We start from the raw sequence: 56,983 nt of genomic DNA on the forward strand, positions 1-56,983 counted from the left end.
GAAGTAACGGCGAAAATCTCATTAAATGTGAATTTCTTAATTCGTCAGGCAGTCTTATTTTTTTGAGGCACTGGGAAGCTGTAGGTCCTTTTCGCGAAGATTTTTTTATAGATCACGTGGAAACAGACTGGTATATGAGAGCCAGATATTTAGGTCTTAAATGCTATGGGTTGTGTAGTAAGCGTCATCTTATACACTATATGGGAGACAGTGTGTGTCGTTATTGGTTATTCGGCTGGATGTACATGCCGCGTAGATCCCCGGAACGCCACTATACGATAGTACGGAACGCGATTCGACTATCTAAATCAAAATATACGCCCATTTTATGGGGGGTTAATGCGGCATTAAAGATTATATTTACTTTTTTTTATTTTTCGACTTTTGATAGAGATAGGAGAAATCAAAGATGTAGTATTATAAATGGGATTCGTGATGGACTTTTGTCTGGGGATTGATGGTTGGAGTTTGGTGTCTATACAGGTTTTTATGTTATAAAAACTTAAAATCTTACCTGATTACCCATAACAGGTTGGTGAAAAACCATGTTCTGGTCACTAATTCAGATGGATCGGGCCTTTATTTAGTATAAAGATCAGCCTGTCGACACTAAATATAGACTCTATTGGTTGTAAAAAAGAGTTTTTCACCAACCTGATAAGCCCCAGCCAATTTGAGCAAGCGGCCCGGCATAGGCGGCGTATTCGCCGCAGCGATGAGGAACCGGGGCATGATGGTTTTCAGATCGAATCTGTGGTTAAAGCGATAACAAAACTCGGCCAGATAGCGAGGCAAATGGTTGGAGTTGATGGCATGGTAAGCGCCGTTGATTGAGCGCTTCACATTGCCGATCATGGTGTTGACCCAGGCGAATTCTTCTTTAGTCACGCTGTTCGGGCCACCGCCGGTAACGATGCTGTAATGGTGACAGCCGTGATCGAGCACGGCGGAAAAACAGGCTAGACCGTCGGAATACGCCAGGCTACCCGGCTCAAGATGTTTGCCGGCCCAGCGTTTGATTTCGCTGTTGCGGAAGCCTTTGACGACATTCAAATTCATCGCGATGGGATGGTGTTCCTTGTTTAGCGCCACTGCCGCGACAAATGGTGTCTTGTTTTGGGAGCCTCGACCGCGTTTTCCACCCCGATGCTCGCCGCCCCAATAGACGTCATCGAGTTGAATGATGCCGGTCAGCGGTGTACGTTCATCCCGCTCTTGCATGGCCTGCATGATCTTGCGCTTGAGACCCCAGGCGCTGTTGTAGGACACACCAATTTGCCGCTTCAAGGCCAAGGCGGACAAACAGGTTTTGGCTTGCGTCAGTAAATGGATAGCCAGAAACCACACCGTAAGCGGTAGCTTAGTTTGTTCGAACAACGTCCCGCTGATCAACGATGTTTGGCGGCGGCAGGTCGTGCATTGATACAAGTGGCGGGTCTTGATCACGCTATAACGGCGACCACCGCAGCCAGGGCATTGAAAGCCGGACGGCCAGCGAGCCTGAACAGCGCTTCGGCGCACTGGATTTCGCTTCATGAAGTCCGTCAAACTGAAGCCTTTTTGAAATTGGATCGGATTCTTTTTCATGGCACGGTAATCCCCCCTGAAAAAAGCATCCTGTAAAAGTAGAATTTTCTCGTAACAGACGGAGGAAGTTTTACATGAAGACCTCAAGATTTAGAGGCAGCCAGATTCTGGGGATTTTGAAACAAGCCGAAGCCGGTGCACCGGTGCCGGAGATCTGCCGTGAACACGGCATTAGTTCAGCTACGTTTTACAAATGGCGTTCCAAATATGGCGGTATGGATGCGTCCTTGATGGTTCGCCTGAAAGAACTGGAAGACGAAAACCGGCGGCTGAAGAAAATGTATGCCGAAGAACGGCTGAAAGCCGAAATCATCAAGGAGGCGCTGGAAAAAAAGGCCTAACGCCATCTTGCCGACGCGAGATGCCGCAGAACCTGCTCCAGGCCAAGCGGGCCAGTGTACGACTGGTCTGTCTGGCCTTAGGCATCAGCCCAAGCGGTTATCGCTATCAGTCAAAGCTCTCGACCGAAAACGCCGAAATTGCCGACTGGCTGCGACGCCTGACCGCCACGCACCGTACCTGGGGATTTGGATTATGTTTTTTATATTTGCGCAACGTAAAGGCTTTTGCTGGAATCGCAAACGGGTCTATCGGATTTACCGGGAACTGGAGCTCAACCTGCGCATCAAGCCCAAGAAGCGCTTGGTACGGGAAACCCCGCAACCCTTGACGGTCCCGGATCACATCCATGCCGTGTGGTCGATGGATTTCATGCATGATCAACTGGCTGACGGAAGGGCTTTCCGTTTGCTCAACGTCATCGATGACTTTAATCGGGAAGGCTTAGGGATTGAAGCGGATTTCTCCTTACCGGCTCTGCGGGTCACCCGAACCTTGGATCGCATCATCGAGTATCCATAGGGCATAAATGGCGGGGAAAACCCGGTGTCATTCGCTGTGATAATGGACCGGAATACATCAGCGAAACGTTAAAATCTTGGGCTGAACGACACGGTGTTCGGATCGACTATTCCAACCGGGGAACCCTCAACAGAATGCCTATGTGGAGCGCTATAACCGAACCGTGCGCTACGAAAGGATCGCCCAATACCTATTTGAATCGATCCGGCAGGTTCAAGATTTTGCTGAACGCTGGTTATGGACCTACAATCATGAACGCCCTAACATGGCCATCGGCGGTATAACACCCAAACAAAAATTGGCTCTTGCCGCTTAACCTCTACTTTTAGGATCAACTAAAAATGGGGGGATTACCGCACGATCTCCTGTCAATTCATGGCTTTCATTGGACTAGTCACTTACTCGTAAGTTGCTGAGAGTCGTGGGTAATCAGGAAATCTTATTAATATTAGTGCGTGGCGGATGTTTATCCAGAGAGTGCATAGTGTTAATAATATAAGATTTTTAACTAATGGTTTTTTTATATATTTAATAATCTCTGGATGGTCGCCAACAGCTTTGTTCCAGATTGATTTAGTCTTGTTATTGCTTTTTTTGGCTAAACACTGTGCGCGCTTTGCTCTGATGACAAGTAATGAGTTGATATAGCTTGATAAATAGATGCGGTCTAAAAATTTCAAGAAGTTCTTATAATGCGCGTTATTTTTAATAATCAACAGCATTAAGATATATTCAATATCGCGAGAGCGAAATAAGTTTTCTTTTGTATTACGATATGTTTCTGAGTTGGCGTGCACGCGGAAATATATATACGCTTTGTTGCTGTAAGCAAGTCCCTCATTGAGAGTTGTCCGTGCGTAAAATTCGTAGTCAAGCAGTTGGGTTAAATTCGGGTTGAATCCACCGTACTTGTCGATGATTGTTTTTTTAATTAAAAAGCAAGATGGTTCGCCAAGGAAGTTGCCTAATAAGTACTTGGTAAAAAAATCAGACACACGTGTTTGTGGTATTTTTTCAAAATTGTTGGTGAAGATTTTGTTTATAAGTTCAATATGCTTATACGATATTATTTTTCTCAGTGGCGGGTTATCAAAAAATAAGTAACTTTTATTTCCACAGATTATTTGTGAGTCTGTTTTTTTTGCGGTATTGAATAATTCCTCTATACATTTTTTATCTAAAATATCGTCTTGAAAAACAAACTTTATCCAATCTCCATTTGCAAGAGAGATGCATTTTTCACAGTTTGCGTGAAGCCCAATATTTGAATCATTTTTGTGTTTAATGGTTTTATAAATATCACTATTGAATTTATTTATAATAATGCTACTGTTGTCGGTAGAGTTGTCGTCGACAATGATTATCTCAATATTAGTATAGCTCTGTCTTGAAATTGAATCTAATGTTTCCTGGAGGAACTTTGCTCCGTTATACACGGGAATGCATATGGAAATAATTGGCTGTATAAGCATGGTTATGGTGGTCTATTTCTAATCTTTAGTAGTATTTTATAGCTTTGAAAACAGATGTAAGCGACTAGCAAAAAGTTAACGTGTATTGTGAGCCAAACCCATGACCAATTTCGTCAATGGCTTGCTCAAGTTCGTCCGGCGTAAATGTTTTGAAAGGTAGCCATTCATATTTCATCTTATGCCAGAGCAATTCAATCCGATTCAGTTCGGGACTGTAGGGCGGCAGGAAATAAAATCGCATGCCTTTTTCTTCTAATAAATCCCAATGGGGCTTCAGTTTCTTGGCGGTATGAATCGACGCATTATCCAGTATCACCACCAAGGGTTTGCTGATACGTTCGATCAAAGCCATCAGAAAACCAAAGAACCAGAGTCCATTTACGCTATGCCATAGTTTAGCCAGCATTAAGCTGCCCGATGACAGCATAGCTCCAATCACATTCATGCGTTGAGCTCGCTTTGCGGTGACGGTATGTACCTCGCCACTTTTCGTCCAAGCTGAGCGATTCGGCGGTTGTGGTGCAAACCCGGCTTCATCCACATAGGCCAGTTCAATTTCGCCTGCTTCGGCTTGCTTGATCAGCTCTGCGATGTCTCGCTGTGCTTGCTCAAAGCGCTCGGGATCGCGCTTTTTTTAAACTGTATCGGGTGCGCTTCCACACGTAGCCCATGCGTTTTAGCTCATTGCGCAAGGTGCTAGCGCTAATCGCTACTCCGCATTCCGTCGTTAGACGACTGACCAATACCCGGCAGGTCAGAGGTTCCGCACCAATCCATTCTTTCAATTGGCTTCGATGCGCGTCTGTCAACTTACTCGGCGCACCACTGCGCGGCTGATCCGGCAAACTGTTCAGTCCTGTTTTCCACCACTTCCGGCGCCGCTCGCGAATCGCTTCCGGCTTCACGCCTTGACGCTCTGCAATAGCGACAACGGTTTGCCCCTCCGATAACATCAAAATGGTTTGTGCGCGCTCCCGCTCTCGCCAATCTCTGCCTTTCTTAACGATTTGCTGTAGTTGCTCTCGTTCACCTTCGCTTAATTCTATGGGTTCTGCCCGCATTCCCTCGCTACCGCCATCGTTTCTGAAATCTCGCTATTTTACTGCATGGCGATTTGTTGTTAAGCGCTTATTGTTACATAAATCGTATGTTAATAAATACATTATAATCTGTAAAAACTCACATAAGTTTGTAAGAGGTTGGAGATGATTGTGGTGTTTAAAAGCAATCAATTAATAATAAATTAGCTTTAAATTATTCAAAACTTATTAAATACCCTTAATATTCTATCGGTTATGCTGTATACGCTACTTAAGAAAGTATATTTAGGTGGGGTTTGTGAAAAATTCCTAACTGATTTTTTGTGACCTAACTTGTTTTGAATTGATAATAAATATTTGTCCGCACAATTAGTGATTGAATATTTTTCAAGCACTTCTTTTTGCGCGTTTTTTATTATTTCATTTGCTTTTTCTTGGTTGTTGAATAGGTTGGCTATTGCAAAAAACCATGATTCTGGGTTGTTTTGTGCTAATAATCCATTTTTTTTATCAATAATGCATGAGTTATATGGGGCAATATCGCTATAAACGCCTGGGATTCCTGCTGCGGAATATTCAAGCCATTTAATATTGCTTTTGCATTGATTGAATTTGTTATTTATTAGGGGGGTTAGTGCTATATTTATATTCAGACTTTTTAATTGCGCGGCATAAGTGTTATAGTTTGGTTCAAATTTGACAATGCTAACTGATTTGTGTCTAATAAAATCCTTGATAGTATCTCCAAAAAAAATAATACGAACTTGGTCATTATATGATTTTAGTATCTCTAAAATGGGTTCTCTAATAATAGTCCAATCATTTTGATGGGTAGATGTTCCAGATATTAATATGTTGAACTTATCGCCGCGTGGCCTAGCAGTGTTAAAAAATAAATTGTAATTTACGAGATTTTGATTTACAAGTATTGGGCGATTCGTGTGCGGGGTTAGCTCATTTTTTAATGATATTGTTGAAACAGTGACCAAGTCAACTTCTTTTATAACCCATTTGATATAAGGTGAAATCTTTTTATAATAAAAGAATCGTTCGTGACTTGGTTGAACATCAAGAAGTAAGTCGTCGATGTCGTATATGATGGGAATATCTAGCTTTAATAAAATTGATAATATTTCAGATGTTTTTTTGCTTGGAAATTCTCTTTGAATAACAATTAGGTCAGCATTTTTTGTCGTGTTGATGTCAAATATTTTATTTAAGCAGTCTCTTTCAGTGTTCCAAATTATTTTCCAATTACAAGCCAACATTGGTTGTAAAAGTCTAATAACAGAGCATGCGTGAGTGGTGGTGTTTTTTGAATAAACTGCAACTATTGGATTTTTTTTTAATTGAATTTCTTTTTTCACGCTACGTTGTTGAGTCTCTTGTAAGAAATTATAAATTAGATGTCAATAAAATATTTATGCTACTTTTTCAATATATTTTGGTGCTAACGTAATGCTGTGACATTTATGCTAATCGTTTAAATTTGGGGTGCCGTAATTTTTGGCGGAATATTTATCGGATATGGCTTCAAAAATAATCCACAAATTAATGTCGCAGATGTTTTTTTTCTTCCTCGTTCGATATCTTATCTAGAAATTACTAGGCTTGAAAAAAGAGCTACTGAAAGTGATTCTCTTAATTCGTCGTCCCTGAAAAAGCCGAAATTGTTCAGAGACGACCGCTCTCATGCGAACGATAAAAAATGCTCGACTGATGAAGTCATCCCAAGTCGTGACAGTAGCGCCCAAAAACGAGACCAAAAAATCCTCAACCGCCTGAGGATCAAACGGATGTTATGGCCGGCACCGCACAGGATGGCATGCAACGCATCGCCCAGTTCGCCTTTCAGGTAGTTGCGCCCCAATAATCCGTCGTTCTTTAGGTGGCCGATGATCGGTTCGATAGCGTTGCGACGTTTGAGTGCGCGTTTGAGTCGTCGTGTATCCACGCCGCGTTTTTGCCGGGCTTTGTAAATCGTGACCCCGGGCAGCTCGACGCCACGATAACCCAAGTCGACAAACGCTTCTTTGGCGCGCGTACCGCTCAGTATTTCTGCCTGTTCCAGACAGGATTCCAGGGTGTGTCCATCATAGGGATTACCAGGAAAGCTACGAGCGCCCAGTACGAAATTGCTTTTATTGGTAACCGTGATACCCACTTTGACGCCGAATTCATATTTCTTGTGGACTTTGCCTTTGGCAATGCATTCCACTTCCGGGGCGTGAAAACTGTACAGTTTGTTTTTATCCTGGGGTTGCTGATTCAGAATCCGTTGGGTCTTCTCCAGGGTCTCTTTGAACGCACCTTTGACGGCGTCGGATTGATTGTCCAATTGACGTTCAATATCTCGATACACTCGGCCGACCAAAGTCTTTAACTGCTTGAGCATTTTGCGTTTGCGCTTCATTTGCTTGGCATGACTGTACCGGTTCGCCATTAGCAGCAAATACGGAGCTTTACGGTTGTAGTTCTGCCGTAGCGAAATCTCATGCTGCTCAGCCAAGCGGACCAGGTGCTGGCGACAGCGTTCGTACAACTTCCCATCGGTCGGATACGTGATGGCTTTCTCTTGCACCGTGCTATCGACCGTCACCGATTCAAAATCCTGCTTGTTCACGGTCTTGCTATCTACGCCAGCCTGAATCGTCACCGATAACATCCATTCACAACCGGCTTCGCCAATCCGTTTCCGCCAATAGGTCAGTGATGTGGGGTGGCAAGGCATCTGGTGTTGGAAATACGCTTCGCCGCAAAAGTATTGCCAGTACGGATTTTCCAGCCATTGCGCGACCACCGCTTCATCGGAGCGTGCGAAGGCATGTTTGAGGTAATGAAGTCCCGCTATCAGTCGCGTGGGCAAGGCAGGCGCACCTTGATTCTCGGTAAAGAACTCGCCAAAGGCATCATCCAGGACTTTCCAATCGATCAGATTAGCCAGTTGGTAAAGCTCGTGTTTTGGGTTTAACAGGTCGGCTAGCGGTGTGTTGAATAGATCGATTTGACCACTCGTTTCTTGGGATTTTGGCTTCATTTTGAATAAAAATTTGCAAGAAATTAATAGCTATTTTACCCCTTTCTTGCAATTATTGCCCGCTTCTTAATTAGATTACTTATTTTATTTCAATGTGTTAGTGGAAATTTTAGGGCTTTTCAGGGGCAACTAATTATTTAAATGTGTATATTGAGTTGTTAATTAGCTCCTTCGATATTTTTTTTGCGACAATCAAAAGGTGTATAGGGGGGATTATTTCTAAGGCTATGATTTGAAGGTTCATATAATCCACAAGTTTGGCTATTAGCTCTGTGTCAAATACATGATGGTGGAAACAGCGGTTCTCAAAATTTTGCAGGGAGCGAGACTTAAAAGAGTCGAAATCGCCGGCGGCATGGTCAAGCTCTAAGTCATGAAGCGCAAGGATTTCAGGCATATGCGTGAGATCATCTTCTCTGATGTTGGTGATGAAATCAGATATAAGATGCTCCATCGTTGTTATTGGTCGCCGATGATCAAAAGTGTGATCTTTGCGTGGAAGAAAGATAATCAGTAATCCGTTTTCCTTTAGTAGTCTAGTCCATTCTGATAGGGCCAGTATAGGGTTTGCACAATGTTCGAGTACATGTGATGACAATATAAAATCATAAGAGTCTGATTCAATGACGTCTAAATCAGTTGCCTCGGAAAAAAATTGTCGGCCAGGTGCTTTTTTAAGGTTAAAGAAAAATGTTTGTCCATCTTTAATATTTCCTTCCCAGATAGTTTTGCTTCTAAAATTACAATTATCAATTCTGTCAGCAATTTGATAAACAGGAAAAATCCCATTTTTCATAAAAACAGCGCTTGGTCCTCCAATTTCAAAGCCGATTTTTTCTTTCAGAAAATATTTTAAGTGCGAAAAAGATTTTGCCTGATGCGGGTTTCTTCTAATAATATAAAAAAATATAAATTTTATTAGTTCCGATGGTCCTTTTTTATATAAAATAGCAACTGCTTTTTTTATCATGTAGTTATATGGTTTAGTAAATTCTGAAAAATGCATTTAATTCTTGTTGCTAAATATGTCAACAGAGAATTGTAATTACAATATGATATATTGCTCCAGCACTTAATGAGCTTCAGTTTGTTACTTAATGAAAGTTTTGATAGTAAGTCATAATCTATAATTATTCTTCCAGAGTCTTTCCAGAGTCTTTCATGGAAAAAAGGCACGTAGTTCATGGATGCTAAGTAGTCGGGGATAAGAAATGTTTCTTTTTTCATTGACAAGGTTAATCTATTTGAGCAGTTTTCTATTGATTGTTCGGTTATTATATTTTTGCGAACGTTAATCAAATTGTTTTTTATTAAGTCTTTGTTGTTTATGTAATCAACCAAAGAGTTAATTATTTCTGATGTTGAATTAGATCGTAGTAAGTCAGCATATGAAGAGCCTGCTAGTAGATTTAGTCCGAATGAGGGGATATTTAGCATAATGGATTCAACAAATGCAGTGCCGTTTCCTTGTGGGAAGCTATCAATATAGCAATCTGACTCAGAAAGTAGTTCAATAAATTTCTTGTGATGCTGCAAGCCTAAAAATTCGACGTTATCTAAATTTTCAGCTTTTAATTCTTTCCAGTAGTACTCTCGGCCAGTGGGGCCGCAAAGTGAAAACTTAACTTTGTCGCGTAGAAAATCATTTTCGTAAACCTGGTTTATAAAGTCTGGTACGCTATAACTTCCCCAAGGCTTAAACTTATTGCTATTTCCTGCCATGAAAATATGGACTTTCTTGTTATTTTTATGGCTATTATTAATGATATTTATTTCTGGTGCCGGAATTCCTACATAACTTTGTTTATGTTTGATTTCACGCATTTCACCCAACATCCAACCATATTTGCTGATTTCAAATATTCTTTCTGCTGCACCATACCCAAAGCTAAACATGTGATCTGCGTGGTTATACATAAATAGCTTTACATCCAGCTTTGCCAAAAGTATTCCTGCTATTGTGCTAAGAATATCGTCTGGGTGGATGTGCAATATAACGCTCTTAAATTTTAGCCCAATATCCAATATTTTTGAAATTGTGGCTAACCCGGTTGGCTGTTTAACTCCATTAAAAAGTTTTACATTCGTTGGTAGCTCATTTATAACATCAATAGGTAACGGATCAAGACTGGCTATCCCATCCCCTGTTCCAGCATTTAAAAATCTTTCAACTACTCGTGTATGCCCGCCAGAAGCATAGCCAGTCGTCACCAGGTGAAGAATATCATAATCAGCTTGATGCCTACGATTTATCAGTAATTCGGAAAAATATTCGCTTAGTTGAAATTCGAATTCGTTATCAGATAATATTCCAATATAATTAGCCGAAAGAGTTTTGCCATAACTATTCGCAACTAATAATGCAGTCTCAATATCTGTTTTAGCCAAATCTAATGAAAGAGCTCTTAAATTATCAACAATATTTTTTGCTAACCCAGCTATATTCATAGATCAAGTTTATCTGGCAGAAGCATTATTGCAATATAGGGCCATTATCCCATTTCCAACGATCGAAAACGTATAGGTGCCTAGAAAAGCATAAATTGCACCTTGAATCCCATGTGCGGGTATTAGCCAGAAATTAGCGATTAAGTTGATTAGTCCTACAAGTACTGTTAGTCCGGCTGCTTGCCAGAAGTATCCTCGACCAATCCATTGCGGTGCCATAACAGTCGAAAATGTCATGCCAATCACGCCGAGTGACATCCACTGAAAGGCAGTTACAGCCGGTTGAAACGATTCTCCAGCCAACAAGGTAATTCCCCAAGGCGCGCAATACGCCGCAAACACGCTTAATATAGTCATAAGTGAAGTGGTTTGAATGAGTACTCGCTTATTGTTTGGCCAAGCCCCATTTGGACCCAGACTAGTGACTTCACCAAAAATGACCATACTGGCAGCTTGCGGAATGATCATCAATACTCCGAGCAGTTGTGTGGCTAATTGGAAATAGCCTGTTTGTTCTGGGCCATGGTATTGATTTAAAATCAAGATATTCGCCGATGTAAAAAGAAAGGAGCCTATGGTATTGAGATGCAGCTTTGCTCCTCCGATTAATAGTTCTTTGAGTTCGCTTTTTTCAGGACGACAAGTAAGTCCTTTTTCGCGCGCGAAGGTAAACAGGAATCCCATGCTGCCGGTCGCAACAATTATTTGTCCCAATAACCCAGCTTCCAAAACGCCAGTAACCCCTAATCCCAACCCGCCAACCAAGGCGTAGACGGCTATGATTGACACGCTGCGACCGATTACTTGCCAACGGTTGTAGGTGCTTAATTGCTCTAGCCCCATCAGTAACGAACTGGCGTAGTATTCCCAGAGCATGAAAGGTAGACCCAAAAAACACACGGCCAAAGGCAGTAGTGGAAGTCCTGCGAATGCTGTATCTGGGGCTGTCAAATACCAGCCCGATGCCAGGAGCCAACAAGTGAGTGTTAGCAGAACAGTCAACAGTGATAAACTGCCTAATATATTGCCATATCGTTGATGCTGCCGGTCATTTGCCATTTGATGCAGTGCGACTTGGCCCAAGCTAAGACAGGCGAATGTATTAAACATGTTCACCCAGGTGATAATTGCAGCAACTTGCCCACGTCCTGCCGGGCCCAATAATCGTGCCGTCAAAAAAAGCGTAAGAACACTGATGACCATTGAATAGATTTTTGTGCCACTGGTGAGGGCAATGGTGCTCCATAATTCACGCACAAACAGCTTCCTTGATCAGCTGTATCGTTTCCTCTAACTGGTGTTTCTCTAAATGCGGCCCTATCGGCAAACTCAGGACTTCTCGATGTATTCGCTCGGTAATCGGCAATACACTAATAGCACAGCCCAACTCCTCATATGCCGTCTGACGATGGGGTGGGGTTGGGTAATGAATCATCGTACCGATACCAGCTTCCTGTAATTTTTGCCGTAATTGATCTCGCAGAGGATAACGAACAACAAACAAATGCCATACCGGATTGGCCCAATCCGGCACACTCGGTAGCTGTAGAGCGCTATTTTTTAGCTCATGCAAGTAAACTTGCGCGATGGCCTTGCGTTTGCTGTTCCATTCATCAAGCTTTTTCAGCTTCACGCGTAACATCGCTGCTTGTAACTCATCCAGTCTTGAATTAAAACCTTTTACTTCATTGAGATATTTGACTCTTGATCCATAGTTACGAAGTATTCGAAGTTTGTCAGCCAAATTGGTGTCGTTGGTGGTAATGGCCCCGCCATCACCAAGTGCGCCTAAGTTTTTGCCAGGGTAAAAACTAAAACCTGCTGCATCGCCCAGTGAGCCGACTCTTTGGCCTCTATATTTTGCCCCATGTGCTTGCGCGGCGTCTTCGATGACTTTGAGTTTGTGAGTCGTGGCGAGAGCATTGATAACATTCATGTTCGCTGGTTGACCATAAAGGTGTACGGCGATGATCGCCTTGGTGCGCGGCGTAATGGCTGACTCAATAAGAGAGGGATTTATGTTGTAGGTTTGTTCGTCTGGTTCAACAGGCACGGGTGTAGCGCCTGCATAACTAACTGCCAGCCAGGTAGCTATATAAGTATTGGCTGGAACGATTACTTCATCTCCGTCGCCGATACCATAAGCGCGCAAGATTAGATGCAAGGCGTCAAGTCCATTACCGACACCAACACAATGATCAGCTTGGCAATAATCGGCAAACTCATGTTCAAATTGTTCAACTTCGTGACCGAGAATATACCAGCCGGAATCTAGCACGCGTTCGAACGCGTTTTGTAGTTCAGCTCGTAATTCTTGATGAAGAGGATTCAAATCCAAGAATGGGATATTCATAGACGTTTGGCTTGAGAGATGAATTCGTCGTAATCTCGTATGTAATCGGACTCGTTATAGTGTGCTGACGCCAAAACCATGCAGACCGCGCCCGACGAAAAGTTATCCAGATATCGCCACATCATTGGGCAAACATATAAGCCATAATAGGAACGGTTCAAGTGAAAGCGCTGACTTTCCGCACCGTCATCAAGTATGACATCGAAACTGCCAGACATCGCCACAATGAATTGGTGTAGACTTTTATGTGCATGAGAACCGCGATCCGATCCACCTGGAACGTCATATAGATAGTAGACGCGCTGAATGTCAAAAGGAACGTGAACTTCGCTTTCGATAAACGAAAGATTGCCTCTCGGGTCTGTAATTTTCGGCAAATTTATTAATTTGCAATCATTCAAAGCCATTTGGGTATATAAAGATTATAGATTCAATTGATAAAACTCATGAACTGCGCCACCTGCACCGAATTCATTTTTGAACTGGTATAGACTTTGATTAAGTATCTGTCCTTGGCTTTCATTGCTAATACCGAAGTCGAACCAGCGCTTGTTCATCTGAGTTGCTTTTGCGATGCAATGTTCAAGTATCAAGTCCAATGCCGAAACTTCGTGTCCTAATTCGCTGGACGCAATGTATTGACAGTGATAAGTAGTTGGTGTCTCGAATAAAACCACGCCTGCAACGAGATTCTGACCTAATCGTCCACCAATGCACTCTATACTAGTTGGAAAAAGCTCTGCTAGCTTTGCCATTTCAGAATAGGTATGTACTGGTTTTGTACGATGTTTGCGTGCAAGGTTGTCGGTCAACACCTCCCAAAGTTGGCCGAGCAGTTGGTGGCCCGCGGCTATTTGAACTCCGGCTTTAATGGCTTTTTTAAAGCTTCTCCGGCGTCTCTGGCTTACTGGTAAACGGTGTTGTAAATCAATAGTGCTGCTCAAATCGCAGCGAGTTCTTTCCGCACCGAGCCTGGAAAGAGCATATAGATCATCTTGAGCTGGCGCTTGATGATAGAACGAAGGTATCGCCTTATATAATAATTCGCGATAGCTCTGCATTGAATAGTGATATCGAATTGCGTTCAGCGCGGCAATCATTTGTTCGCCGCGTAGTTCCCCTCTATGTACCACGCCTCCATAGGTAATGCCTGGGTGTGAAACAACACAGGATTCATTTTGCGGGTTTAATGCCGCCGGAAAAAGACCTAGCCATTTACCATCCTGTTTGATAATTAATGACCTATCCAAAAAACGGTTTCCATGATACGAAAGAAACCGGCGAGTATGTAATAGTGTCGCTTGTAGCGACCCAGCGCAAAAAGCATCCCAGGCCTCGGCGTCATTTTCATCGTATGGTTTGACACTAATATTCAATCGGTCTCCTGCATGGCGATAGCGAAGCCGTCGCGACCAAAGTCATTGCCGTTATAAAACACATAAAGTTTGCCATCGACTGCTAGCGGGGTCGCGTACATGATTGCATCCGAGTCAAAGCTTCCTGGCGTAATGTCGAGATTTAACTCCGAATCCTTACGTTGCCAATTGTGTCCATCAATGGATTCAGCATAGCCTAATCGGTAAGCTTTAGCGCTACGACAGCGAACGGAGTAGAACATTCGGTAGCCCCCGTCAAGTTTAGGTATTACGCATGGACGGCCAAAGCCGTGTTCGTCTTCTCCAGTGATGGCGAGCTGAACTTCACCATGATCTGGCCAATATATGCCGTCTTGGGATTCGGCATAGCGAATGTCATAAACTGGCATAGGCTTACAATCAAGAACTGTCCATTCGCTGCCGGCCACATACCAAAGTCGAAATTTGCCTTCTTCTTTGACACAATATGGGCCGCATCGAAAATAAAGTTCGCTCGCACTGCGCTCTAGTATCGGTATCGAGGAATGTCGAGAGAAACTATTGCCTCCATCGCGGCTGATCGCCAAGCCGGTCAATAAACGATAACGAATTTTCGTACCTAGTTCGAAGCCGACGTAATACATGTACATTTCTCCATTGCCTAGGTCTACTACAGAACACGCTAAAAGTCCGTTTTCATCGAAGGTGCCTGCTTTGCCTAGATCAAGCAATGGTTGCTCTGAGATTCTAAGCACTTTAAGCGGGTCTTTAGCCGATATGTCTACAAATCCAGGTCTGCCAGTGCCATTTTCGTCACAGAATGTGACAAATACCCGAATAACTTCTTCATTCAAGCGAATGGGTGTTGGTACCATCGCGTGCGACTTTGCCCAAGGTAGTTTGCCATCCGGCCCATAAATCAACCCAAGCTTTTTCCAGCGCATGTATTCTTTATTCCTTGACCTTAAAAAAACGGTTAGCTGTGATTTTGGCAGGATCCGGTTGTTCTGTTTTGAACAGAGATCCAGATTCGGTGTTTTTCATAATGACCGTATTCGGTCCTAGCCAATTGTCTTTACCAACGTTTATATTGTTGGCAACAGTAGCATTTACGCCAATGAATGTGTTCTCACCTATATCGCAAAAACCCGAAATGACCGCGTGGGAAGCAATAAAGCAATTGTCATTAATTGTAGAATGATGACCAATATGATTACCGCTCCATAGCACTACATTTTTGCCGATTTTGACGAAAGGTTGTACTGTATTATCTTCGAAAATGAAACAATGCTCGCCTAACTCCACGTTACGCCAAATGAAAGCCCGAGAACTGATGTAAGATGCGAGTTTATAACCTTTGTTTTTAGCTGTAGTTGATAAACGAGTCCGGAGGCGATTGAGTTGAGTATATACAATGGCTACATAGACATAGTGATTGTCAGGACTGAAATAAGAGTCCAAGTGTTCAAATGGCATTACCGGTAAACCGCACTTTTTTGGGGCCTTGAGAAACGCTTCTTCCACTGAAAATCCTACTACTTCGTAATCAGAATCGGCATCAAAGTATTCCAGGGCAATTTCTGCAAATGCCGTGTCCCCGACAATAATTAGTTTTTTGGACTTTATCACTGAAATCCCCTTTTAAGGACGAATAATTAGAATGTCTTCACGACGATTTGCCATGGGAAGATTGGCGGCTTGGGGGAGAATATATGCGTCGAAACCCTGCTGGCGAGCTCGTTGGGCTATCGCCATCACAATCGCATCATCAATTTGGTTATGCTCAATCTGGTTGAATTTAACTTCAGGAATATCAGTAGTTTGCATGAAATCCTGGTGAAATTTTATCCCTGTGTCGCTAGCAAAAAAACGTTTGCGCTTGGAAATATTGGGAATATCACCCAATAACATCTGGCCGCCCGGAGCCAAAAGAGAGAGTGAAAGATCGAGGAATCGAAAAATTGATGTGTCGACAAAAATATAATGCAATACGCTATAGCATAAGATTATATCTATTTTTTCTGTGAATTGTTCTATTAAGTCGGGGCAGTCAGGATAGAATCCCGGTATTTTTTTAATGTGCGGCGCATCTGGCAATTGCTCCAACATTTCAGGTGCATCTATCAATATTAAAGAATGTTTCTTCTTTTGGCAGTAATTAATGAATATTTGTGGTAAATCGCTGCACCCCGGACCGATATCTAAAATATACTTACTTTCTTTTTCTAAAAGTGACAGCTTGGTTAATATATCATCAAAAATATATTTCTCTTTGTCGCTACGATAATGATTGGGGAAACCTATGCGTTCATATTTTGATAATTTTGGGTCTTTGGCTAGTTTTCGAAATTCATCAAAACTGAGGTTGGCAAAGCGATTCTCTTTATCATTCACTTGTCGGCTCTATTGTTAAGGCGCAATTAAAAAATATCGATATGAAGTTCTAAGTAATATGTTGCTTTTAAAATATTAGATGCTAAGAGTTTTTGTATTTATCCGATAGAAGTATAAAAATATTTACAGAGAAACGTCAATGTTGAGCACCTCTTAGCATAATCGTATATCAAGGAAATACAACTATCGTTTGGTTCTAAATTGCTTAGTTTTTGATTTTGCAGAAAAAGGTTGACTAACCGCTTTCGGCTGAAAACTCGGCACCAAATGCTGTTTGCCGTTACCGATTAAATCTGCCCGCCCCATTTCCTTCAATGCTTCTCTTAATATAGGCCAGTTTTTCGGGTCGTGGTAACGCAAGAACGCCTTGTGCAGTTTGCGCTGCTTCATGCTGCGCGGAATGGCGATGTCCGGCACGTTGCGGCCGACTTTGTGCAGAGTGTCCTTGCCGGAATGGTACATCGCGGTGGCGATCGACATCGGTGACGGCAGGAAGGCTTGCACTTGGTCGGCTCGAAAGCCGTTGCGTTTCAACCATAAAGCCAGATTCAGCATGTCCCGATCTGTGGTGCCTGGGTGGGCGGCGATGAAGTACGGAATCAGATACTGTTCCTTGCCGGCTTCCTTAGAATATTTGTCGAACATCGCCTTGAAGCGGTCGTAGGTGCCCATGCCTGGCTTCATCATCTTCGACAACGGGCCTTGCTCGGTGTGTTCCGGCGCGATTTTCAGGTAGCCGCCGACGTGGTGGGTCACCAATTCCTTGACGTAGGCCGGGGTTTCGACGGCGATATCGTAGCGCAAACCCGAGGCGATGAAGATTTTCTTGATGCCGGGTAGGGCGCGGGCACGGCGATAGAGCTTGATCAGCGGAGTCTGGTCGGTGTTCAGGTTGTGGCAAATACCCGGATAAACGCAGGATGGCTTACGGCAGGATTCCTCGATCTTCGGGTCCTTGCAGGCCAGGCGCCACATGTTCGCGGTCGGCCCGCCCAGGTCGGAGATATTGCCGGTAAAGTTGGGCGAAGTGTCGCGTATGGCTTCGATCTCGCGGATGATCGAATCTTCCGAACGGTTCTGGATGATGCGGCCTTCGTGCTCGGTGATCGAGCAAAAGCTACAGCCGCCGAAACAACCGCGCATGATCAGCACCGAATGCTGGATCATCTCGAAGGCCGGAATGTTGGCCTTGCCGTAAGCGGTGTGCGGCAGACGGGAGTAGGGCAGATCGAACACGCCGTCCATTTCCGGGGTGGTTAGCGGTAGCGGCGGCGGATTGATCCACACGTCGCGCTTATCGTGGCGTTGGATCAGGGCGCGGGCGTTACCGGGGTTGGTTTCGCCGTGCATGACCCGCGAAGCGTGGGCGTAGAGGATCGGGTCGTCTTTCACGGCCTCGTAATCGGGCAGGCGAATCACGGTTTGCGCCCGATTCTTGTTGGCGATCGGTTTGAATTGGATGACTTTTTCGTTATCGGCCAGGCCATTTTCAGTCGCTACCGGTGCCGATTCGCAACTTGGCATCTCCTGATACGGATTTTGGTGCACGATGACCGCGCCGGGCTTGTCGAAATGGGTCGAATCCTTTTCGATCCAGCCCTGTGGCACTTGTTTGACGAAGTGCACGGTGCCGCGGATGCCTTTCAAATCGTGAATGCTCTCGCCTTTAGCCAGCCGGTGCGCGATCTCGACGATCTGGCGTTCGGCGTTGCCGTACACCAGTAAATCGGCCTTGGAATCCAGCAAGATCGATTTGCGCACCTTGTCCGACCAATAGTCGTAATGGGCGATGCGGCGCAAACTGGCCTCGATGCCGCCGATGATGATCGGCACGTTTTTATAGGCTTCCCGGCAACGGTGGGAGTAGACGTTGACCGCGCGGTCCGGCCGCTTGCCGGCGGCACCGTCGGCGGTATAGGCGTCGTTGGAGCGGATTTTTTTGTCCGAGGTGTAACGGTTGACCATCGAATCCATGTTGCCGCCGGTGACGCCGAAGAACAGTGTTGGCTGGCCTAGCCTCCGAAAATCGTCGGCGCTGTGCCAATCCGGCTGCGAGATGATACCGACCCGAAAGCCCTGCGCTTCCAACACCCGGCCGATTACCGCCATGCCGAAGCTGGGATGGTCGACGTAGGCGTCGCCGGTCACCAAAATAATGTCGCAGGCATCCCAACCCAGCGCATCCATTTCCGCGCGGCTCATCGGCAATTCGGGTGCCGGGCCGAAACGGTGCGCCCAGTATTTTTTGTAGCCGAAAATGTTGGGGGCGTTATGGATCATGGTTTCAGAACTCGATGCAGAATGCTGGGATTGTTGCGTTTAAAGTCTTGTAAAAAAACCGGAAATTCCAGTTGGTATTGCCGTTCCAGGTCGTTGGCTTTGGCGATCAGGCTTTTAAACTGGGGTTTCGGGAAGTTTTCGCCGAAAGCGAAGCCGATGATGTTACCGCGGTTACGCACCGGCAAATACAGCATGCGCCAATTAAAAATCCGTCCCAGGTGCCAGGAAACCTGCTGAAACATCGGCTTGTCGGTGCCCCATAAATTGATCACCAGCACGCCGTCTTTTTTCAGCAGATTTCGGCAACCGTCGAAGAAGCGTTCGCTGCCAACTTCAGGAGCCATGCCGCTGTCGTCATACGCATCGACCATGATCAAATCGTGAATCTCCGATAGTTCCCGACTTTGGTGCCGGACATGATCGGCACCGCAACCGATTTTGATTTTAAGGCGCGGGTTGAACGGCAGGCCGAAATGGCTGCGCGCTACTTTAAGCACGCTGCTGCGGAATTCGACGACCTTCAGCCGGCAATCCGGAAACTGGTGTAGCATGAACTTGGCGATGGTGCCGCCGCCAAGGCCTATCATCAGCACGTCGCGCGGGTTGTCGTTGAACAGCAGCAAGGCCATCATGGCCCGGGCGTAAAACGAGTGCAAGCGGTTCGGATCGGCAATCAACATGCTGCTTTGCCGGGCCGGAGAGCCGAAGTGTAGGGCACGTTCGCCGTTGTTCTCGACCACTTCTATGACGCCCTCGTCGTCATGGCTTTGGTGGATGACCAGGCCTTCGTATTTGTACATGCAGTGCAGCAAACGGTAAAGAAGCGACTATTTTCCTGGAAAATCCGCCGCTTGTCTCGCGAATCCTGCTAAATCCGCCCATGGCAGGTCGCTGAGTCCCGGTTTTGGCGGCGGCACTTGCGGATCGAACCCGATCGCCCTACAGTGGAACTCCGGAAACCACTACCAAGAGGCTTTGTATGAAAAGACTATTGCCGATAATTGTTTTGATGGCGCCGGTTTTGGCGGCCGCAAACGATACCGATAGCCGGAGCGGCCAACCCGTCGCGAATCCAAAAATGCAACAGATGCTGGAAAAAATCCAGGCCATGCAAAATTGCATGAAAAATGTCGACAAATCCGCTCTGAAAGCCCTGGAACAACAAGCCAAGCAATTGGGAGCGGAAGTTAAGCAGTTGTGCGCGGAGGGGCAACGCGACGCAGCCAAACAGCGGGCGATCCGGTTCGGCCAGGAAATTGCCGGCAACAAAGCCATGCAACTGACTAAAAAATGCAGTGAGGGCTTGACGGGATTGGCGCCGGAGCTAACTGCCGCCGAGTCCTACTCGGAGCCAGGCGAAACCCGGCATATTTGCGACCGGTCCGAACGCCGCTAGACCCTATCGCGGGCGGCGCTTCTGACGGGCGGAATAGGTTCGGCTGCGGCTGTGCCGGTGCCGGCGCGGACCGCGATTTGCCGGCGTCGTTGTTCAAGTTCGCCGGCATCGCGTAAAATCGCCGTTCGACATCATGCCCGTATTGGAGAAGAACTCATGAAATACCGTTTGTTTGCCCTGCTGATGCTTGCCGCCGGCATGGCTTGCGCCGAAGAAGCCAAAGAAGAATGGAACGAGACCAGTTTAAGCAACGAAACCATCGAAAAAATTCAGAAAGCGCAATTCAACTATAAGAAATGCGTGGTCGATACGATGCAAAAACCCGAGTTCGCCAAGCTGGAAAGCCGCAATGCGACCGATGCCATTATCAAGCTGTGCGAACCGACCTTGGGCGAAATGCGCCAAGTCTATTTGGATGTCCAAGTTCCCGGCGTTATCGCCGACCGCCACTTAAAAAAACTGCGCATTCAAGTCACCCGCAATCTGTTGCAGGAATTGATGTACGCCGAAGCGGCGAGAAAATCCGGCATGCCGCAATAATCCGTATCGGCCAGCTAAGCGCCATCCGGCGCCCAGCGCAGAGCCGCTTCCGCGTGCAACGCTTTGTTTCACCAACCATGCATTGTTCATGAACACATACACCATAGATTTATCGTTACGCCCGACTACCTTCGACTTGTGGCATGTTTGCCTGGCCGGAACCGCGGCCGTATTGGCTTTGATCCTGATCGTCGTGTTGATCTCGGTCTTACTCGGCCTGCGCCGCTGTAAATCCGCGCCGCGAACGGTTGAAGCGGTACCGGCCCCGCAACCCGAAATCAAAATCGTCGAGAAGATCGTGGAAGTGGAAAAAGTCGTCCAGGCACCGGCTCCGGAACCGGTGGTGCTGAAAGAAGCCACCCCGGATGCGGCATTACAGCTGTTGAGTTTGTTGCAAAAGGAAGCCCGTTTCATCGATTTCATCAAAGAAGACGTCAGCGCCTTTGCCGATGCCGATATTGGCGCCGCGGCCCGCGTCGTGCATCAGGGTTGCAGCAAAGTGATCAACGAACATTTCAAATTGGCTCCGGTCAGCCCGGATGCGGAAGGCAGCCGCGTGACTTTGAACAAAGGCTTCGATGCCGCCGCGTTTCGTTTGACCGGCAATATCGTCGGCGAAGCGCCGTTCTCCGGCGTGCTGGTGCATAAAGGCTGGCAAGTCACCGAACTGCACTTGCCGAAACTGACCGAAGGCCACAATGCAAAAATCATCGCCGCGGCCGAGGTTGAATTATGACGGCGCGCTACTCGGTCGGTATCGATTTGGGTACCACGCATTGTGTAATGTCCTATGTCGATTTGGCGGCCGGCGACGATAACCCGGTGTTGGAAGTGTTTTACACGCCGCAACTGGTTGCGCCGGGGGCGATAGAAGATAAAGCCCAATTGGCCTCGTTCGCCTACATCGCCCATCCGGCGGAAATCGCCGAGGGCGCCTCGTCTTTGCCGTGGACCGCCAAACCCGAGTATCTGGTCGGCGAAATCGCCCGTAGCTTGGGCAGTAAGACGCCGATTCGGCTGGTTGCCAGCGCTAAAAGCTGGCTGTGCCACGCCGGCGTCGATTGCAAACAGGCGATTCTGCCGGTCGACGCGCCGGAAGACGTTGCCAAAATTTCGCCGTTTGTCGCCAGCAAAGCCTATTTGCAGCATTTGCGCGACGCCTGGAACCACAGGTTTCCTGAGCAGCCGTTGCAGCAGCAGGACCTGACTATCACGGTGCCGGCGTCGTTCGATCCGGCCGCACGGGAGCTGACCGTGGAAGCCGCGCGCGAGGTCGGGTTGGGTCAGGCCGTGTTGCTGGAAGAACCCCAGGCGGCTTTGTATAGTTGGATCGAAAAAAGCGCCGGCGACTGGCGCAACCAGGTCAAAGTCGGCGATGTGATTTTGGTGGTCGATATCGGCGGCGGCACTACCGACTTGTCGTTGATTGCCGTAACCGAACAGGACGGAAATTTGCAGTTGACCCGGGTCGCGGTCGGCGACCACATCCTGCTCGGCGGCGACAACATGGATTTGGCGCTGGCGTACACGGTAAAGGCCAAGCTGGAAACCGACGGCGCCAAAAAATTGGAGCCGTGGCAATTGCAGGCCTTAACCCATGCCTGCCGCGAAGCCAAGGAAAAGCTGTTCAACCAGTCCGAATTGGCTAGTATGCCGTTAGCGGTGGCCGGCCGCGGTTCGTCGCTAATCGGCGGTACCTTGCGTAGCGAACTGACTCGGGATGAATTGAACCGGATATTGGTGGACGGCTTTTTGCCGTATGCGCAAGCCACCGATAAGCCGGTGTCGCGGCCGCGCAGCGGTTTGCGCAGCGTGGGTCTGCCGTACGCCCAAGACGCCGGTATCACCCGGCATCTGGCGGCCTTTTTGTCCAGACAGCGCCAGGCTACCGAGGAGTTCAATGCCATCGCGCTGCCCGAACACGCCAGCTTTCTGCACCCGACGGCGTTGCTGTTCAACGGCGGCGTGTTGAAGGCCGGCGTATTGGCTGAGCGGTTGATGGCCGTGTTGAATAATTGGTTGCAGGCGGAGCAGGCACCTCCTGCCCGGTTGTTGCAAGGAGCCGATCTGGATTTGGCCGTCGCCCGTGGCGCAGCTTATTATGGTTTCGTGCGCCAAGGTAAAGGTGTACGGATCAAAGGCGGCACTGCCGCAGCCTATTATGTCGGTATCGAAAGCGCAATGCCGGCGGTACCCGGTTTGCCGCCGGCGATAGAGGCGCTTTGTATCGCGCCGTTCGGCATGGAAGAGGGCAGCGAGCAGGAGTTGCCTAACGACGAATTCGGCTTGGTGATCGGCGAGCCGGTGCGTTTCCGTTTCTTCGGTTCCAAGACCCGGCGCGAGGACAAAGTTGGCGATCGTCTCGATGAATGGGGCGACGACGAGCTGGAAGAGCTGGATGAAATCGAAATCACGCTGCCGGTCGAAGACGGCCGCCAAGTCGGCGAAATCGTGCCGGTGCATTTGTCGGCGGCGGTGACCGAAGTCGGCACGCTGGAATTGCGTGCCGTGTCGCGGCGCGACCAACAGCGCTGGAAAATCGAATTCGACGTCAGGGCCGGCGAAGTTTGATCTGTAGTTTTTCTATCCCACACTAAAAAATAAGGCCGGAATTTCGGCCTTATTCGTATCTGTCTCCAGCGCAGCGGGGCTATTGCCGGTAGTAAGGCTGCTGGTATTGCTGCTGTTGCGGATAGCCTTGCTGGTATGGTTGTTGCGGGTAGCCCTGCTGCGGGTATTGCTGTTGCTGATAGGGCTGGTTTTGCTGCGGGTACTGTTGTTGGTAGGGCTGGTTTTGTTGCGGATAACCCTGTTGCTGCTGCGGATAGCCCTGTTGTTGGTAAGGCTGGTTCTGCTGCGGATATTGTTGGTTTTGCTGCGCGGCGCCGGCGTTCTGGTTGGCGTTGATCGACAATTCCACCCGGCGGTTGATGGCGCGGTTGGCGTCGCTGGTGTTCGGCACTTTCGGCGAACTTTCGCCCATGCCCTGTTGCGAAATCCGCATCCGATTCACGCCGCGTGACGACAGGAAATTGGCGACGCTGGTTGCGCGCGCCTCGGACAGGCGCTGGTTGTCGCCATCGGAGCCGACGTCGTCGGTGTGGCCGGTAACCGAAATCGTCGAATCCGGATAGTTGTTCAGTACCCGCGCCACCGGATCCAGCGCATGTTGTGCTTCCGGCGTCAAATCCGATTTACCGAAGGCGAAAGTCACGTCGCTGGTGCTGGGCATGTTCAATACCAATTGGTTTTCCGCGGTACGTTGGACTTCGATACCGGTGCCCTGTAGCGATTGCTGCATTTCCTCCTGCTGTTTATCCATGTAATAACCGATACCGGCACCGACAGCCGCACCGGCCAAAGCGCCCAAACCGGCGTTCTTCCAATCGTTGCCGCCGAACAGCGTACCGGCGCCGGCGCCGACCGCCGCCCCGATGCCGGCGCCTTTGCCGAGATTGCTCATGCCGGACTGGCCGGTGTACGGATTGGTAGTGCAGGCGCCGAGCAGCGCGGCGCTGACGGAGATGGCAAGTAATTTTTTATACATAGTCTTGGTCCTGGTTGTGATGCAAAAACGGCGGCGCTGATTCGGCATCGCGCCGGTTGCCGGGAATTTAAACGCCGTTATCTTAAATCGTTCTTAAAATCGGCGGCGGCCGTTTTCGGCCGACATGCCGGCTTAAGCTAAAGGCGGTTGAGGTGCGCCGATTTCGTCGATCCGCACGGTCTGGCCCACCGCCAGGCTGCCCGGTTTATCGTGCAGCGCATTTTGCCCGAAATACACTTTATTTTGCCATTTGCGTAAGCGGCTCAATGTGGCCAACGGTTCTTTGCCGCTGACAGCCGTATCCGGATCGATGGTCGGCACCGGGCAGCGCGCGCAGGGTTTGGGCAGGCGGAAGCCGATGCCGTTGATGTCGATCCGCCGCCATTGGTCTTCGGCGTAACTGTCGCAGCCGGAGACGACCAGATTGGGCCGGAACCGTACCATTTCGTAGTCCAGTTGCATGGCTTGGTTCAAGGTCGCCAACGAACCTTCGGAGACCAACAAAAACGGAAAACCGTCGGAAAACGCGGTTTGGTCTGCGGCCGTAGCATATCTGAGATCGACCTGGCGGCGGTCGCCGGCGGCTTGATAAACCAGGCGGCAATCAATTTGCAAAAAGTCGCTGAGCCAAGCATCTGCGCTAGCGCCGCAGGCTTCGGCTCGGCAGCGGTCGCGCCAGACCGCGACTTCCAGGGTTTCGTCGGTCTGGGCTTGCAGCGGCAATTCCAAATCCGGCCGGCCAGGCGCGGACAGGATCAAGCGTTCGCCTTCGATCCGGGTTTTGATCAGCGCCATTTGCGGCAAACGCCGTTGGCTCAGAAACTGGCGCTCGTGGTCCACCAGCATCCATTTGCGGTCGTAAAGCAGGCCTTTTTCATCGACCGGCCATTGCGAAACTTGAAAGCCGGCCAACGATTTGACCGGGTAGAGGTAGATTTGGCTAAGTATCGGCATCGATAGAGGTTTAGCTGAAATTCAAGTCGGTTTGGGTGTGCAGCAGGTGTTCCGCCAATTCGCTATTCAGATTGTCGAATTTGACACCGTAGCGTTGGTTGCCGGCATCGTGGTGGACCACGGCGGCTTCGACCTGGAACCGTCGGCCGTCGCCGAACAGTAGAAACAGGCTGACCCGGCTTTTTTTTTTGATTTTGTGGCTGGTGACAATCGCGGCGCCGCGGCTGCTGATGTCGCGCAACAATACCGGAAACAGGCGCGGAAACCACAAGCTATGCACTTTGACCGCGGCCTTGATGTCGTTGCGCAGATAGCGAACGGCCGTGCGTTTGTTGGACCACTCGCTATCAAGATCGATTTCTTGATCGAGAAAATCCATGGAGAAATCCGAATCAGACATAGCGAATGCCGCAAGGAAAGGGTGGCTAAGTATTGAACTTAAACCGGCAAAATTCAATAGAGCCGGCCCGATTATCGGTTGGGCTTGCCGGGAATTTCTCGATAGAATGCCGCTATCGTCAAAGACTGCCGCACAACATGAAAAAACTTGAACGCTTCGCCGCCGCTATGCTGCTGTTACCCTTGTATTTCAGCGCGCCGGTCCAGGCCGCAGCCAAAGCCAAGCCGGCTGCCGCTGCCGCCAAAGCCCAACCGAAACCGGCCGGAGCCCCGGCCAAGCCGGCACCGAAACAGCTCGTCAAAATCGTATATTTCGCCCAGGAACAGGTCGCGCCGGCGGCACTGTCCAACCTGGATCCGTTCATTCCGAACCAAGGCCAGGTCGGAGCCGAACTAGCGATCAGCGACAACAATACCACCGGCCAATTCACCGGCCAGCAGTACGAACTGAAAAAAATCCTGGTGCCGGTGGGCGGCGATGCGTTAGCGCTGTTCGACAGCGTCGATGCCGATCTGGTGTTGCTCAATGTCGGCGCCGACCAACTCAATAAGCTGGCCGACCTGCCGGCCGCAAAAAACAAACTGCTGTTCGACGTGGCGAATAGCGGCGACGAATTGCGTAATGCCGACTGCCGCCGCAATGTGCTGCACATACTGCCGAGCCGGGCCATGCGCGCCGATGCCTTGGCCCAATATATGTTGAAAAAGCGTTGGCAGAACTGGTTTTTGGTGGTGGGCCCGGCCGCGGAAGACAAACTCTATGCCGCCGCGATCAAACGCGCGGCCAAGCGTTTCGGCACCAAACTGGTTGCCGAGAAAGAATGGAACCAGGATTACGACGCCCGCCGCACGGCTCAGGCCGACGTGCCGGTGTTCACCCAGGTCGACGATTACGATGTGCTGGTGGTCGCCGACGAACAGGGCCTGTTCGGCGAATATCTGGATTATCGCACCTGGAAACCGCGGCCGGTGATCGGTACCCAGGGCTTGACCGCGACGGCCTGGCACCGCACCCACGAGCAATGGGGGGCGGTACAATTGCAAAACCGTTTCAAGCAGGCGGCCGGCCGCTGGATGGACGAACAGGATTATGCCGCTTATCTGGCGGTCAGAGCCATCGGCGAAGCCAGCATCCGCACCAAATCCAATCAAATGCCGGTATTGAAGGACTACCTGCTGTCCGATGCTTTTGCGTTGCAGGGGTATAAGGGCATGCCGCTGTCGTTCCGCAAATGGGACGGTCAGTTGCGGCAACCGGTATTGCTGGCCGCGCCGCGTTCGCTGGTGGCGGTGGCGCCGATCGAGGGTTTTTTGCACCCGAAAACCGAACTCGATACGCTGGGCTTCGACCAACCGGAAACGGGCTGCAAATGATCATGGTTTCGACAAATCGGATCAATTCGGCGAGGCGGTCGGCATGAGCGACAAAAGGCGGATGGAGATCAGCCAGTCGGCGATATCCGGCGTACTGGCAGTGGAAGAACCGCCTGTTAAAGGCAAAGGCTTACAGCAAAAGCCGTTCAAAATTCAAAGCCGTTACCAACCGGCCGGCGACCAGCCTGCAGCGATTCGGCAACTGGTTGAGGGCATCAACGATGGCGAAGTGCACCAAACCCTGCTTGGCGTGACCGGTTCCGGCAAGACTTTTACCATCGCCAACGTGATACAGCAGACGCAGCGACCGGCGATGATCATGGCCCCGAACAAGACCCTGGCTGCCCAGCTCTACGGCGAGATGAAGGAGTTTTTTCCGGAGAACAGCGTCGAGTACTTTGTTTCCTATTACGACTACTACCAACCGGAAGCCTATATTCCGGCTTCCGATACCTTCATCGACAAGGATGCGTCGCTGAACGAACATATCGAGCAGATGCGTTTGTCGGCCACCAAGGCCTTGTTGGAACGGCGCGATACCATCGTCGTCGCCACCGTATCGGCGATTTACGGCTTGGGCGAGCCGGAATCGTATTTCCAGATGGTGCTGCATTTGGTGCGCGGCGACATGATCAAGCAACGCGACATTCTGCGCCGGCTGGCGGAAATGCAATATACCCGCAACGATATCGAGCTGCGCCGCGCCACTTACCGAGTGCGCGGCGATGTGATCGACGTGTTTCCGGCCGAATCGGAAGAGCAGGCTTTGCGTATCGAACTGTTCGACGACGAGATCGAACGCCTGTCGATGTTCGATCCGTTGACCGGCGAAGTGACCCAGCGTCTGGCCCGGTTTACGCTGTATCCGAAGAGCCACTATGTCACCCCGCGTGACCAGTTGCTCAGCGCGGTCGAAAAAATCAAGTTGGAGCTGGTGGAGCGGCTGGCGCAGTTACGCGAAGACCATAAACTGGTCGAAGCCCAACGCCTGGAACAGCGTACGCTGTTCGATATCGAAATGATCATGGAAGTCGGCTACTGCTCCGGCATCGAAAATTACTCGCGGCATTTGTCGAATCGGACCGAAGGCGAGTCTCCGCCGACCATGTTCGATTATCTACCGAAAGACGCTTTGGTCATCATCGACGAAAGCCACGTCACGGTGCCGCAGATCGGGGCGATGTACAAAGGCGACCGTTCGCGCAAGGAGACTCTGGTCGAATATGGGTTCCGATTGCCCTCGGCGCTGGACAACCGGCCGCTGCGTTTCGAAGAGTTCGAGCGCATTTGCGGGCAGCGGATTTACGTGTCGGCCACGCCGGGCGGTTACGAGAAGGAACACTCCGGCGCCGTGGTGGAGCAAGTGGTGCGTCCGACCGGTTTGGTCGATCCGATAGTGGACGTGCGGCCGGCCACCAGCCAAGTCGACGATTTGCTGTCGGAGATCAACAAGCGGATTGCGGTGCAGGAACGGGTGTTGGTGACGACACTGACCAAACGCATGTCGGAGGATTTGACCGATTACCTGATGGAGCACGGCATCAAGGTCAGGTACCTGCATTCGGATATCGAGACGGTGGAGCGGGTGGAAATTATCCGCGATTTGCGGCTGGGCGTGTTCGACGTGCTGGTCGGCATCAATCTGTTGCGCGAGGGGCTGGATATTCCGGAAGTCTCGCTGGTGGCGATTCTGGATGCCGACAAGGAAGGTTTTTTGCGTTCGTTGACCTCGTTGATCCAAACCATAGGTCGCGCCGCGCGTAATGCCAACGGTAAAGTGATTTTATATGGTGACAAAATCACCCGCTCGATGCAATTGGCCATCGACGAAACCGAGCGTCGCCGGGCGAAGCAGATCGAGTTCAATACACAGCATAATATTCAGCCGCGCACCGTATTCAAATCGGTCACCGACATTCTGGAACTGGCCATACCGGGTTCCGGCGGTTCGATCAGCGCCGCCCGCGCCAAGGTGGCGGAACCGGCCGGCAACTACAAAGCGTTGACGCCGAAGCAGGCGGCCAAGGCGCTGAAGCAACTGGAAGAGAAGATGTACCAGCACGCCAAGAATCTGGAATTCGAGGATGCTGCCCGCATCCGCGACCAAATCAAACTGCTGCAGGCGGAAATGTCGGTCTGACTCAGCCGCGGAGTATGCGGACAAATTAGCGCTATCGTCTAAACTTCGTATTGAGTTGAAACAACGCATTTGCGCTCGGCTAAAACCGCCGGAATTTGCCCGGCAACGGGGTGGCCGCTGCTATCGCCGCACCGGCAACCGCTAGGAATCGTTAGAATTGATGCCCAATAATATGATTGCCGCCAAACACTTGCTCGCCGACAACGTCAGGTTACTGAAAAGCGAGGTTTCCAAAACAACCTACCAAGGGGTGGCAATCGCCGTTATAGCCATTATTTGCGCATTGCTGGCGTTGAGTTTTTATTACACCGGCGAGATCTCGCTGTCGGGCATTATCCGCGCCCAATCCGAGAATTACGGCCTATGGATTTTGGAAGCCCTGCCGTTCCTGTTCGGCATCTGGGGCCAATATTCCAGTTCGGTGATTGCCTATCAGGCCGGCGCGATGATTTTCGACCAGACTCAGGAGCTGCGCAACCGCGCCGAAACGCTGGAGAAGCAGGTCAGCTACTCTTCCACCCACGATGCGGTGACCGACTTACCGAACCGGATACTATTTCACGACCGGGTCGAACAAGCGATACACGCCGCCAACAACCAGGGCAAAATGCTGTCGGTGTTGTTGGTCGAGGTCGCCAATTTCAAGGAAGTCTACGATACCCTCGGCCGTAACAGCAGCGATATGATTCTGCGGCAGATAGCCACCCGCCTGCAAAGCGTGGTGATGGGCAGCGACAGCGTGGCCCGGATCGACAGCAATATTTTCAGCCTGCTGCTGCCGGCTACCGAAAGCGAAGACGCGCCGCTGAATCTGGCCAAGAATATTCAGGCGGCATTGGACCCGGCGTTCAAAGTCGAGCGTTTGAATCTGGCGATCCATACCAATATCGGCATCGTCAATTTTCCCGAGCACGGCGACGACGTCGATACGCTGGTGCAGAAAGCCGGGGTGGCCTTGTTCATGGCCGCCAAATCGCACGAGGGTTACACCATTTACGCGCCGTCATACGACGACCATAGCCCGCGCCGGCTGACGCTGATGAGCGAGCTGCGCCAGGCCATCGAAAAAGAACAACTGATGATTTATTACCAGCCCAAGGTATCGGTCAAGACCGGTAAAATCTACGGCGTCGAAGGGCTGGTACGCTGGGCCCATCCCAAACACGGCTTCATTGCGCCGGACGAGTTTATTCCGATGGCGGAACGCACCCGCGTCATCAAGCATCTGACCCTATGGATGCTGAAAAGGGCATTCCGGGATTGCGCCGAGTGGCGCCGGCAAGGTTTGGAGTTGGTGGTATCGGTCAATTTGTCGACCAAGGATTTGCACGATCCGGATTTGCCGGACGTGATGGCCGGCGTTGCTGCGGCGGCCAACATCAAGCCGTCCTGGATGATGCTGGAGATCACCGAAAGCTCGATCATGAACGATCCGGAGCGGGCCATGGAAACCATCCAGCGCCTGCACGAGATGGGTTACAAATTATCGATAGACGATTTCGGTACCGGCTATTCCTCGCTGGCCTACTTGAAAAAGATGCCGCTCAGCGAACTGAAGATCGACAAATCCTTTGTTTACGACCTGTTGCAAAGCGACAACGACGCCGTGATCGTCAAAGCCACGATCAACCTGGCGCACAATCTCGGGCTGCAGGTAACGGCCGAAGGCGTGGAAACCCAGGAAGTGCTGGAGCGCCTGGCCAATTACCGCTGCGATATCGCCCAGGGCTATTGGTTCAGCAAGCCCAAACCGTTCAATGATTTCAACGCGTGGTTGCAGCTCAGCAGCCATAACCACTAACGCCACACCTAAAATTCGTCAGGGAGAAAACCGACAATGTCTACAGCCTGGGCCGGCGGTGCCGACGCGATAGCGGAACGCATGGAAAAAATGACCGAATTGTTCGTTGCCGAAACCCGTAAAGCTATTTATACCGGCGAATCCGCCAGCCATTGCGAGGAATGCGGCGAGCCGATTCCGGAAGCGCGCCGCGCCGCTATTCCCTGCAAATATTGTTTGCCCTGCCAAACCAGTCTGGAACGGGCCGGCAAATAATCCGCCGGCGCTTGCGGTCTACGGACGCTTTACCGCCGGCGCTACTGGAATTGAGTAGCCGAGGCGCTGCAAACTCCGGCCGCTACGGGTATGCGTCGCGACAACGGCATACCCTCGATCATTCAAATCAAAAAATCATTCCGCCGCATACACCGGGAAGCGGGCGCACAACAAATGCACTTGCTCTCGAACCGCATCGATCACGCTTTCGTCTTCGATGTTATCCATTACATCGCACATCAAATGCGCGACTTGGCGGACCTCGTCTTCTTTGAAGCCGCGCGAGGTCGGGGCCGGGGTGCCGACGCGGATGCCGCTGGTGACGAACGGCGATTGCGGGTCGTTCGGTACCGCGTTTTTGTTAACGGTGATGTGGGCCCGGCCCAATGCGGCGTCGGCGGCTTTGCCGGTGATGCCTTTCGGTATCAATGAAACCAGCATCAAATGGTTATCGGTGCCGCCGGACACCACGTCGTAGCCGCGTTTAATGAACACTTCGGCCATGGCCTGAGCGTTTTTAATGACTTGTTGTTGATAGGTTTTAAACTCCGGCGTCATGGCTTCTTTAAACGCCACCGCTTTGGCGGCGATGACGTGCATCAGCGGTCCGCCTTGGATGCCGGGGAAGATGTTGGAGTTGATCTTTTTTTCCAGTTCCGGGTTGTGCTTGGCCAAAATCAAGCCGCCGCGCGGGCCGCGCAGGGATTTGTGGGTGGTACTGGTGACGACATCGGCGATCGGCACCGGGTTCGGGTATAAACCGGCCGCGACCAAGCCGGCGACGTGGGCCATATCGACGACGAAATAAGCGCCGACTTTATCGGCGATGTCGCGGAAGCGTTGCCAATCCCAGATACGGGAATAGGCCGAGAAGCCGGCGATAATCAACTTGGGTTTGTGTTCCAAAGCCAGCGCTTCGACTTGTTCGTAATCGATTTCGCCGGTGTCTTTGTTCAAACCGTACTGTATCGCGTTATAGATTTTGCCGGAGAAGTTGGGTTTGGCGCCGTGGGTTAAATGGCCGCCGTCGGCCAGGCTCAAGCCCAGAATGGTGTCGCCCGGTTGAATCAACGACATGAACACCGCCATATTGGCTTGCGAACCGGAGTGGGCTTGCACGTTGGCGTAATCGGCGCCGAACAGTTCCTTGGCACGGTCGATGGCCAATTGCTCGACGATATCGACGTATTCGCAGCCGCCGTAATAACGTTTCTCCGGATAGCCTTCGGCGTATTTGTTGGTCAGCAACGTGCCTTGGGCTTCCATCACGCGCGGGCTGGCGTAGTTTTCCGAAGCGATCAGTTCGATATGGTCTTCCTGGCGTTGGCGTTCTTGCTCGATGGCGCGGAATAATTCGTCGTCAAAACCGGCGATGGTCATGGACTGCTTAAACATTGTGGTCTCCTGGTAGGGTTCGGGTTATGCGTTGGGATGCAGCAGCAGAACTTGCAAGTCGGCGACGTTGGTGCCGGTCGCGCCGCATTTCAATAAATCGTTGGCGGCGTCCAGCGCCGGATAAGCGTTATTATCGTTCAGCATCGCGGCCGGGTCGATAGCCGCGGCACGGATGCGGGCAAGGCTGCCGTTATCGACGATGGCGCCGGCCGCGTCGGTGGGGCCGTCGCGGCCGTCGCTGCCGGCACTGAGAAAGGTCCAGCGGCAATCTAAGCCGTACGCCTCGGCCGCAATCGCGAAAGCCAACGCCATTTCCTGATTGCGGCCGCCTTTGCCGGTGCCGCGCAGTGTGACGGTGGTTTCGCCGCCGGCGACCAAGGCGAGCGGGCGGTCCAGGCCGGCACAGACCGCTTGCGCGTGAAGGCATAGGCGTTCGGCAACCATTCGCGCTTCGCCGCTGAGTTGTTTACTGAACAGGTCGGTGGCATAGCCTGAGGATTTGGCGGCGGCGACGGCAGCATCCACGCTCAGAGCATTACTGCCGATTAAGTGGTGGCCGGCGGTTTCGAATACGGGATCGCCGGTTTTAGGCGTTTCGGCATGCAGGCCGCGGTTGCCTTCCAATAAGTGGTTTTTCACATTATCCGGAATCTCCGGCCAGATCCGGTAAGCCTGCAAAATGTCGATGGCTTGCGCGAAAGTCGTGTCGTCCGGCACGCAGGGGCCGCTGGCAATCGCACTCAAATCGTCATCCAATACGTCGGATAACACCAGCGCATGCAGCTCGGCGACTGCGGCCAAACGCGCCAGTCCACCGCCTTTTAAGCGCGATAGATGTTTGCGGACGCAGTTGATTTGGTTAATGTTGGCGCCCGATGCCAGCAGCAATTGGGTGGTGGCGATTTTATCCGCCAAGCTGACGCCGGCGACCGGGCAGGGCAACAACGCCGAGCCGCCGCCGGAAATCAAGGCCAGGACCAAATCGCCGGCGCGCAGGGTTTTCAAGCGGCCGGCGACGGTTTCGGCAGCGGCTAGGCCGGCCTGGTCCGGTAATGGGTGACCGGCGCCGAATACCTGGACATTGTCGACCGCGACGGCGTTTTCGTAGTTGGTGACGGCGATGCCGGCAGCAGCCAGCCAGGTTTGCGGAATAATTTGAACGGCCGCCTGGGCCATCGCGCAAGCGGCTTTACCGAAACTGAGCAGATGGATTCGCCGCCAATTGCCGCTGCGGATGTTGCCGTCGCAGCCGATGGCTAGCTGGTCGTCCGCTGTGTGCAGGTAATTTCCGACGCAGGCTGCAGGATCGGCTGCCGCCACGCCGGCTTGGAAAATGGCTAGCGCAGTTGCCCGCGTAGCGGATTCGGCAGCGAAAGTCACGGCCGGCAAAGAGCTATGCCATTTCCTTGGCCAGCGCGAAAATGATTTCGGCGTCGAATACCTGCTTGTTATCTTCGAACAGTTTGGCGATACAGGCCCGGTGCAAGGCCAGTTTCAACGCGCCGAAGCCGATCGCGCCCCAGACGATTTTGCCGTGCCGCTCTTGGCCTTTGTCCATCACGTTGGTACCGCCGATACCAACCGGCGGCGTGGCGTTGGCGTCGGCCAGCAATTGTAAGTGCGGATTGTTTTGCCAATGTTCCGGCTTTAACAGTTCCACGCCGGCGGCACCGGTTGCCAGCACGACGTTGGCGTCTGCGATTGCTGCGGCGCGGCTATCGTAATCGCCGGCTTCCACCGGCGTAATGTCGACGTCGAAGCGTTGCTTCATCGCAAAGCAGGCTTTTTCGGCGTTGAAAATATGGCGCGAGGTAATGCTGACTTCGGCGCCTTCCAAGGCCATCATCGCTGCGGCGCGCTGGCCGACCGGACCGGTACCGGCCAAAACCACGGCTTTTTTGCCGGCCAACGGGGCACTGCCGGCCAGTTTGGCGACGGCGGCCGCAGCGGTGGTGTTGCTGCCGTTGCTATCCAACATCACCGAGACTTGAAAGCCGGGAAAGAAATGTTTTTGTACCGCGGCCAATAGTTTTTGGCCGGCAGCCATATTGCTGCCGCCGATAAATATCGCCGTGTTTTTTTTGTCTTTCGGCGCGCGGGTAAAGATGGTGCCGTCGACCAAGGCGCCTACATTGTCCGGAGTCAGATTGCCGTGGCCGATCACGTGGTCCGCGCCGCCGTCATAGGCAACGACGGTATCGAATACGGAAGGGTGGGCATCGGTGTCGAATTGGAAGAGCAACTTTTTCATTTACCTACCTGGTAGAAGACGCTGAAGGCCGCGACGCTGGCGTTTGGGAGCCGGCATTATACCGAAGTTTGTTTTGCCCGCTGCACAATCGGAGCCGGCCGGACAAAGCGGGAATTAGAGATTGTTTGAGCAAAAACTTTATGTCATATTGGAACGGCTAACCGCGCCGCCAGGGCCCGGATCAGTCCAATTTCAGAATGAGGAACCTAGATGAAAACCCCCGTTGATATCGCTGTAACCGGAGCAGCTGGCCAGATAAGCTATTCCTTACTGTTTCATTTGGCGGCGGGTGAGTTGTTGGGCCTGGACCAGCCTATCGTGTTGCGCTTATTGGAAATTCCGCCGGCGATGAAACAATTGCAAGGCGTAGTTATGGAATTGAACGACTGCGCGTTTCCTTTGTTGAACAAGGTCGTTATCACCGACGATCCGAAAGTGGCGTTCGATAACGTCGATTACGCGTTTTTGGTCGGTGCCAAACCGCGCGGCCCCGGCATGCTGCGTAGCGATTTGCTGTTGGATAACGCGCAGATTTTCATCAATCAGGGCAAGGCTTTGAATGAGGTCGCCAGCCGCAACGTCAAAGTTCTGGTTACCGGCAATCCTGCCAATACCAACGCGCTGATTGCGATCCACAACGCACCCGATTTGGCGCCCGAATGTTTTGCGGCGATGACGATGCTGGACCACAAACGGGCGATCAGCCAAGTCGCGGAAAAGTGCGGGGTACTGAGTCGGGATATCAAAAATATTACGGTGTGGGGCAACCATTCCTGCACCCAATACCCGGATTTGCACCATGCTAAAGTCAAAGGCATGGATGCCTTGTCTCTGATCGAGCACGATTGGTTCGTCAACGATTTCATCCCGACCGTGCAATACCGGGGTACCGAAATCATCAAAGTGCGCGGCCAATCCAGTGCGGCTTCGGCGGCGCATGCCGCAATCGAACACATGCGGCTTTGGGCGGAAGGGACCGATCCGGGCGATTGGGTCAGTATGGCCGTGGCTTCGGACGGCAGTTACGGCATCGAAGAGGGGCTGGTTTATTCGTTCCCGGTGCAGGTAATAGACGGCCAGATTCGGATCGTCAAGGGATTGGATCTGAACGAGTTCAGCCTGGAGCGCTTGCGCCAAAACGAAGTGGAGTTGAAAGAGGAACGGCAGGCGATCAAGCACCTGCTGTAAATTCACGTATGCCCGGTCTTTTTCGCTTTAAGCCGATCGGGCAATAATTGGTTTGCTTATCGATCCGCCAGACGAACCGCGATTTGGGCGCAGACGGCGGGCAGTGGGTAGACGCCGGAACAATCCTGATCTTGGAAGCCGGCGTCGTCGGCAAAAACGATGCGCAGTCGGCCGGCTTGGCGGTCGGGTAGCCGGTACCACGGCATCAGTTCGGGGTTTTGCTCCGCTACCGGGCCGCTGGCGTTGAAGTCGAGTTTGCCGGCGGCGTTACAATATTTCATTCGGGTGCAGGCGTTGGCAATGAAATTCAGCCGTTTCCAGCCGCGCAGTTTGGCATGCCAACGCGACTGGTCCTGGCGATGGTTTTCCAGAAACGCCTGATATTGGCTTTGCGACAGGACCGATTCGACCTCGTAGGTAAAGGTGATAGCTTGGCTGAAACTCCATTCCGCCGGAATTCCGGCATGCACTAGCGTGTAATTCAATTTGGCGTCGTGGTGGATCAAGCCGCGTTGGCGCAGCCATTTCAATAGCTCGTCTCGGTCCGGCGCCGCCAGGACCGGCTCGAATCCGGCAATCGGTTCGCAGAATCCGGCTGCGGCGGACAATAGTTGCAGATCGCGATCGCCCAATACCGAGGCGGCGCTTTTGCCCAAGCTTTTTACGAAGCGCAGAACTTCTAGCGTTTGCTCGCCGTCGCCGGCTAGATTGCCGGCCAACCAGACCCGGTCGCTCGCCGGGTCGAAGCCAATTTGGTCAAGCAGCGTGCGTAAGGCCTGGAAGTTGCCGCCGATACTGCCGATCGCATAGACCGCCATTAGCCTATGAAGCGCTCGGCCGGGACATGATCCATCGCGAAGGCTGCGGCAATGCCGGCGTAGGCGACTTGGCCGTCGACTACGTTGAGGCCTTGCAACAGCGCCGGATTGTCGCGTAACGCCTGTTTCCAGCCTTTATTGGCCAACTGTAAGACATAAGGCAGCGTCGCATTGGTCAAGGCCAGCGTAGAGGTCCGCGGCACGCCGCCCGGCATATTGGCAACGGCGTAATGAACGACGCCGTCTACCAAATAAATCGGGTCGGCGTGCGTGGTCGGCCGGGTGGTTTCGACGCAGCCGCCTTGGTCGACGGCAACATCGACGATCACCGCGCCGGGTTGCATCAGTTTCAAATCGTCCTTGCGAATCAGTTTCGGCGTGGCGGCACCGGTGACCAGTACGCCGCCGATCACTAAATCCGCCTCGGCGAGTTGTTCCAGGATTGCGTGGCGGCTGGAAAACAGCAATTGCACGTTGGCCGGCAGGATGTCGCCCAAGTGGCGCAGGCGCTCCAGCGACAAATCCATCACTGTGACTTGGGCGCCCAGGCCGGCGGCCATTTTGGCGGCCTGGGTACCGACCACTCCGCCGCCCAGAACCAATACTTTGGCCGGCAATACGCCCGGTACGCCGCCCAACAGCATGCCGCGGCCGCCGTAGAGTTTTTCCAGATAATGCGCGCCTTCCTGCACGGCCAGCCGGCCTGCTACCTCCGACATCGGCGTCAGCAACGGCAATTCGCCGTTGGCAAGTTGAACCGTCTCGTAGGCGATGCAAGTCGCGCCCGAGGTAAGGTGGGCCTCGGTCAATTCCCGGTCGGCGGCGAAATGAAAGTAGGTGAATACGGTTTGCCCAGCGCGCAACAGCGGCCACTCGGGCTTTATCGGTTCCTTGACCTTGACGATCATATCCGCTTCGGCCCAGACCGCTTCGGCGCTATCGGCCAAACCGGCGCCTGCGGCGAGGTATTGTTCGTCGCTGAAACCCGCGCCCACTCCGGCGCCGCTCTGCAAGGTCACGCTGTGTCCGGCGGCTACCAGCGCGGAAACGCCGGACGGCACCAGCGATACCCGGTTTTCGTTGGGTTTGATTTCCTTAGGAATGCCGACTTTCATGTTCACCTCATGTGTTATGTTGACCAAGCTGATTTGGATAATAGCAATAAATGGACCGCGGCGAAGTGGCCGAGTTTCAGGCGCTTACGTCGGGTTCGCGCCTCGGCCAGGTTCGGATTGTCGGTTTTTTGTGTCGTTTTGGCGCAAATCCGTCGCCCGGGTTGGGGCTGCTTGGGTCTTAGCCCCGCGTGCGTATGGCCGAAAGGATTGAGAAATCGTCTAAGCTTAAGCGGTTAGCTTTAGTCCAGGGGAACTCATGAACCAAACCCAAAATATTCTGATCGGCCACTTGACCGAAGTGCGCGGCGACGGCATGGACGCGCGCATCGTCGAAGAGCATTCCACCGCGGCGCCGATCATTCGCTTGGGCGACGAGGAAATTCTGGCCGGCCATATCGGCTCTTACGTGGTGATCCGGCAGTCGCACATCGGGGTGTTGGCGCTGGTCTTCAAAATGTGGGAATGCGATCGCTTCGATAGCGCCGGCAATCGCGCCACGGACCGTTTTATCGCCTTGATTCCGGTCGGCGAATTGAACGAGAACAATGTTTTCATCCGCGGCGTGCGCCATTACCCGACGCCGGGAGCGGCTGTCTATGCAGTGGGCTTGGGCGAGATCAACGCGATTTTTTCCAAGTTTCGCGATTACCAATTTTTCATCGGTCAGTTGGCCAGCCATAAGGATTACCACCTGAGCCTGGATCCACGGGCCTTGTTCGGTAGGCATTTTGCGATTGTCGGCCAATCCGGCTCCGGTAAATCCTGGACCGTCACCAGCTTGATCCAGCACACCATGAAAGCCATGCCGAAAACCCACATGGTCATGCTCGATCTGCACGGCGAATATTGCTGGAAACGGCCCGACGGCAGTATCGAGTCGGCGTTTCCGGCCGAGCAGGTCAACTATGTCGATGCGTTGGACATGGAAATGCCGTACTGGATGATGAGCTATGCCGAATTGGTCGATTTGTTCATCGACCGCGACGACAGCGGCGCCTCGATGCAGATGGCCTTCATGCGCGAAATTCTGCAGCAACTGAAGCGTAAGGAAGCCAAGGCGATAGGCTTGGCATCGGTGACGATAGATACGCCGATTTATTTTTCGCTGGCGGAAATGTACATGCAATTTAAGGCCGCCAACGAAGAACGGAAAGACTTCGGTAAAACCAAAGGCGCGTTATTCGGCCAGTTCGACGAGTTTTTGGTCAGGATGCAGAGCCGATTTAACGACGTGCGCTACGATTTTTTGTTGAAACCCAAAAAACGGACCACGTCGGACAGCATGGCGGGTTTGTTGCGCCAATTCGTCGGTTTGGGCGACAAGAAAGCCAATATCACGGTGGTCGACCTCAGCTCGGTGCCGACCGACGTGCGGCCGGCAGTGTCGGCCCAGGTCGGCCGCTTGGCCTACGAATTCAATTACTGGAATCCGCGCCGGCGCGAATTCCCGATCACGTTGATCTGCGAGGAAGCGCACGCCTATATCCCGCGCGAAAAAGGCGGCCAATTCGACGGCACCAAGAAAATGATGGAACGGATTGCCAAAGAGGGCCGAAAATACGGCGTATCGATCGGCGTGGTCAGCCAACGGCCGACCGAGCTGTCCGAAACGATGTTAGCGCAGTGCAGTTCGTTTATTTGTTTACGGACCACCAATCCGGACGACCAGCAATATATCCGGGGTTTGGTACCGGAAGCGGAGGGCGATCTGGCCGACATCTTGAGTTCGTTAGGCCGGGGAGAAGCGCTGGTATTGGGCGAAGCGGCGCCGCTACCGACCAGGGTGCAGATTTACCGGCCCAGCCCGGAGCCGAAAAGTAACGATGTCGACTATTACACCAGTTGGCGCGAAGGCCCAGACGATCTGGATGTGGAAGGTATCGTTGAGAATTGGCGGACTCAGAATCGGCATTGATTCCGACGGTGGCTGCGGTTCGGCGCCCTTGACCAAAGGGGATAGCTCTTTTTAAAAGCGACTGCGGTCTTTGCGAGGTGAGGGAGGATTGCTGCCGAAGCTTTTCGACGCGGGGTGGATTTAGAGTATGACCCAAGCAGCCCGGTCGCCGGGCTGCGTTCGCCGGTGGCTCAGCCCGGGAGCGTTTCCGGATTTAACACCACGTCGCAGGAATCAAAGAACCGTTCCAGCCTATCCAATTCGCCGTTGGCCAATTCGATAGCCGCAGCGAAGGTATCCGAATTTTCCGTTTGCCGGGCAATATCCAGCATCAGATCGCACATGGTCTGGGTTTTAATCAGCGAGTCGTGCTTTTTTTCGATATTTTCGAGTTGTTCGTCCGTTATCAAATAAATTTTCATGTCTGAATCCCCGCTGTCCGTGTTTGGTTCCATTTTATCTCGTGCCGATCGCTATGCACAGATCGAATTTGCAAACAAATCTATCTGGCGGATTTTTTGAATTACATAACACTCGGCGGAATCAGGCTTATCTTCGCCGTGCGCCGTTGGTACGGCTATTGTTCTTAGGTGCAGCCGTAAATTATGTGTCGAGCCGATGTTCGCGATTGATGTCGGTTCGATCGAGTCGGGCTGGCTTTTTCGGGTGTAAATGCTGTGGCGCCGAAGCCAAGCTCGGTGCTTTGCCGGAACTGAAACGGAAAAATTCCGTTTTTGCAAAGGGATGAAATCCCGGTTGGCTTCGGGTTACACTTGCCCGCCGCCGCGATTCGGGTGCGACGGTTTGGCCTGCTTTAGCAAAGCGGGGACGATTCGAGTCAAGTTTGGTTATTCAAGGATAAGTATGATGCATCGGATAAAACTGGTCGGAATGGCTGCAGCGTTGTGTTTCGCTGGTGCGGTACACGCGGAAACCGTTTTCGTGACTTTGGAGAAAGATAACGCGATTGCCGTGGTCGATCCGGCGGCCGGCAAGTTGGTCAAGACTGTCAAGGTCGGCCAACGGCCGCGCGGTATTGCCATCAGCCACGATGCCAAGACGCTGTTCGTCGCTACCAGCGACGACGATACCATTCGCATGCTGGACAGTACGACCTTGAAGGAAATCGGCAAATTGCCGTCCGGCGAAGATCCGGAGACCTTTGCGTTAAGTCCGGACGACAAGTTGATGTACGTTTCCAACGAAGACGACGCCGAAGTGACGGTGATCGACATCGCCGCCAAGAAGGCAGTCGGCAAAGTCAAGGTTGGCGTCGAGCCGGAAGGCATTGCGGTCAGTCCCAACAACCAATGGTGCATCAGTGCGTCGGAAACCACCAACATGCTGCACTGGATAGATACCGCCGATCGGCAAATCAAAGACAACACGCTGGTCGACGCCAGGCCGCGGGCTGTGGCTTTTACCGACGACAGCCAGCAACTGTGGGCGACTTCGGAAATGGCCGGCACCCTGACCATCATCGATACCGCCACCAAGCAAATTTTGCAGAATCTGAAACTGGAAGTGCCCGGCCTAAGCTCCGATCTGGTGCAGCCGGTCGGTATCGCTATCGACAAACAGCGCCGCTACGGCTACGTGGCGATGGGGCCGGCCAACCGGGTCGCGGTGATCGACGCCCAAAATTATAAATTGGAGAAGTATCTGCTGGTCGGCCAGCGTGTATGGAATCTGGCCTTCTCGCCTGACCAGAAGCGTTTGTACACCACCAACGGCGTCAGCAACGATATTTCTATCGTCGATCTGGAAAACCATAAAGTGACCAAATCGATCGCGGTCGGCCGTTACCCCTGGGGCGTTGCGGTAAAACCATGACAGCGGCACTGCACATCGAAGGCCTCAGCTTCGCCTACGGCGCCAAGAAAGCGCTGGACAACGTCGCATTTGAAGTTGCAGCGGGCGAATGCACGATTTTGTTGGGGCCGAACGGCGCCGGCAAGAGTACCTTGTTTGCGCTGATCACGCGGCTTTACGACGCCAGAGAAGGGCGCATCGCGCTGTGCGGTTTCGACGTCAAGAAACAAAGCCTGCAAGCGCTGGCCAAATTGGGGGTAGTGTTTCAGCAGACCACGCTGGATCCGGATTTGTCGGTAACTCAAAATCTGCGCTACCACGCCGCCTTGCACGGTATCGGTAAGAAGGAAGCCGACCGGCGGATTCAGGAAGAATTGGAAAGACTGAACATGTTCGAGCGCCGCGCCGAAAAAGTCCGGCAACTCAACGGCGGCCATAAACGCCGGGTCGAGATTGCCCGCGCCTTGTTGCACAAACCCAGCCTGCTGTTGCTGGACGAGCCGACCGTCGGCCTGGATGTACCCAGCCGGCAGGCCATCGTCAAGCACGTCCACGACTTGGTCAAGCAACAGCAGTTGGCGGTGTTGTGGGCCACGCATTTGATCGACGAGATCGCTGCCGACGACAGCCTGGTGGTGTTGCATAAAGGCCAGGTCAAGGCCAACGGTAAGTTGGCCGAAATCCTGCGAAGCACCGGTTGGTCCGATCCCGGCCAAGTATTTCAAAAACTTACCCAATCCGACAAAGGAGGGCCGGCATGAGAATGTTGCATTATTGGCGGGCGTTGGTCGGCATCGTCGGCCGGGAGTTATTGCGTTTCCTGCACCAACGCGAGCGCTTCGTCTCGGCGCTGGTGCGCCCCTTGGTGTGGCTGTTCGTATTCGCCGCCGGCTTCCGCGCCGCGTTGGGCATTGCGATCAGCCCGCCCTACGAAACCTATATACTGTACGAGGTCTACATCACCCCCGGTCTGTTGGGGATGATTTTGCTGTTCAACGGCATGCAAAGTTCGTTGTCTATGGTCTACGACCGGGAAATGGGCAGCATGCGTATGCTGATGGTCTGTCCGCTGCCGCGCTGGTTTTTATTGTGCAGCAAATTGATCGCCGGCACCGCGGTCGGGGTATTGCAATCCTATGCCTTCCTCGGCATTGCCTGGTTATACGACATACAAGCGCCGCTGCCGGGCTATCTATGGATTTTGCCGGCGCTGGTGCTGGGTGGCATGATGTTGGGCGCGCTGGGATTGTTGTTATCGTCGTTCATCAAGCAACTGGAAAACTTTGCCGGGGTGATGAACTTCGTGATTTTTCCGCTGTTTTTCATGTCCACGGCGTTGTATCCGTTGTGGAAGATCAAGGAATCCAGCCCCTTACTGGCGACTTTGGCCGAGTACAACCCGTTCTCGCAAGCAGTCGAGCTGATCCGCTTCGCACTGTACGAACAGTTCAACCAACCTGCGCTGATCTTCACGGCGGCCGGGTTTTTGTTGTTCATCGCTGCGGCGATCCTGGGCTATAACCCGTCGAAGGGCATGATGGTGCGCAAAGGCGGTGGCGGGGATTGATGCTTTCAGTCGCGCCGCCGCAAACGCCAGTAGCTGTATTAGCCGTTATTTCGCCGAAGCATTTCAATAATTCCGCGCTCGCGGTCAAGATTTTTGGGGTTGTTTTTTACGTTTGTTTGCTAAAGTTCACAGAATTTCTGCCGCTAACTGTGCTGTTAGGTTAGTCTCGGTTCGTTCCTGCGGCGGCGCATCTTGTGCCGTTACCGGGCGGCCGTATGGCTTCCTGTTTGTTTGGTTTTGGCGGGAGGGCGTTTATGGCCGGCATTAATTCAATCTCGATGTCGTTGTATGTTTCGCAGACGACTATCAATATTTTCAGCACGAGCGGTGCGGACAAATCCGACGCGGTGAATTCTGAAACGGCATCGGAAACCGAACGCTTTAATGGCCACCGCCAGCGCGGCGCAGGTTTTTTCGCGCAGAGCGTCGTGCATGCGCTGGAGGGTCTTGGCTTGGCTGTTCCACGAAATAACAGCGGCAGCGGCGACAAAGATACATCGAATAACTCGTTTGACCAGTCCGATAGCAAAGCGACCGATTTGGGCAGGTTGTTGGCGACATTCCTACAGGATTTGCATCAAATTCTGGCTCGAGCCGGCATCGGGCAGGCAGCGGTAGATTCTGTTTCCTCTGCCGGAAACAATGCAGACGATGCCGGCCACGCCGCACTTACGCCTGTTGCCGCTAAGGCAGCCGGTTCAACTGTGGCCAACCCGGTTGCTGACTCGGGCCAGGTGCAGGTCAATTCGACAGCAACTGCCAATTCGCCGGCGGCGGTTGTAGCGGATAGCTCGGCTTCTCGGGCAGTTGTCGCCGACTTTGGAGAGGCATTGCATAGTTTTTTGCATGAATTGCGCCGGGCATTGTTGCAAAGCTCGGATCGTGTGAATAACGAAGGTCGTCGTAGCGGCCACGAGCATTGGGGTAGAGCGGCGGGTTGGCACGGCTACCGAAATTTGTCAGCTAATTTGGATAACTTAATCGCGGATTTAACCAGTGAGGGTCAGGCCAATTTTGGCGTATACAAGTCTTTAACGGAGGACTTCAATCGCCTGGTTGGCCTTATGGGTGTTAGCAACGGCAGTACCAAACCGTCGTTATTGATGTTCCTGAGCAAGTTGAAAGGCGAAATGACAAGTCAGAATCCCGTGTCTGCCGGCGCCGGTTCGATTGTTTCGGCTTCGGTATGATGGCTCGTTGGTTTGAGCGGATTGTCAGAAAAAGCTTGCGCGAAAATTTAACGTCGTTATAATTACCGAATCGAACGACAAGACTTCAGGCGCGTAGCTCAGTTGGTTAGAGCACCACCTTGACATGGTGGGGGTCGGTGGTTCGAATCCACTCGCGCCTACCAAAATACTAAGCACCGCATGACGGTGCTTTTTTTATTGTGGAATCTAAAATGCCAGTAATAACTTTGCCTGATGGCTCTCAGCGTCAATTCGACCGCGCAGTTTCTGTGATGGATGTGGCTCTGTCTATCGGTACCGGTCTGGCTAAGGCGACATTGGCCGGCAAGGTCAACGGTAAGCTGGTCGATGCCAGTTATTTGATTCAGGAAGATGCAAGTCTGCAAATTGTTACTGCCAAGGATGCCGACGGCGTAGATGTTATTCGCCATTCCACAGCGCATTTGTTGGCGCAGGCCGTTAAGCAATTGTTTCCGAGTGCGCAAGTCACTATCGGTCCAGTCGTGGAAAACGGCTTTTATTACGACTTTTCCTACGAGCGTTCGTTTACGCCCGACGATCTGGTGGCTATCGAAAAGAAGATGCAGGAGTTGTCGGCGGCCGATATTCCGGTGGAAAGGTCTTTGATGGCTCGCGATGAGGCGGTGCAATTCTTTAGCGCTCTCGGCGAAAAATATAAGGCCGAGATTATTGCCTCGATTCCGGCAAACGAGGAGCTGTCGCTCTACCGGCAGGGCGACTTTACCGACCTGTGTCGGGGTCCTCACGTGCCGAGTACCGGCAAATTAAAGGCGTTTAAGTTAATGAAGATCGCTGGAGCTTATTGGCGGGGTGATTCGAAAAACGAAATGCTGCAACGGATTTACGGCACAGCGTGGGGCGACGGCAAAGAATTAGCTGCTTACCTGCACCGTCTGGAAGAGGCGGAAAAACGCGACCATCGCAAGATCGGTAAGGCTTTGGATTTGTTTCATACCCAGGAAGAGGCGCCAGGAATGGTGTTCTGGCACGACAAGGGCTGGACCATTTATAAAGAAGTGGAACAGTACATTCGTGACAAATTACGGGTGAATGGCTACGGCGAAGTCAGAACGCCGCAAATTGTCGACCGCACTTTGTGGGAGAAATCCGGGCATTGGGATAAGTTCAGCGCAATGATGTTCACTACGCATTCCGAGAATCGGGATTATGCGGTGAAACCGATGAACTGCCCCTGCCATATTCAGATTTATAACCAAGGCATCAAGAGTTACCGCGATTTGCCGGTGCGTTTGGCCGAGTTCGGGTCTTGCCACCGCAACGAACCTTCCGGTACTTTGCACGGTTTGATGCGGGTGCGCAACTTTGTGCAAGACGATGCGCATATTTTTTGCACCGAAGACCAGATTCAATCCGAGGTTTCGACTTTTATCGATTTATTGTTCGAGGTCTATAAAGATTTCGGTTTCGATGAGGTGCTGATTAAGTTGTCGACTCGTCCGGAAAATCGGGTTGGCGACGACGATGTTTGGGACAAGGCAGAGAATGCTTTGGAATTAGCCTTGAATAATAAGGGGCTGGATTGGCAGTTGCAGCCGGGCGAAGGCGCGTTTTACGGCCCTAAAATCGAGTTTTCGTTGAAGGATTGCATCGGCCGGGTTTGGCAGTGTGGTACCATTCAGGTGGATTTTTCGATGCCGGCCCGTTTGGAGGCCAGTTACATCGGCGAAGACAGTGCACGCCATACTCCGGTGATGTTGCACCGCGCTATTCTCGGTTCGCTGGAACGCTTTATCGGCATCTTGATCGAGCAATATGCCGGAAACTTCCCGTTGTGGTTAAGCCCGGTGCAGGCTGTGGTCATGAATATCACCGACCGCCATGCCGAGTATGCCGAGCAGGTACGCCGAGAACTGGAAAAACAAGGTCTTAGAGCCAAAATTGACTTGAGAAACGAGAAGATAGGCTTTAAAATCCGCGAGCATTCCATGCAGCGTGTGCCGTATTTATTGATTATCGGCGACAAGGAATTAGAAACTCGGTCTGCCAGTGTGCGTACCCAGCAGGGCGAGGATTTGGGAAGTCTGTCAATTGGCGAACTTGGCGAACGTTTGAGAAAGCAGATTGCGGATCGAAAATAATAACAATTTGGAGGATAGGGTATCAGCTCTAAAAAAGATGCAACGCGCTTAAATACCGAGATTACCGCCAGACGGGTCAGGGTAATTGGCGCTGAAGGTGAACAGGTCGGCGTTATATCAATCAACGAAGCCTTGCAGCTTGCTTATGATGTGAATCTGGATCTGGTCGAAATTTCGCCCAATGCCGATCCTCCGGTTTGCAAAATCATGGATTTTGGCAAGTACCAATTCGAGCAAAATAAGAAGCTCCAGGCGGCCAAAAAGAAGCAAAAGCAAATCCAGATCAAAGAAATCAAATTTAGGCCCGGTACCGAGGAAGGCGATTACCAGGTCAAACTGCGAAGCTTGATCAAATTCCTCAACGAAGGCGACAAAACCAAAATAACCGTACGGTTCAAAGGGCGGGAGTTAACTCACCGCGAACTGGGCATGGATCTGTTGAAGCGTATCGAAACCGATTTGGAAGAATTGGCCGCGGTCGAACAGTTTCCCAAGCTGGAAGGCCGGCAAATGGTCATGGTGATGGGGCCGAAAAAGAAAAAATAATTTGCCGTTTTAAGCGGTACGGCGTTGCCGGATTGCAGCGCCAGTCGGGTTTTACCCGAAAAAATTCGATTGGGCCAAGCATTTTGCCTGATTGGGTTTTTACTCAGGGACTTTACTTTTAACATTGGAGAAAACAAATGCCAAAACTGAAAAGCCATAGCGGCGCTGGTAAACGCTTCAAGAAAACCGGAACTGGCGGTTTTAAATGCAAACAATCTCATAAGCGCCACATCTTGACCAAAAAAACCACGAAGCGGAAAAGACAGCTGCGTAAAACAGCCATCCTGCATCCGTCAGATACGCCATTGGTAGCGCGCATGCTGCCATACAGTTGATAGACTAAATTACATTGCAGAGAGAATTGAAAAATGGCTAGAGTAAAACGCGGTGTTACCGCCAGAGCAAGACATAAAAAGATTTTAAAGCTGGCTAAAGGTTACTACGGTGCCCGCAGCCGGGTTTATCGCGTCGCCAAGCAAGCGGTTATTAAAGCCGGCCAATACGCCTATCGCGACCGCAAACAGAAAAAACGCCAATTCCGCGCCTTGTGGATCGTGCGGATCAACGCAGCGTCCCGCCAGTTCGGCATATCGTACAGCCGTCTGATTAACGGTCTGACCAAAGCCAATGTAGCTATCGACCGCAAAGTGCTGGCCGACTTGGCCGTGAGAGATATCCAAGCATTCAGCGAGATTGCAAAAGTGGCAATTGCCAACCAAAGCAAGCCATAGGCTGTTTTTCATCTCGATATCGTCGATGTCGAGATGGCGCATACTCCCCGCCCCAATGGGGAGTTCCGCCGGCAACAGGCGGTATCCATCGCTTGGAAATCCCCATCAATTACAGACAAAAGTGAGCTGAGTCGTGTCGGCTAGTATCGAAGATATTGTAAAGCAGGCATTGGATGAGCTTGCGCAGGCAAAAGACCTAGGCCAATTGGATCAGGTTCGGGTCAATTACCTGGGTAAAAAAGGCCTGTTCACCCAGCAAATGAAAGAGTTGGGTAGCATGGATCCGGGACAGCGCCGTAGCGCCGGCCAAGTGATCAACGATGCCAAAAATACGTTCCAAGATGCGCTTGAAGCACGTAAGCTCGCCTTGGAAGGTGAGGAGCTGGCTGCACGCTTGGCGAGCGAGTCTATCGATGTGACTCTGCCTGGCCGCGGACAAGCTATCGCCGGTCTGCATCCGGTGACTACGACCTTACGCAGGATTAGTAAAATTTTTGCCAGCGTCGGTTTCAATGTAGTCGAAGGCCCCGAAATCGAAGACGATTATCACAACTTCGGCGCTCTGAATATTCCTGAGCATCATCCGGCCCGTGCGATGCACGACACGTTTTACTTCGATGCGCATACTGTACTGAGAACCCACACCTCGCCGGTACAAATTCGAGTCATGGAATCGGAGAAGCCCCCGCTAAAAGTGATTGCGCCCGGCCGAGTCTATCGCTGCGATTCGGATCTGACGCATACGCCGATGTTTCATCAGGTAGAGGGTTTTTTAGTCGATACCGACGTCAGCTTTGCCGATCTGAAAGGGGTAGTGTTCGAATTCCTACGCGCCTTCTTCGAAAAGGACATCCAAGTCCGCTTTCGCCCGTCATACTTTCCATTCACCGAGCCATCGGCCGAAGTCGATATCGAATGCGTGATGTGCGATGGTAAAGGCTGTCGGGTATGCAGCCAAACCGGTTGGCTGGAAGTGATGGGCTGCGGCATGATTCATCCCGAAGTCTTCAAATCGGTAGGCATCGACCATCAAACTTATTCGGGTTTTGCTTTCGGTATGGGAGTCGAGCGTCTGGCGATGCTGCGTTACGGTATCAACGACTTGCGCATGTTTTTCGAAAACGATTTGAAATTTTTACAACAGTTTAGGTAACGGTGGATTGGAATCATGCAAGTTAGTGAAGCTTGGTTAAGGGAACTGGTCAATCCGCCTATCGACACTGCCGAATTGGTTGCGCAATTGACCATGGCCGGCCTCGAAGTCGATGCGGTCACGCCAGTCGCCGCTAATTTTACTGGCGTAGTGGTCGGTGAAGTACTGGAGACCGTGCAGCATCCGAACGCCGATAAACTCAGGGTCTGCCAAGTCAATGTCGGCCAAGAGCAGCCGCTGCAAATCGTTTGCGGCGCCAGTAACGTTCGGCCCGGCTTAAAGGTGCCGGCGGCATTGATCGGCGCCGTATTGCCGGGCGATTTCAAGATTAAAGAATCCAAACTACGCGGCGAGTTGTCGTTTGGCATGCTCTGTTCCGAAAAGGAATTAGGGTTGGCCGCCAGCTCGGAAGGTTTGATGGAATTGCCGGCAGATGCGCCGGTAGGGCGAGATATCCGTGATTATTTGTTGTTGAACGACAATGTGATCGAATTGGGACTGACGCCGAATCGTGCCGATTGTTTGAGTGTGGTTGGGGTCGCCAGGGAAGTGGCGGTGCTGAATGGCGTTCAGTTAAACGTATTCGATTGTGCCAATATTAAGCCGCAGCATGCACAGACCTTGGAGGTGCATGTTCAGGCTCCGGAAGCCTGTCCGGTTTACTTGGGGAGGTTGATCAAAGGCATCAATCCCGCTGCGCAGACGCCGCTGTGGATGCAAGAGCGCCTGCGACGCAGCGGTATCCGCAGTCTCAGCCCAGTAGTAGACGTCACTAACTACGTTCTGGTTGAGCTGGGGCAGCCGTTACATGCTTTCGATGCTGATAAGTTATCGGCGCCGGTTGTGGTCCGTCGCAGTCGGGCCGGCGAGCCTTTGGCATTGTTAAACGACCAGTCGATAGAACTCGATGGCGAGGCCTTGGTTATTGCCGATCAGCGGGAAGCGTTGGCGTTGGCTGGCGTGATGGGCGGAAAAGACAGTGCGGTATATGGCGAAACCCGCGACATTTTTCTGGAGTGCGCTTTTTTCAATCCAATTAGTATTGCCGGTAAGGCACGGCAGTTTGGATTGCATACCGATTCCTCGCACCGCTTCGAACGCGGCGTCGATTTCAATTTGCAACGTCGAGCCATCGAGCGGGCCACGCAATTGATTTTGGCAATTGCGGGGGGAAGCCCAGGACCGGTGACCGAAGTTATTAGTAGCGAAGCTTTACCGAACCGTTCGGCGGTTAAGTTACGTAGTGCGCGAATCGAAAAAGTTCTGGGTATCCAATACAGCGATGCTCAAGTCCATGATTTGTTCGGCGGCTTGGGCATGCAGATAGCTCGTTGCGAAGGTGGTTGGGACGTTACTCCGCCCAGCTTTCGTTTCGACATTGCAATCGAGGAAGATCTGCTCGAAGAAATTGGCCGGGTATACGGCTATAACAACTTGCCCAGCAGTAGTTTGTTGATGCGTTCCGAATTAGGTCAGGCGCCGGAATCTGTTTTGGCGTTAGAGCGATTGCAGGATTGCCTGGTCGATCGCGGTTATCAAGAGGCTATTACCTATAGTTTCGTCGATGAAGCGATGCAAAATGCGATGGCGCCGGGCGACGAGTTTATTAAGATCCAGAATCCGATTTCTTCCGAATTGGCCGTAATGCGTACCACTTTGTGGTGCGGGTTGGTGAATGCCGCACTTTACAATATCAATAGGCAGCAGAGTAGGGTGCGCCTGTTCGAGACCGGTCTGCGGTTTTTCTATGAAGAGGGTCGGATTCAACAACACAAAGTACTTGCCGGGCTAGCGCTTGGTCAAATTCATCCTGAACAATGGGGGGAGAAATCGAGGAAGGTCGATTTTTTCGATGTGAAAGCAGATGTCGAGGCCTTGCTGGGATTGTCGGCGAGCAAGATGCGGTTCGAAGCGACCCAACATCCGGCATTGCATCCCGGACAATCCGCTCGAATACTGACTACATGCGGCGAAGCGATTGGATTGCTGGGTATGTTGCATCCGACGTTGCAGAAACAATTGGGCTTCGATAATCCTGTATTTTTGTTCGAGTTGAGTCAGGAAGCCATTCTGCAGCGCAACGTGCCTAAATTCAGTCCTTTGTCCAAATTTCCGTCGGTACGTCGGGACATGGCATTGTTGGTGGCAGAAGAAGTATCTGCCGACGCAATTCTCGCATGCATCGCTGAATCTGATGAGCAAGCCATTCGCGATGTCTCGGTTTTCGATATCTATCGCGGGCAGGGCGTAGCGGAAGGCAGCAAAAGCGTGGCGTTGAGTTTGGTCTTACAAGATTTTTCGCAAACTCTTACCGACGCTGAAATTGATGCTATATTTCGCAGAGTGTTAGAGACTTTGACGGCTAAACTAAATGCAAAATTGAGGGAGTGATTGTGGCATTAACCAAAGCAGATATTGCAGAAAAGTTGTTTGAAGATCTCGGCTTAAACAAACGAGAGGCCAAAGAAATCGTCGAATTGTTTTTCGACGAGATCAAAAGAAGTCTGGAAAGCGGCGAGCAAGTCAAAATTTCGGGTTTTGGCAAATTCGAGTTACGGGATAAAAACGGCCGCCCCGGCCGCAATCCAAAGACCGGCGAGGAAATTCCGATTACGCCGCGTCGGGTTGTCACATTCAGAACAGGGCAAAAATTGAAAGCTCGAGTGGAAGCTTATGCTGGAACCCAGTAATAACAATGAATTACCGGTTATTCCGGCCAAACGCTATTTCACGATTGGCGAAGTCAGCGACTTGTGCGGTGTTAAGCCACATGTTCTGCGCTATTGGGAACAGGAATTTACCGAGCTGAGCCCGGTCAAGCGGCGGGGAAACCGGCGGTATTATCAGCGCCACGACGTCTTGTTGATTAGACAAATTCGCGCTTTACTCTACGAACAAGGGTATACCATCGGCGGAGCTAGAGCGCATCTAGCCAGCGGCAGCGCTAAAGAAGACAGCTTACGCACCAAGCAATTAATCCATCAAATGATAGGCGAACTAGAGGATATTTTAGAACTATTGAAGTAGTTTGCCTTCGAAGCGTGGTAAAATCCAAAACATAAGTTGTTATCCTAAATCGGGGCGTAGCGCAGCCTGGTAGCGCACTTGTCTGGGGGGCAAGTGGTCGTGGGTTCGAATCCCGCCGTCCCGACCAATTAAATCAATGACTTACAAAGTGAGTTGTTGAGCAAAATCAGAAAAAGTCGGCTTCGGGATAACAATCGGGATAACTTTTTTCGTCTCAAGCAACGTTACCCCGATTTTGCGAAACAGATTTTGCTTAATTTCAAATTAGCGGCTCATCATCAAACAAACGCAGCCGCTTAACGATTCCGGCTAACGACTGAGTGACCAATACATCGTGTTTTAGTTGAAGCCTATGGAATGTTTTCCAGTGCATACCTTTCGGCTTGATTCCGTTGGGATTTAAGATTCCCGCTTCCCAACCCAACTTTTCACGAATCCGGTCTGCTTTTCTACTCGCTCGGTCATCCGGTTTTTCTCGAGTCGATTGATAAGCCAGTTGATGGCAATGCCGGCACGCAAAGATTTTTCCGCCATAAAGAATCGCCACCCGCTTGCTGCAACCCTGTGCAGGGCATAGGAACCACGTTCGCAATCCTCCCAAGTTACAGTGGGTCTTTTCCAGATAGACGGGATAATCCAGGTTTTGCCAAGGGCCGTTGTGTCGCTGATGCCGATATTGGAGAATGACCTGAGCCGCGTGCGCTGTGATTTGTATCGACCCGATCACGGTGTCGGATCGGGACCACGTCAAGCTTGAGGTTCGACCCGGTGTCAACAAACCTTGGCGTTGCAAATAGCGTACATCCAGAGCCCGCATGTCGTTGGTCGTATTTTTGCCGCCTTGGTAGCGGCGACCGCTGCCGATTCCACCCATATTTTTCCTTCGATTTTGCCTAAATCATTTGGCAAGTGTGGATGCGATTGTTTAGCTAAATTGGCCAGAAGCCTTGCTGTGTCTAGCGTTGACTGCGTTTACTAAGGAGTCGGATTGATAGGGCTACGCAGGTCTTTCAGCTTCAAAATCATCGCCAGTGTGCGTTCGAACTTACGATCCAGGTGGACTTCGTAACGGTTTAGCTTCTCCAATTGCTGTGGTCTGAGGCCTTCGCCCAAGGTTTGAGCTTTGATTTCTTGGTAATACAGGGCCTCTTTTTGCATTTGCAGGCAAAGTGGGCGTAGTTTGTCGCGAATGAATTCTGCCAACCCTTCCGCAGTGGCCGGATATTCCTCGTCTTCCACATAGTCGTCCCACATGTCGCGGCTTTCCGGAATCAAAGCGTTGCGGGCCCGAGCGTAGGCGGTTTTACCGCCTTTACGCAGTATGGCCGCCGCTTTTTCCGTGGCAGCCAGATCGAGTTCGGCTTCATTAAGCCGGGCCTGGTTTTCTTCCGGGCTATCGCAAATAATGTCGGTGACCCATAAATGACTGGATTTGAGGCCAGGATCGAACGGCACGGCCGCTGGCACAATGCTGCTATCGGTTTGGCTGGCGACTTGTCTGAGGTTGCGATTGATCGAAGCGCCTTCCGCCAAAAGCACTCGGCGCTTGCGCCACAAGATCGCCGCCAATTCTTCCACCAAGTGCATTTCAGTCATGCCGGCCGGCTGATGTTCATTTTGCAAGGCCGTCAGTAATTCATTGAACGCGTTTTTATCCTCGTGAGGCAATACGGCATGCTTGGACAAAATGCCGTGTGTCATCGCGTTATAGCGCACCGTTTGGTAGGGGGCGCTTGAAGGTAATGCCGGATTGGCAGATACGATTTCGTTTGCCAGGTCGTTCATAAATGGATGCTCCTAATTCATTCGCCGCGACTAGCACGGGCATAAGCGTTATCGTTTTTGGCTTGATTGACAGTTTTTACAATCGGGCCAGAGAAAACCTCCGAAACCGATAAAACCGATTCCACCCGCCAGCGCTCGGATGAGCTATTGCCAGGCGCGCGCACGAAGCGTTTGCCATTGACAATGCGACCGGCATGGCGCTTGATCCAGCGCCCGAGCTTGCGCCGATTGATCTCGCCACGTTCGTTGGCGATGTCATCCAGCACTTCTCGCAGTTCTTGATGGTCTTCGAAAGCCAACTCCGATTTATGGATCGCCTCTCGAACCATGGCGGCAGTGTTACCAAACACCGCTTGCCAAGCTAACAGCAGGCGACCCAAGGTTTCACGGTCCGGGTCCTCGGCCATCGCTTCAAATACCGAAGTGACCGGATCGGCGCAGCCCAGCCACAGTAATGGCTGGCAGCACAGATCAGACCACTCGTCATAATTTCCCAGTGGTTTGCAGTTCGTTTTCGGCCGTCCGGCGGCAATCCAGGCCCGAACGATAATCAACGCCGCCGACACAAATCGCCCGCGTTCGCGCAAGACATCGTGGATAAGACGAGGCCGCTTGAAATTGCGTGAGGCGGGTATTTCGCAACCGGGGTCCAGGTGGATGGTCACGCAGCGCCGGGGCATGTCCTGTATCGGGCCGACGTTATTGCCGCTGGAGATAAACAGCGTTCGCGTGCTGACTGTGGCGGTTTTGGAAACGCCCAGTATTCGCCCGCTGATAAACTCCGCGGTCAATGCTGTACACAAGCTCTTATGGGCAACCAGGTCGCCGGTCAGATTGTCGAACTCCGCCACGGCCGGCGCCCGCAGCAACTCGGCCAATAACAGTTTCCGACATTCTTCGTCATCACCGGGAAAGGTGGTGGGCGTGCCGCGCTGTGGCGTGGCAAAGGCTGTAATCAGTGCGCACAAATAGGATTTACCCGAGCCTGGCATGTGTGCCTTAACATGAAACATGGGCGCGACGGTCAGGCATGGCCGTAAGACGGCGGTGAGGATAGCGGCCAGGGCGGCGGCTTGGTCAGTTGGGGTAGCGAAACTGAATTCCGCCAACGTATCAATCAGCACTGCCAATGCGGCTTCGGCCTCGATATGGGTTGGCTGTATACCGCCAATGAAAAATAGTTATTGGCATCTTGAGGCAGCGAAACATCCCTCTCGGCACTGCCAACCCAAGGCCGGCCAAACCAAGCACTTTTTGCAACGTTGGCCGGGTTGCCCGCAAAACTAACAATGACCGGACGAACATCGCTTTGCCCGAGACCGAAGATCGCCGACAAAAACGCCTGATTACTGACCAAATCGGTTTTGTCGCTTTTATCGGTTTCGGCGGGGATAAAATCAAAATCTGTCAAAGGCATATCCATGATGCCCCCTTAACCAACCGCTTTACGGCTGGCTTCGATACGCTGATTCAGCCACGCATCGACCTCGGCCTCGATCCAGCCTACCGCGCGGTCGCCCAGCGAAACCGGTGCAGGAAAACTGCCTTCGGCTACGCGTAAATAGATCGTGGAACGGGGAAAGCCCGGTGCGGGTTTTAACGGACGGAAGTCTTAAAATCTTGGTAACCATGTTGGTGCCTCTTTGAGGCTTGTTGAACATGGTTTCGAATTGTTATGTCACGACAGACCCTTATGAATGCACTCTGCGTAGCAAGGACTAGCATTTGCTAAGCAGAGGCCAGGTCATTGTGGATTAGGCGTATTTCTCAATGCTTTACGCGCTGCGTTAAAAGACATATTCAACGCTGCACTTTCTTGTTCAGCACAGATAATGTAGCGATCACTCGGAGCAAATTGATCGATATCGCTCTCCAAAAACCAGCAGGCCATTAAGGGAGACAAATAATCCTCGCCGGTGAAATACTCGAAATGGAACCGAGGCGGTCGATCAAGCTCGTTAGCATTTTGATAAGCTGACAATCCACCGAGTTTGGGGCCGAGGAATAGCCAAGCTACTAATTCTTCTGGTGTTGTACCCAAAAGAGCGGTAAGTCGTTTAAGGGCTTTGGGGTAGGCAATGTAGGCTTTGACAGCAACATTGTCGTCTATGCGCGTTTCAGCCATTGTCTCAATGTCTTTTTGATGGGAGTTTCTCGTCATGGGTGTATACCTTCGGATGGCACCATACATTGAAGTTGGACGGCATCGAATTCTAATGTACATTGCAGTACATTCCCAGTACCGTAAATCCAGGGTAAACAGACATGGCAACGACCAAAACCACCACGCTAACCTTTCGCATCGACCCGGCGCTAAAAGACGCGCTGCGCCTGGCGGCCGAGCGCGAGCATCGCTCGCTGGCTAACATGGTGGAAGTGCTGATTCGGGATTATTGCGGTCAACACGGCATCGCCATTGCCAGTCAATCGCCAAACTCCAATAACAACGACTAAACACGCAACACCGTCATCTATAAATGGCCATCAAAAAATCCGATCTCTATTCCTCCCTGTGGGCCTCGTGCGACCAGTTGCGCGGCGGCATGGACGCCAGTCAGTACAAGGACTATGTGCTGTTCATGCTGTTCATCAAATACATCACCGACAAATACGCCGACAGCGACGACTTCGCGCCGCCGGTGGTGATTCCGCCCGGCGCCAGCTTCAAGGACATGATCGCCCTCAAAGGCAAATCCGACATCGGCGACAAGATCAATACCCAAATCATAGCGCCACTGGTCAATGCCAACTCCCGTTTGGCGCTTAGCGATTTCCCCAATTTCAACGACCCCAACAAACTCGGTGAAGGCCAGGACATGGTGGAGAAGCTCTCCAACCTGATCGGCATCTTCCAAAAGCCCGAGCTGGATTTCTCGAAAAACCGCGCCGAGCACGACGACATTCTCGGCGACGCCTACGAATACCTGATGCGCCACTTCGCCACCGAAAGCGGCAAGAGCAAGGGCCAGTTTTATACGCCGTCGGAAGTCAGCCGCGTCATCGCCAAAGTCATCGGCATCTCGCCCGACAACGCCAAAGGCTCCACGACGGCTTACGATCCGACTTGCGGTTCCGGCTCCTTGCTGCTGAAAGTCGCCGCCGAAGCCGGCAAACACATTACCTTGGAAGGCCAGGAGAAGGACGTGACCACCGCCGGT

The 56,983-nt window shown here is 51.6% G+C and carries 56 protein-coding genes, 2 tRNA genes and 2 pseudogenes (2 of these 60 cut by a window edge); 28 read left to right on the forward strand and 32 right to left on the reverse strand.

Annotation, left to right across the window (positions count from 1 at the left end):
- Positions 1–458, forward strand: partial view of a glycosyltransferase family 2 protein gene (locus tag VXJ35_RS09410; protein ID WP_064021337.1) — the 3' end only. 478 nt of this gene lie to the left of the window's left edge; the window shows 458 of its 936 coding nt (coding positions 479–936); its start codon lies beyond the left edge, outside the window; the stop codon is at positions 456–458.
- A gap of 151 nt (positions 459–609) precedes the next feature.
- Here VXJ35_RS09410 and VXJ35_RS09415 read toward each other — a convergent pair whose 3' ends face one another.
- Positions 610–1,587 (reverse strand): IS1595 family transposase, encoded by a 978-nt coding sequence (locus VXJ35_RS09415; protein WP_064021338.1) that lies wholly within the window; start codon positions 1,585–1,587, stop codon positions 610–612.
- Positions 1,588–1,661: 74 nt separating this feature from the next.
- On the opposite strand from VXJ35_RS09415, the pseudogene VXJ35_RS09420 reads away from it, so the two are divergent.
- Positions 1,662–2,764, forward strand: a pseudogene (locus VXJ35_RS09420) (IS3 family transposase).
- Positions 2,765–2,846: 82 nt separating this feature from the next.
- Here the strand turns inward: VXJ35_RS09420 and VXJ35_RS09425 are convergent.
- The 16 genes from VXJ35_RS09425 to VXJ35_RS09500 form a co-directional block, all read right to left on the reverse strand.
- On the reverse strand, positions 2,847–3,920 hold the full coding sequence (locus VXJ35_RS09425; RefSeq protein ID WP_064021340.1) for a glycosyltransferase: 1,074 nt from the start codon (positions 3,918–3,920) through the stop codon (positions 2,847–2,849).
- 64 nt (positions 3,921–3,984) lie between these two features.
- Positions 3,985–4,512, reverse strand: coding sequence for an IS630 family transposase (locus VXJ35_RS09430; RefSeq protein ID WP_157198128.1), 528 nt, complete (start codon positions 4,510–4,512; stop codon positions 3,985–3,987).
- Between the two features lie 16 nt (positions 4,513–4,528).
- Positions 4,529–4,981 carry a helix-turn-helix domain-containing protein gene (locus VXJ35_RS09435; protein WP_064021341.1) on the reverse strand — a complete coding sequence of 151 codons (453 nt, stop codon included), beginning with the start codon at positions 4,979–4,981 and terminating at the stop codon, positions 4,529–4,531.
- A 197-nt stretch (positions 4,982–5,178) separates the two neighbouring features.
- The gene (locus VXJ35_RS09440; protein ID WP_157198129.1) at positions 5,179–6,327 is read right to left on the reverse strand and encodes a glycosyltransferase; all 1,149 of its coding nucleotides are present in this window, start codon (positions 6,325–6,327) and stop codon (positions 5,179–5,181) included.
- 323 nt (positions 6,328–6,650) lie between these two features.
- Positions 6,651–7,997, reverse strand: coding sequence for an IS5 family transposase (locus VXJ35_RS09445; protein WP_064020771.1), 1,347 nt, complete (start codon positions 7,995–7,997; stop codon positions 6,651–6,653).
- A gap of 133 nt (positions 7,998–8,130) precedes the next feature.
- Complete coding sequence (locus VXJ35_RS09450; RefSeq protein WP_064021343.1) at positions 8,131–8,967, reverse strand: methyltransferase domain-containing protein; 837 nt, start codon at positions 8,965–8,967, stop codon at positions 8,131–8,133.
- Positions 8,964–10,445 (reverse strand): glycosyltransferase, encoded by a 1,482-nt coding sequence (locus VXJ35_RS09455; RefSeq protein WP_157198130.1) that lies wholly within the window; start codon positions 10,443–10,445, stop codon positions 8,964–8,966. Before VXJ35_RS09455 ends, VXJ35_RS09450 begins: the two co-directional genes overlap by 4 nt.
- A gap of 9 nt (positions 10,446–10,454) precedes the next feature.
- On the reverse strand, positions 10,455–11,702 hold the full coding sequence (locus VXJ35_RS09460; protein WP_064021345.1) for a lipopolysaccharide biosynthesis protein: 1,248 nt from the start codon (positions 11,700–11,702) through the stop codon (positions 10,455–10,457).
- Positions 11,695–12,798 (reverse strand): DegT/DnrJ/EryC1/StrS aminotransferase family protein, encoded by a 1,104-nt coding sequence (locus VXJ35_RS09465; protein ID WP_064021346.1) that lies wholly within the window; start codon positions 12,796–12,798, stop codon positions 11,695–11,697. Before VXJ35_RS09465 ends, VXJ35_RS09460 begins: the two co-directional genes overlap by 8 nt.
- Positions 12,795–13,205, reverse strand: coding sequence for an FdtA/QdtA family cupin domain-containing protein (locus tag VXJ35_RS09470; protein WP_082880864.1), 411 nt, complete (start codon positions 13,203–13,205; stop codon positions 12,795–12,797). The genes VXJ35_RS09465 and VXJ35_RS09470 overlap by 4 nt, the downstream gene beginning before the upstream one ends.
- 15 nt (positions 13,206–13,220) lie before the next feature.
- Positions 13,221–14,174: a GNAT family N-acetyltransferase gene (locus VXJ35_RS09475; RefSeq protein ID WP_064021347.1), complete on the reverse strand. Its 954-nt coding sequence runs from the start codon at positions 14,172–14,174 to the stop codon at positions 13,221–13,223.
- Positions 14,171–15,097, reverse strand: coding sequence for a hypothetical protein (locus VXJ35_RS09480; RefSeq protein ID WP_064021348.1), 927 nt, complete (start codon positions 15,095–15,097; stop codon positions 14,171–14,173). The genes VXJ35_RS09475 and VXJ35_RS09480 overlap by 4 nt, the downstream gene beginning before the upstream one ends.
- Positions 15,098–15,104: 7 nt before the next feature.
- Positions 15,105–15,782 carry an acetyltransferase gene (locus VXJ35_RS09485; protein ID WP_064021349.1) on the reverse strand — a complete coding sequence of 226 codons (678 nt, stop codon included), beginning with the start codon at positions 15,780–15,782 and terminating at the stop codon, positions 15,105–15,107.
- Between the two features lie 12 nt (positions 15,783–15,794).
- On the reverse strand, positions 15,795–16,547 hold the full coding sequence (locus VXJ35_RS09490; protein WP_064021350.1) for a hypothetical protein: 753 nt from the start codon (positions 16,545–16,547) through the stop codon (positions 15,795–15,797).
- A 183-nt stretch (positions 16,548–16,730) separates the two neighbouring features.
- Complete coding sequence (locus VXJ35_RS09495) at positions 16,731–18,827, reverse strand: YgiQ family radical SAM protein (RefSeq protein WP_064021351.1); 2,097 nt, start codon at positions 18,825–18,827, stop codon at positions 16,731–16,733.
- A complete protein-coding gene (locus VXJ35_RS09500; RefSeq protein ID WP_064021352.1) occupies positions 18,824–19,627 on the reverse strand; it encodes a spermine synthase in 804 nt (267 codons plus the stop codon). The genes VXJ35_RS09495 and VXJ35_RS09500 overlap by 4 nt, the downstream gene beginning before the upstream one ends.
- Positions 19,628–19,806: 179 nt before the next feature.
- Here VXJ35_RS09500 and VXJ35_RS09505 point away from each other — a divergent pair, with 179 nt between their 5' ends.
- From VXJ35_RS09505 to VXJ35_RS09520, 4 genes are all read left to right on the forward strand, one after another.
- Entirely contained in the window at positions 19,807–20,223 is a 417-nt protein-coding gene (locus VXJ35_RS09505) for a hypothetical protein (protein WP_064021353.1), read from the forward strand.
- A 156-nt stretch (positions 20,224–20,379) separates the two neighbouring features.
- Positions 20,380–20,763 (forward strand): hypothetical protein, encoded by a 384-nt coding sequence (locus VXJ35_RS09510; protein ID WP_054759064.1) that lies wholly within the window; start codon positions 20,380–20,382, stop codon positions 20,761–20,763.
- Between the two features lie 88 nt (positions 20,764–20,851).
- Complete coding sequence (locus VXJ35_RS09515; RefSeq protein ID WP_064021354.1) at positions 20,852–21,499, forward strand: DUF2760 domain-containing protein; 648 nt, start codon at positions 20,852–20,854, stop codon at positions 21,497–21,499.
- Positions 21,496–23,334: an Hsp70 family protein gene (locus VXJ35_RS09520; protein ID WP_064021355.1), complete on the forward strand. Its 1,839-nt coding sequence runs from the start codon at positions 21,496–21,498 to the stop codon at positions 23,332–23,334. Before VXJ35_RS09515 ends, VXJ35_RS09520 begins: the two co-directional genes overlap by 4 nt.
- A 79-nt stretch (positions 23,335–23,413) precedes the next feature.
- Here VXJ35_RS09520 and VXJ35_RS09525 read toward each other — a convergent pair whose 3' ends face one another.
- The 3 genes from VXJ35_RS09525 to VXJ35_RS09535 form a co-directional block, all read right to left on the reverse strand.
- The gene (locus tag VXJ35_RS09525; RefSeq protein WP_064021356.1) at positions 23,414–24,310 is read right to left on the reverse strand and encodes an OmpA family protein; all 897 of its coding nucleotides are present in this window, start codon (positions 24,308–24,310) and stop codon (positions 23,414–23,416) included.
- A 132-nt stretch (positions 24,311–24,442) separates the two neighbouring features.
- Positions 24,443–25,264 (reverse strand): MOSC domain-containing protein, encoded by an 822-nt coding sequence (locus VXJ35_RS09530; RefSeq protein WP_064021357.1) that lies wholly within the window; start codon positions 25,262–25,264, stop codon positions 24,443–24,445.
- 10 nt (positions 25,265–25,274) lie between these two features.
- A complete protein-coding gene (locus VXJ35_RS09535) occupies positions 25,275–25,664 on the reverse strand; it encodes a PilZ domain-containing protein (protein ID WP_082409634.1) in 390 nt (129 codons plus the stop codon).
- Between the two features lie 137 nt (positions 25,665–25,801).
- On the opposite strand from VXJ35_RS09535, the gene VXJ35_RS09540 reads away from it, so the two are divergent.
- From VXJ35_RS09540 to VXJ35_RS09555, 4 genes are all read left to right on the forward strand, one after another.
- Positions 25,802–27,037, forward strand: a complete 1,236-nt coding sequence (locus VXJ35_RS09540; RefSeq protein ID WP_231914878.1) for an ABC transporter substrate-binding protein — start codon at positions 25,802–25,804, stop codon at positions 27,035–27,037.
- Positions 27,038–27,080: 43 nt separating this feature from the next.
- Complete coding sequence (gene uvrB / locus VXJ35_RS09545) at positions 27,081–29,177, forward strand: excinuclease ABC subunit UvrB (RefSeq protein ID WP_231914879.1); 2,097 nt, start codon at positions 27,081–27,083, stop codon at positions 29,175–29,177.
- A 160-nt stretch (positions 29,178–29,337) separates the two neighbouring features.
- Positions 29,338–30,978, forward strand: a complete 1,641-nt coding sequence (locus tag VXJ35_RS09550; RefSeq protein ID WP_231914880.1) for a bifunctional diguanylate cyclase/phosphodiesterase — start codon at positions 29,338–29,340, stop codon at positions 30,976–30,978.
- A 36-nt stretch (positions 30,979–31,014) separates the two neighbouring features.
- Positions 31,015–31,233 (forward strand): TraR/DksA C4-type zinc finger protein, encoded by a 219-nt coding sequence (locus VXJ35_RS09555; RefSeq protein WP_064021358.1) that lies wholly within the window; start codon positions 31,015–31,017, stop codon positions 31,231–31,233.
- A gap of 135 nt (positions 31,234–31,368) precedes the next feature.
- On the opposite strand, the gene glyA is transcribed toward VXJ35_RS09555, so the two are convergent.
- The 3 genes from glyA to VXJ35_RS09570 are packed head-to-tail and all read right to left on the reverse strand — an operon-like array spanning position 31,369 to position 34,879.
- A complete protein-coding gene (gene glyA / locus VXJ35_RS09560; RefSeq protein WP_064021359.1) occupies positions 31,369–32,628 on the reverse strand; it encodes a serine hydroxymethyltransferase in 1,260 nt (419 codons plus the stop codon).
- A gap of 24 nt (positions 32,629–32,652) precedes the next feature.
- On the reverse strand, positions 32,653–34,008 hold the full coding sequence (locus VXJ35_RS09565; protein ID WP_064021360.1) for a glycerate kinase: 1,356 nt from the start codon (positions 34,006–34,008) through the stop codon (positions 32,653–32,655).
- A gap of 13 nt (positions 34,009–34,021) precedes the next feature.
- A complete protein-coding gene (locus VXJ35_RS09570; RefSeq protein WP_064021361.1) occupies positions 34,022–34,879 on the reverse strand; it encodes an NADP-dependent methylenetetrahydromethanopterin/methylenetetrahydrofolate dehydrogenase in 858 nt (285 codons plus the stop codon).
- 210 nt (positions 34,880–35,089) lie between these two features.
- On the opposite strand from VXJ35_RS09570, the gene VXJ35_RS09575 reads away from it, so the two are divergent.
- A complete protein-coding gene (locus tag VXJ35_RS09575) occupies positions 35,090–36,067 on the forward strand; it encodes a malate dehydrogenase (protein WP_054761619.1) in 978 nt (325 codons plus the stop codon).
- A gap of 56 nt (positions 36,068–36,123) precedes the next feature.
- Here VXJ35_RS09575 and VXJ35_RS09580 read toward each other — a convergent pair whose 3' ends face one another.
- Entirely contained in the window at positions 36,124–36,885 is a 762-nt protein-coding gene (locus VXJ35_RS09580; RefSeq protein ID WP_064021362.1) for a symmetrical bis(5'-nucleosyl)-tetraphosphatase, read from the reverse strand.
- Positions 36,885–38,000, reverse strand: coding sequence for an alanine dehydrogenase (ald, locus tag VXJ35_RS09585; protein WP_064021363.1), 1,116 nt, complete (start codon positions 37,998–38,000; stop codon positions 36,885–36,887). The genes VXJ35_RS09580 and ald overlap by 1 nt, the downstream gene beginning before the upstream one ends.
- A gap of 256 nt (positions 38,001–38,256) precedes the next feature.
- On the opposite strand from ald, the gene VXJ35_RS09590 reads away from it, so the two are divergent.
- Positions 38,257–39,915 carry an ATP-binding protein gene (locus tag VXJ35_RS09590; protein WP_064021364.1) on the forward strand — a complete coding sequence of 553 codons (1,659 nt, stop codon included), beginning with the start codon at positions 38,257–38,259 and terminating at the stop codon, positions 39,913–39,915.
- Between the two features lie 170 nt (positions 39,916–40,085).
- Here the strand turns inward: VXJ35_RS09590 and VXJ35_RS09595 are convergent, their stop codons facing one another.
- On the reverse strand, positions 40,086–40,316 hold the full coding sequence (locus VXJ35_RS09595; RefSeq protein WP_064021365.1) for a hypothetical protein: 231 nt from the start codon (positions 40,314–40,316) through the stop codon (positions 40,086–40,088).
- A gap of 445 nt (positions 40,317–40,761) precedes the next feature.
- On the opposite strand from VXJ35_RS09595, the gene VXJ35_RS09600 reads away from it, so the two are divergent.
- The 14 genes from VXJ35_RS09600 (at position 40,762) to VXJ35_RS09665 (ending at position 52,167) form a co-directional block, all read left to right on the forward strand.
- Entirely contained in the window at positions 40,762–41,727 is a 966-nt protein-coding gene (locus tag VXJ35_RS09600) for a PQQ-dependent catabolism-associated beta-propeller protein (RefSeq protein WP_054761650.1), read from the forward strand.
- Entirely contained in the window at positions 41,724–42,467 is a 744-nt protein-coding gene (locus tag VXJ35_RS09605; RefSeq protein WP_064021366.1) for an ABC transporter ATP-binding protein, read from the forward strand. Before VXJ35_RS09600 ends, VXJ35_RS09605 begins: the two co-directional genes overlap by 4 nt.
- Complete coding sequence (locus VXJ35_RS09610; protein WP_054761627.1) at positions 42,464–43,273, forward strand: ABC transporter permease; 810 nt, start codon at positions 42,464–42,466, stop codon at positions 43,271–43,273. Before VXJ35_RS09605 ends, VXJ35_RS09610 begins: the two co-directional genes overlap by 4 nt.
- 254 nt (positions 43,274–43,527) lie before the next feature.
- Positions 43,528–44,463, forward strand: coding sequence for a hypothetical protein (locus VXJ35_RS09615; RefSeq protein ID WP_157198132.1), 936 nt, complete (start codon positions 43,528–43,530; stop codon positions 44,461–44,463).
- A gap of 87 nt (positions 44,464–44,550) precedes the next feature.
- Positions 44,551–44,627, forward strand: a tRNA-Val gene (locus tag VXJ35_RS09620).
- Positions 44,628–44,675: 48 nt separating this feature from the next.
- The gene (thrS, locus tag VXJ35_RS09625) at positions 44,676–46,583 is read left to right on the forward strand and encodes a threonine--tRNA ligase (RefSeq protein WP_064021368.1); all 1,908 of its coding nucleotides are present in this window, start codon (positions 44,676–44,678) and stop codon (positions 46,581–46,583) included.
- Positions 46,584–46,604: 21 nt separating this feature from the next.
- Positions 46,605–47,129, forward strand: coding sequence for a translation initiation factor IF-3 (gene infC, locus VXJ35_RS09630; protein ID WP_082880865.1), 525 nt, complete (start codon positions 46,605–46,607; stop codon positions 47,127–47,129).
- A 137-nt stretch (positions 47,130–47,266) separates the two neighbouring features.
- Positions 47,267–47,464, forward strand: coding sequence for a 50S ribosomal protein L35 (gene rpmI / locus VXJ35_RS09635; protein ID WP_054761633.1), 198 nt, complete (start codon positions 47,267–47,269; stop codon positions 47,462–47,464).
- A gap of 33 nt (positions 47,465–47,497) precedes the next feature.
- The gene (rplT, locus tag VXJ35_RS09640; protein ID WP_064021370.1) at positions 47,498–47,860 is read left to right on the forward strand and encodes a 50S ribosomal protein L20; all 363 of its coding nucleotides are present in this window, start codon (positions 47,498–47,500) and stop codon (positions 47,858–47,860) included.
- A 133-nt stretch (positions 47,861–47,993) separates the two neighbouring features.
- The gene (pheS, locus tag VXJ35_RS09645) at positions 47,994–49,013 is read left to right on the forward strand and encodes a phenylalanine--tRNA ligase subunit alpha (RefSeq protein WP_064021371.1); all 1,020 of its coding nucleotides are present in this window, start codon (positions 47,994–47,996) and stop codon (positions 49,011–49,013) included.
- 15 nt (positions 49,014–49,028) lie between these two features.
- Positions 49,029–51,404: a phenylalanine--tRNA ligase subunit beta gene (pheT, locus tag VXJ35_RS09650; RefSeq protein ID WP_064021372.1), complete on the forward strand. Its 2,376-nt coding sequence runs from the start codon at positions 49,029–49,031 to the stop codon at positions 51,402–51,404.
- On the forward strand, positions 51,404–51,703 hold the full coding sequence (ihfA, locus tag VXJ35_RS09655) for an integration host factor subunit alpha (protein WP_064023451.1): 300 nt from the start codon (positions 51,404–51,406) through the stop codon (positions 51,701–51,703). Before pheT ends, ihfA begins: the two co-directional genes overlap by 1 nt.
- The gene (locus VXJ35_RS09660) at positions 51,687–52,040 is read left to right on the forward strand and encodes a MerR family transcriptional regulator (protein ID WP_054761637.1); all 354 of its coding nucleotides are present in this window, start codon (positions 51,687–51,689) and stop codon (positions 52,038–52,040) included. The genes ihfA and VXJ35_RS09660 overlap by 17 nt, the downstream gene beginning before the upstream one ends.
- Positions 52,041–52,090: 50 nt before the next feature.
- A tRNA-Pro gene (locus tag VXJ35_RS09665) sits at positions 52,091–52,167 on the forward strand.
- Between the two features lie 132 nt (positions 52,168–52,299).
- Here the strand turns inward: VXJ35_RS09665 and VXJ35_RS09670 are convergent.
- From VXJ35_RS09670 to VXJ35_RS09695, 6 genes and pseudogenes are all read right to left on the reverse strand, one after another.
- The gene (locus VXJ35_RS09670; RefSeq protein WP_064021373.1) at positions 52,300–52,914 is read right to left on the reverse strand and encodes a hypothetical protein; all 615 of its coding nucleotides are present in this window, start codon (positions 52,912–52,914) and stop codon (positions 52,300–52,302) included.
- 101 nt (positions 52,915–53,015) lie between these two features.
- Entirely contained in the window at positions 53,016–53,825 is an 810-nt protein-coding gene (locus tag VXJ35_RS09675) for a hypothetical protein (protein WP_064021374.1), read from the reverse strand.
- 17 nt (positions 53,826–53,842) lie between these two features.
- Positions 53,843–54,934 (reverse strand): hypothetical protein, encoded by a 1,092-nt coding sequence (locus VXJ35_RS09680; RefSeq protein ID WP_157198133.1) that lies wholly within the window; start codon positions 54,932–54,934, stop codon positions 53,843–53,845.
- Between the two features lie 8 nt (positions 54,935–54,942).
- A complete protein-coding gene (locus tag VXJ35_RS09685; protein WP_064021376.1) occupies positions 54,943–55,248 on the reverse strand; it encodes a hypothetical protein in 306 nt (101 codons plus the stop codon).
- 9 nt (positions 55,249–55,257) lie between these two features.
- A pseudogene (locus VXJ35_RS09690) lies at positions 55,258–55,398 on the reverse strand (helix-turn-helix transcriptional regulator); the annotation flags it as partial.
- 171 nt (positions 55,399–55,569) lie between these two features.
- Positions 55,570–55,986, reverse strand: coding sequence for a hypothetical protein (locus tag VXJ35_RS09695; protein WP_064021377.1), 417 nt, complete (start codon positions 55,984–55,986; stop codon positions 55,570–55,572).
- A gap of 104 nt (positions 55,987–56,090) precedes the next feature.
- Here VXJ35_RS09695 and VXJ35_RS09700 point away from each other — a divergent pair, with 104 nt between their 5' ends.
- Positions 56,091–56,279 carry a ribbon-helix-helix protein, CopG family gene (locus tag VXJ35_RS09700; protein WP_064021378.1) on the forward strand — a complete coding sequence of 63 codons (189 nt, stop codon included), beginning with the start codon at positions 56,091–56,093 and terminating at the stop codon, positions 56,277–56,279.
- A 23-nt stretch (positions 56,280–56,302) separates the two neighbouring features.
- A protein-coding gene (locus tag VXJ35_RS09705) for a class I SAM-dependent DNA methyltransferase (protein ID WP_064021379.1) crosses the window boundary here: on the forward strand, positions 56,303–56,983 show its beginning. The gene runs 1,836 nt beyond the window's last position; the window shows 681 of its 2,517 coding nt (coding positions 1–681); it begins with the start codon at positions 56,303–56,305; the stop codon falls past the right edge of the window.

Source organism: Methylomonas sp. DH-1 (assembly GCF_046097555.1).
Taxonomy (GTDB): Bacteria; Pseudomonadota; Gammaproteobacteria; order Methylococcales; family Methylomonadaceae; genus Methylomonas; species Methylomonas koyamae.

What these genes read in the sequence shown, in the direction of transcription:
- VXJ35_RS09525 (WP_064021356.1), bottom strand. Translation starts at nt 24,310, where the DNA reads ATGTATAAAAAATTACTTGCCATCTCCGTCAGCGCCGCGCTGCTCGGC.
- VXJ35_RS09555 (WP_064021358.1), top strand. Translation starts at nt 31,015, where the DNA reads ATGTCTACAGCCTGGGCCGGCGGTGCCGACGCGATAGCGGAACGCATG.
- VXJ35_RS09515 (WP_064021354.1), top strand. Translation starts at nt 20,852, where the DNA reads ATGAACACATACACCATAGATTTATCGTTACGCCCGACTACCTTCGAC.
- VXJ35_RS09500 (WP_064021352.1), bottom strand. Translation starts at nt 19,627, where the DNA reads ATGTACAAATACGAAGGCCTGGTCATCCACCAAAGCCATGACGACGAG.
- VXJ35_RS09695 (WP_064021377.1), bottom strand. Translation starts at nt 55,986, where the DNA reads ATGACGAGAAACTCCCATCAAAAAGACATTGAGACAATGGCTGAAACG.
- VXJ35_RS09685 (WP_064021376.1), bottom strand. Translation starts at nt 55,248, where the DNA reads ATGGATATGCCTTTGACAGATTTTGATTTTATCCCCGCCGAAACCGAT.
- glyA (WP_064021359.1), bottom strand. Translation starts at nt 32,628, where the DNA reads ATGTTTAAGCAGTCCATGACCATCGCCGGTTTTGACGACGAATTATTC.
- rpmI (WP_054761633.1), top strand. Translation starts at nt 47,267, where the DNA reads ATGCCAAAACTGAAAAGCCATAGCGGCGCTGGTAAACGCTTCAAGAAA.
- VXJ35_RS09550 (WP_231914880.1), top strand. Translation starts at nt 29,338, where the DNA reads ATGCCCAATAATATGATTGCCGCCAAACACTTGCTCGCCGACAACGTC.
- uvrB (WP_231914879.1), top strand. Translation starts at nt 27,081, where the DNA reads ATGAGCGACAAAAGGCGGATGGAGATCAGCCAGTCGGCGATATCCGGC.
- VXJ35_RS09495 (WP_064021351.1), bottom strand. Translation starts at nt 18,827, where the DNA reads ATGATCCATAACGCCCCCAACATTTTCGGCTACAAAAAATACTGGGCG.
- VXJ35_RS09575 (WP_054761619.1), top strand. Translation starts at nt 35,090, where the DNA reads ATGAAAACCCCCGTTGATATCGCTGTAACCGGAGCAGCTGGCCAGATA.
- VXJ35_RS09580 (WP_064021362.1), bottom strand. Translation starts at nt 36,885, where the DNA reads ATGGCGGTCTATGCGATCGGCAGTATCGGCGGCAACTTCCAGGCCTTA.
- VXJ35_RS09615 (WP_157198132.1), top strand. Translation starts at nt 43,528, where the DNA reads ATGGCCGGCATTAATTCAATCTCGATGTCGTTGTATGTTTCGCAGACG.
- VXJ35_RS09415 (WP_064021338.1), bottom strand. Translation starts at nt 1,587, where the DNA reads ATGAAAAAGAATCCGATCCAATTTCAAAAAGGCTTCAGTTTGACGGAC.
- VXJ35_RS09600 (WP_054761650.1), top strand. Translation starts at nt 40,762, where the DNA reads ATGCATCGGATAAAACTGGTCGGAATGGCTGCAGCGTTGTGTTTCGCT.
- VXJ35_RS09590 (WP_064021364.1), top strand. Translation starts at nt 38,257, where the DNA reads ATGAACCAAACCCAAAATATTCTGATCGGCCACTTGACCGAAGTGCGC.
- VXJ35_RS09455 (WP_157198130.1), bottom strand. Translation starts at nt 10,445, where the DNA reads ATGAATATAGCTGGGTTAGCAAAAAATATTGTTGATAATTTAAGAGCT.
- VXJ35_RS09535 (WP_082409634.1), bottom strand. Translation starts at nt 25,664, where the DNA reads ATGTCTGATTCGGATTTCTCCATGGATTTTCTCGATCAAGAAATCGAT.
- VXJ35_RS09670 (WP_064021373.1), bottom strand. Translation starts at nt 52,914, where the DNA reads ATGGGTGGAATCGGCAGCGGTCGCCGCTACCAAGGCGGCAAAAATACG.
- VXJ35_RS09450 (WP_064021343.1), bottom strand. Translation starts at nt 8,967, where the DNA reads ATGATAAAAAAAGCAGTTGCTATTTTATATAAAAAAGGACCATCGGAA.
- VXJ35_RS09435 (WP_064021341.1), bottom strand. Translation starts at nt 4,981, where the DNA reads ATGCGGGCAGAACCCATAGAATTAAGCGAAGGTGAACGAGAGCAACTA.
- VXJ35_RS09605 (WP_064021366.1), top strand. Translation starts at nt 41,724, where the DNA reads ATGACAGCGGCACTGCACATCGAAGGCCTCAGCTTCGCCTACGGCGCC.
- VXJ35_RS09425 (WP_064021340.1), bottom strand. Translation starts at nt 3,920, where the DNA reads ATGCTTATACAGCCAATTATTTCCATATGCATTCCCGTGTATAACGGA.
- thrS (WP_064021368.1), top strand. Translation starts at nt 44,676, where the DNA reads ATGCCAGTAATAACTTTGCCTGATGGCTCTCAGCGTCAATTCGACCGC.
- rplT (WP_064021370.1), top strand. Translation starts at nt 47,498, where the DNA reads ATGGCTAGAGTAAAACGCGGTGTTACCGCCAGAGCAAGACATAAAAAG.
- VXJ35_RS09505 (WP_064021353.1), top strand. Translation starts at nt 19,807, where the DNA reads ATGAAAAGACTATTGCCGATAATTGTTTTGATGGCGCCGGTTTTGGCG.
- VXJ35_RS09570 (WP_064021361.1), bottom strand. Translation starts at nt 34,879, where the DNA reads ATGAAAAAGTTGCTCTTCCAATTCGACACCGATGCCCACCCTTCCGTA.
- VXJ35_RS09700 (WP_064021378.1), top strand. Translation starts at nt 56,091, where the DNA reads ATGGCAACGACCAAAACCACCACGCTAACCTTTCGCATCGACCCGGCG.
- VXJ35_RS09480 (WP_064021348.1), bottom strand. Translation starts at nt 15,097, where the DNA reads ATGCGCTGGAAAAAGCTTGGGTTGATTTATGGGCCGGATGGCAAACTA.
- VXJ35_RS09595 (WP_064021365.1), bottom strand. Translation starts at nt 40,316, where the DNA reads ATGAAAATTTATTTGATAACGGACGAACAACTCGAAAATATCGAAAAA.
- pheT (WP_064021372.1), top strand. Translation starts at nt 49,029, where the DNA reads ATGCAAGTTAGTGAAGCTTGGTTAAGGGAACTGGTCAATCCGCCTATC.
- VXJ35_RS09610 (WP_054761627.1), top strand. Translation starts at nt 42,464, where the DNA reads ATGAGAATGTTGCATTATTGGCGGGCGTTGGTCGGCATCGTCGGCCGG.
- VXJ35_RS09675 (WP_064021374.1), bottom strand. Translation starts at nt 53,825, where the DNA reads ATGAACGACCTGGCAAACGAAATCGTATCTGCCAATCCGGCATTACCT.
- VXJ35_RS09470 (WP_082880864.1), bottom strand. Translation starts at nt 13,205, where the DNA reads ATGGCTTTGAATGATTGCAAATTAATAAATTTGCCGAAAATTACAGAC.
- VXJ35_RS09520 (WP_064021355.1), top strand. Translation starts at nt 21,496, where the DNA reads ATGACGGCGCGCTACTCGGTCGGTATCGATTTGGGTACCACGCATTGT.
- VXJ35_RS09510 (WP_054759064.1), top strand. Translation starts at nt 20,380, where the DNA reads ATGAAATACCGTTTGTTTGCCCTGCTGATGCTTGCCGCCGGCATGGCT.
- VXJ35_RS09445 (WP_064020771.1), bottom strand. Translation starts at nt 7,997, where the DNA reads ATGAAGCCAAAATCCCAAGAAACGAGTGGTCAAATCGATCTATTCAAC.
- VXJ35_RS09465 (WP_064021346.1), bottom strand. Translation starts at nt 12,798, where the DNA reads ATGAATATCCCATTCTTGGATTTGAATCCTCTTCATCAAGAATTACGA.
- VXJ35_RS09530 (WP_064021357.1), bottom strand. Translation starts at nt 25,264, where the DNA reads ATGCCGATACTTAGCCAAATCTACCTCTACCCGGTCAAATCGTTGGCC.
- ald (WP_064021363.1), bottom strand. Translation starts at nt 38,000, where the DNA reads ATGAAAGTCGGCATTCCTAAGGAAATCAAACCCAACGAAAACCGGGTA.
- VXJ35_RS09660 (WP_054761637.1), top strand. Translation starts at nt 51,687, where the DNA reads ATGCTGGAACCCAGTAATAACAATGAATTACCGGTTATTCCGGCCAAA.
- VXJ35_RS09540 (WP_231914878.1), top strand. Translation starts at nt 25,802, where the DNA reads ATGAAAAAACTTGAACGCTTCGCCGCCGCTATGCTGCTGTTACCCTTG.